The sequence below is a fragment of the Pseudoalteromonas sp. NZS100_1 genome, assembly GCF_015864285.1.
GTDB lineage: Bacteria > Pseudomonadota > Gammaproteobacteria > Enterobacterales > Alteromonadaceae > Pseudoalteromonas > Pseudoalteromonas arctica.
On record NZ_JADYXN010000018.1, the window covers coordinates 1 to 57,671 of the forward strand.

Below are 57,671 nucleotides of genomic sequence, written 5' to 3' on the forward strand. Positions count from 1 at the left end.
TCCGATTTACCGAATTGTTGTTTTGCCCAATGAGTATGTTCGTTAATCATAATGTGCCCTCAAACAAGATTTGAAGATCTGATCATGACATTGAGATTTAGTTCAAAAAAATCCCCGCTAATTTCTTAGCAGGGATTTGTGTATAAGAGACAGCTAAGACAGTGGCAATACAAACCCTCATCAATGGGTTATCAAAACGTACTTGTACAGCTCGATTTTGCAATAAACAATGAAGTTGCTAATACCGATTTAATAGAGCGAATTAAAGTATCGCACTAACTTTATTAGATTTTTCAAGACTACAAAGCAAGCGCCCTTTTAGGCTGCTTGCTTTGTGGTTTTACGCCATAAAGTTATAAGCTCACCACAATCATGGATATGGCTGTAACCAAACCAATAAACCACACTAATGAGCGAATTATATCTAGGTTCATATAGTAAAAAACGCAATACAAAATACGCGACACAATATGCGTAACCGCTAGCGTTTCGGTCACTGCACCTACAGAGTTAGTGCCCAGTACAACTGCAATAGCGACAGCAAAAACAGCGAGCGATTCAAAACAGTTTTGATGAGCAGCGAGCGCCCGTGCACCAAAGCCGGTTAATTTTTTTTGTTGCGCTCTTGGATGTTTATTGTCGTATCGACCTAATTTTGCCATTGCTATAGCAACCGGCACTTTTGCAAAGTAAGGCATTAATACCGCAAGTAATGCACATACAACTAATGTTGTCATAATTTATCCTTTTGATGTTTCGGATAATTTAGCATAAGCGCAATAAAAAAGCCGCCAGATACGTTTTATGACAAACGCTGGCGGCTAACAATAACATCAGGCTTACTATAGCTAAATATATCCTCAAACCCATGCGACATAATGTCGCAGATGATGAATATTCAACATCATAGTTAATGCATCGCTTTACTTCACAAAGCTTGTTAACTTTACTGCCTTACATTTTAACGATGACGACCATGACCTGGATATTTTTCACTTTTTTAGCCGCCTTCATGCAAGCATGGCGTAATGCCCTGCAAAGTAAATTAAGTAGTAATGTCAGTGTTGCTGGCGTAACCCTCTCCCGCTTTATTATTGCGGGGCCTATTGCGGCGGTGTATTTATATGGTTTGTATCAATATCAAGATACCGCCATGCCTACGTTTAATAATGCCTTTTGGGGATTTATTATTGGCGCAAGCGTTATGCAAATACTCGCCACTGGTTTAATGGTTAAGTTATTTAAAATGAATAACTACGCTGTAGGGGCTGGTCTTGCTAAAAGCGAGGCGTTAGTGGCTGCCATTTTAGGTGTATTATTTTTTGGCTCAGCACTTTCTTTACTTGGTTGGCTTGGTGTATTTTTTGGCGCTATTGCCGTATTGCTACTTAGTGGCATAACCAGTGTAAAAACCTTTAATGCTAAAACGGCTTTGTTGGGGCTTGCATGTGGTACTTGCTTTGCGCTTACATCACTGTGGGTACGTGAAGCGAGTTTAAATTCGGGGTTACTATTTCCACACTCTGCCGCTTGGGTTTTACTGTTTGTAATTAGTCTACAAACGCTAATATTACTTGGCTATTTATTATTAAAAGAGCCGCAAACACTCAGTAAACTGTGGCAATACAAAAGCACTACAGCCGCAATTAGTGTTTTTAGTTGTGTCGGTTCTATTGGCTGGTTTAGTGCAATGAGCTTACAGCACGTTGCTTACGTTAAAACACTTGGACAGGTTGAAGTGTTTTTTACCATGCTAATTGCCGTACTTTGGTTAAAACAGCCACTTAAAAAACAAGATACTGCAGGCTTAATACTCATCGCCATCGCCGCTGTTTTGGTCATGTTGCCAAGTTAAGAGCATAAAAAAGCGCAGGCTTTTATACCTGCGCTATTCATAATTAAGCGTTTATTTGAATTATTAATTAAGAGCTTATTTTTAGCGTTATCACACCACTAATAATCATCAGTACACCCGCAATACGACCAAATGTAGCGGCATCGTTATAAAACAATATACCCACTACAAACGTACCTGCAGCGCCAATACCGGTCCACACTGCGTATGACGTACCCATCGATATTTGCTTTTGGGCAAGCCACAACATAAAGCCACTAGCGACTAAAAAAGCCACCGCTATTGCAATACCCTGCCAGCGAATATCTGAGTTTTGCGATATTTTTAAACCTATCGGCCAGCCAATTTCAAGTAAACCGGCAATAACCAAATAAATCCACGCCATTAAACATCTCTCTTTTTCAAAATGACTTCGTATAAATCTTCGCGGCGATCTTTTAAGTTACGCACTGTACCTTCGCTATGAAGAATTTTTAGTTTATCCATATCAAGGTCGCTAAATAACAGCATTTCTGTATTTGGCGTGGCTTCGTTAAGTGTTGCATCGTGCGGGAACGAAAAGTCCGATGGCGTTAACACTGCCGATTGTGAGTACTGCACATCAAGGCTTTCTACTTGTGGTAAATTACCTACCGAGCCTGCAATAACTACATAACATTCGTTCTCTATTGCGCGTGCTTGTGCACAGTGGCGTACACGTAAATAACTATTTTTAGTATCTGTCCAAAATGGTACAAACAAAATATCGAGCCCTTGCTTAGCTAATATGCGTGAAAGCTCAGGAAACTCTACGTCGTAACAAATTTGAATACCTACACGCCCGGCATCGGTTTCAAATACAGCAATTTTGTCGCCGCCTTGAATAACCCAATCGTTTTGCTCATGCGGGGTAATGTGTATTTTACGCTGCTCATCTATTTTACCGCTGCGGTGACATAAATAACTCACGTTATAAATTTTATCATCTTCGGCAAGCGGCATAGAGCCGGTAATAATATTGGCGTTGTATTCTATTGCCATACGCGACATCGCGTTTTTAAACGTTTCGGTATATTCGGCTAAATAACGAATCGCTTCCGTTTGGTTGCTTTGATTTCCTAAACCCATTAATGGCGCGTTAAAAAACTCAGGGAATAGTATAAAGTCACTTTTGTAGTCAGATACGGTATCTACAAAGTATTCAACCTGCTTTAGCATTTCTTCAACCGATTCAACACAACGCATTTGCCATTGCACAGCACCTACGCGCACAATTGATTTAGTTGACTCGAGTACCGTGTCGGTTGGTTCATACATAATGTTATTCCACTCAAGCAAAGTGGCGTAACCAACTGACTCTTGATCCTCCGGTAGGTACTTTTTAAGTAAACGCTTTACCTGAAAATCGTTAGATAACTGAAAGCTTAAAATAGGATCGTATAGCTCTCTCTGATCTACTTTTGCAATGTATTCCATTGGCGTCATTTCACTACTGTGATTGTAATAACGCGGAATACGACCACCCGCTAAAATAGCGCGTAGGTTATATTGGCGGCACAGTTCTTTACGGGCATCATAAAGGCGACGACCTAAGCGCATGCCTCTGTGAGTTTCGCTTATTGCTACATCTAAGCCGTATAGCGCATCGCCGTCGGTATCGCTAAATACACGGTCATGACCATCTGCAATGTCTTCGTAGGTATGCGGGTTTGAAAAACGTGTGTAATCAACTTGTACGCTCAGCGCTAAGCCCACCAGCACGCCGTCATCTACAATACCGATTTGCCCTTCAGGAAATTGGTCTATTAATCTAAAAATGGTATGACTTGGCCACGCACCACCTAAGTCGGGATACGCTTGATCCATCAAGGTTTTAATTTGCGGATATTGCTCTCTGGTTAAGTTACAAATTTCAAGATGGGTTTTTTCTGCCGACATACACAACTCCTTTAGGCATAAGAAAATAAAAGCCGAATGTACGCTCGATTAAATCAAGAATACACTCAGCTTTGTATCATGTTTTTTACTTTAGATGTACTACTTTAAACTGCGATAAAAGAGTGTGGTTACTTTCTCTTTTGGTAACCAGCCTGCGTATTCAAGACCAAGTCCTGCCAATGGATCGGCTTTAAGTACTTGCTCTAAGCTTGCATTATTTTGCATTGCTTTTAGCATTACGTCTTTCGCGTTTTGAACTAGCTTACCATACGCTATCAGTCCTGAACGGTCACTTACCTTACCGTGTCCTGGTATTACTTTAGTGTTGTCGTCAATTTGTTTAACTACATCGTCTACTGCCGCTAAAATACCATCAACGCTGCCGCCGCTATCTACATCAACAAACGGTAAGCTGCCAAAATTAAAGTAAATATCGCCCATGTGCACTATGTTGTCGTTACTAAAAAAAACAACCGAGTCACCATCGGTATGTGCATGTTCGTAATGCACTACATGGGCGTGTTCATTATTAAAATGCAGTTTTAAATCGTGACCAAAACTAATGCGCGGTAAAAAGTCTGACCCTTCTCCATGCTGCTCTTCTAAACGTTTGTGTACATTGTCGTGTGCTATAACGTGCGCACCCGCTTTAGCAAAGTTCTCGTTGCCACCGGTATGATCGCCATGATGATGCGTATTAATAACAAACTCTGCACTGCCTGGTTTTAGATCGCTAATCGTTTTTTTAATATCGTCTGAGAGTTTGGCAAACTGATCATCAATAATATAAATGCCATCATCGCCTACACTTGCTGCAATATTACCGCCTTGCCCAAATAGTACGTATATATGCTCACTTAGCTTTTGTGCTGTTATTGGACCTTCATCTGCTTGCGCTGCTGTACTTAGTAATAAACCTGTTATTAATGCGGGTAGTATTTTTTTCATTTTAGTTCTCTGTTGTATGAAGTAATTAATATAGAACGTTTTTATCACTATTTAAGCTCACTCACTTATCACTTAAACGTTATTTAATAGGACTTATGACTATTTGATGCATAAGTGTTTGCGGCAATAAAGGTGTATGTTTACCCTCTACGTAATCACTAAACCCCGCTCTATAAAATTCAGAAAGAGGATGCCCCGATTGCCCACCGGGAATAGCTAAAATTGCATGTTCTAAATGCCCAGGTTGAGCAATAAAGCGCTGCGATGCGCCAAAACTACGCCCTTGTACGGCGGGCATGTAGCTACCACCAAAACCCGCTGCTGTGGGCATATTTAATAACTTAGCAAGTAACGGCATTTGCTTTGCAAACGGATGCTCTATCACTAACTCATTGACCTTGCCCCACTGCCAGCTTTGTACATTATTACCAAATTGCTCATTAAGCTTAGTGATAGTTTGGTTAAATGCACCGTGTAATTGTGCATCCCAGCTTTTAAATTGCGGGTTTATCCACGTATCGGGTTTGTTATTAATAAGCTGCCAAACTGCGGGCTCTAAATCTCGTTTTACGTATTTAAGTGTGCCTTGCTGTTTATTTAATTCGTCTTCAATACTACTAAATAGAATATTAATCACTTCATCGCGGTAGCGCTTAACTAAGGTATACCCTATGGAGGTTGAACACGCACATTGCTGCCAATTTTCGAGCGCTGTTATATATTGCTGATTTTTGGTTTGATCTGTTTTTAATTGCTTTAATAGCAAAGCATGCCAAGGCATTAAAAAGCGAGCTTGGTTATCGAGCTGTAGTGCGTAAAAGTCGCTCTCTGCAAATGTTTGTTTTTCAAATAATCTATCGCGGATTTGGCTCGAACGTGCACCGAGTGCATAGCCACCATTGCCAAAGCGGGCGTTATCTTCAGCCGATACCACGCGAGAATTACCAGTCCATAATCGACCGTTTTGTGGGTTTTTAATAAAGGGGCGTTCTAATTCGGTTTGCTGCCAAAGCGCTGAGTAGTCACCGGCATTTACACCGAGCTCACTTGGCGTTTTACGAGCCGGTATACCGCCCATATTTTTCCACGCTGCGTTACCTTGGCTATCTACCACCATTAGGTTTTGCACAGGTATTCCTACATCGCTTGCGACAGCAAGTGCATCATCTACTGTTTTGGCTTGTTCTAACTTTAATAGTTGCATATTAACGGCGTAAGGCTGATGTGCAGCCCAGCTCAATGCATAAGGTTTTTCGTTAATATATTTTACAGGGCCATATTCGCTAAGTATTAATGAATAGTTTTCAACCTCCCCATCGGGTAATACAATAGGTTCATCTACTTGCCATGTTTTACTATCATCGTTTAATGCAATCCAATCGGCTGTATCTAAATAACCATTAGTAAATCCCCATGCAACATTGTTGTTAGTGCCAACAACAATTGCCGGCGCTCCGGGCAGCGATACACCGGTTACCTGAGCGGGTTTTCCATTTTGTATATAATTTAGCTGAGCCCTGTACCAAATTACAGGCACTGCCATCGATAAATGCATATCATCAGACACCATTCCAGCGCCTGTTTTAGTCAACGTTCCTGTAACTGCCCAGTTATTACTGCCGCGCTCTTGGTTGGCTTCAATACTTTTAACTGTATGCTCTGTTTGAGTGGGAAAAGTAGGTATGCCGCCGCTATAAGGCGCTAATTTGCTGCCATCAAGCGCGGCTTGGTACTTACTTGGTTGCGTTAAAAAATCAACCATTTGCTTTGTGTACGCTTGCTCAATTTGAATGAGTGCTTGGTCACGTTCAAATGTCGCGCTTTGTAAATCAAGGTACATGCTAAATATCACAAGTAAGCTGTCTTCACTTTGCCATGGCTTTTGTGCTGCGCCTGTTAGTAAGTATTCAAAGCTTGAATACCCTACTTGCGCTAAACCTTCATTTACACCTTGAGCGTAACTTTTAAGTAATTGCTTATCGGTCTCAGGCAGCGTTTGTAAAATAATTTGGCTGCGTTTGCGCAATTGATGAAAACGCATCTTTTTATCGAGCCCCAACGCGGCTTCGCCAAATAACTCACTTAGCTCGCCTGCGGCATTACGTCTTAGTAAATCCATTTGAAAAAATCGGTCTTGCCCATGCGCATAACCTAAACCATAGGCAACGTCGTTTCGGCTATTTGCATTTATCACTGCTTGCCCTAGTGCATCGCGCGAAATTTTTACGGGCTCTACTACCGCGTTACTACGTCCGTTTCCATCAAGGGCAGGTAAACTTAAACTAAGTACACCATAAACAACGGCGGTACTTGCCAGCCCTAAAATCACAATTAATAATAACAAGCGTTTGATTACTTTAAACATCAACCTTTCCTTTGCACGTTTTGACCAAGCGTTAAGGACATATAATAACCACAGTTTTATTAAATAATAATGTTCTTGCTCGCAAAGGGTGAAATAAACATCAAAATCCACGATAATGTCAGCTCCACACATCGTGCAGAACTAGTTGAGATCAATATGACTGAAAAAACATTTATCAAAGGTAAAGACCGCGACCTAGAATCGTCAATCTCTACCATGCAAAACAAGCTTGAAGCCCTACACATTAATGTTGAAGAAGCGCTTTGGCTTAACCCTGTAGCTAACTGTTATTCGGTTCATATAAAAGACAGTGACTGCGGTGTTATGTTTACCAATGGTAAAGGCGCAACCGACAAAGCATCTATTGCCTCAGCACTCGGTGAATACTTTGAGCGTTTAAGCTGTAACTACTTTTTTGCAGACTTTTATCTAGGTGAAGAATTTGCCAATGGCGAGTTTACTCATTACCCAACCGAAAAATGGTTTAAAGTTGAAGGCGACGAAGTACCACAAGGTATTATGGATGAAAGCTTATGGGATTACTTTGACCCAGAGCGCGAACTTAACGCATCACATCTCTTTGATTTTAACTCAGGCAATATTGATCGTGGCATTTGTACCCTGCCCTACACTCGCCAACGCGATAACCAAGACGTATACATTCCGGTAAACGTTATCGGTAATATTTTTGTATCTAACGGTATGAGCGCAGGTAACACGAAGTTTGAAGCGCGCGTACAAGGTTTATCAGAAGTATTTGAGCGCGCGATTAAAAACCGCATCATCGCCGAAGGCATTTGTTTACCAATCGTGCCTGAAGACGTTGTTAAGCAATATCCTAAAATTCACGAAGCGTGTGAAGAGCTTCGCAGCCATGGCTTTCATTTACGCATTGCCGATGCATCACTTGGGGGAATTTACCCAGTAATGAGCGTAACGCTTATTAACCCAACTGATGGCTCTGTATTTGCTTCTTTTGGTGCTCACCCATCATTTGAAGTTGCACTTGAGCGTACAGTTACAGAGTTACTACAAGGTCGTCGTTTAGATCAACTAGATGTATTCCAACCTGCAACATTTGATAACGATGAAGTAGCAACACCAGAGAACATTGAACTGCACTTTATTGATTCAAGCGGTTTGATTTCGCATGATTTCTTCCGTGCAAAACCTGACTTTGAATTTGTACACTGGGACTTTAGCGGCACAACAGAGCAAGAATATAACTTCTGTACTGACCTGATTCACAGCATGGATCACGATATATACATCATGGATTATACGCACCTAAACGTATACGCATGTCGTATTTTAGTACCGGGCATGTCAGATATTTATCCAGTTGATGAGCTTATTTGGCGCAACAACAACGAAGGCGCAAAATTTCGCGAAGCATTCCTATCGCTTGATCAGTACGATGCAGAGCAATGGATGGAAATTTACGACAGCCTAGAAGAAGCAGGTCATAGCGATATTATCCGCGCCGCAGAATTTATTGGTTTAGCAACCGATGCCGACACACCATGGCACACACTGCGTATAGGTGAACTTAAAGCGCACCTATGTTTAGCCGCAGGCAGCGAAGAAGCCATTGATTGGGTTGACTGGATACTTCATACAGGCCAAGTAAACGAAGATGCAATGCGCCACTTCCGCTGTTTAAAAGCGATTCTTGAAATTAAATACGATGACGAGCGCGAATACGCTGATTACCAAGATGCATTAGGCTTAATGTTTGGTGCTAATAATGTAGCGCTGGCTATTGAAATTGCCGAAGGTAAAAAGCAGTTTAACGGTTTAACTTTTCCAGGTTTATCGCTTGAAGGCTTTAAAAAGCATGCAGCATTACTTGATGGTTACCGCAAGCTACACGTAGCAAAGCAAAATCATTGGGCACGTGAAGTTAGCGATTCGTAACTCGCTAAACTACTAATTATAAAAAATAAACGGCGCATTTGTTAATGCGCCGTTTTCATTTATGTCATAAATTAGCTATAGTTAATTTGCCTAAATTAACGCCACGATGTAGCTAATGCCACCGTCTAGTAATAACAAAAAAACGAATGTTCATAACTTTAAGCTGACCTTTTGGTTATCGCTTACGCTAACTGTACTAGTTGGTGTTGTTCTTGATCGTATTAACTATAATCGTGTAAAAGATGCTCACCGCCTACAAATTCTTTCAGAAGTAAGTACTTATAGAGCTCAACTCGAATCAACCTTAGTTTCTAATATTCAACTAGTACGGGGTTTAGGTGTTGCCGTTGCCGCAGAACCGGGTTTAGAACAAGAACGCTTTGAACAAATCGCAGCCCCTCTTTTTGATACATCAAATGAACTTCGTAATATTGGTGGCGCTCCCAATATGGTCATTCAAATGACCTATCCTTTAAAAGGGAACGAAAAAGCAATTGGCCTTAATTTTTTAGATAATAAAAATCAGCGTACTGATGCACTTAGAGCCCGCGATACCAACACAATTATTATGGCAGGACCGCTAACATTAGTTCAGGGGGGGGAAGCATTAATCGCCAGGGTTCCGGTGTATACCCCTCCTAATAATGAGTTTTGGGGGTTGTTGTCGGTTGTACTCGATATTGACAAAGTTTATATCAATTCTGGCGTTTATGAATTAGAAAAACAGTACAACGTTGCCATTCAAGGGCGTAATGGCTTAGGTAAAAAAGGCGAGTTTTTTTTCGGCAATCAAAATATTATTCAGCAAGATCCTCTTGAGTTCACTCTAAATTTTCAAGGCGGCAGCTGGCAGTTATATGTAGCGCCAAAAATCGGTTGGAGCCCTCCTATTTCATCAATATGGCCACTTCGGTTATCGATTATTATTATTTGCGGATTATTAATTTGGGCCTTTTTATTCTTTTTGAAAATGCTTAATCGTCAGCAACAAAACGAAAAAATGCTTGAAGCAATGAGTGATCTAGCTCAAATAGGCGCATGGTCATTTAACTTAGAAACTAAACAAGTGTATTGGTCTGACATGACCAAAAAACTATTTAAATACCCATTAAATAACCAACCAGAATGGCCTAAAGATTTAAACTACTTTAAAAAAGGCACTAGCCGAGAAACAATTAAACCTTTAATTGAACGAGCCATAAAATATGGTGAAAGCTACGAAGTTGAATTAGAAGTAATGGATGCAGAAGGTGAATCTGTTTGGGTACTCGTACATGGTGAAGCAGAACGAAAGAATGGACGATGCACACGCATTTTTGGCTCACTACAGAATATTGATACCCGTAAAAAAATTGAATTAGAAAGCAATAAAGTTGCACTGCACAATGAAATACTCGCATCGCTAACCGTTAATAAACTCATATTAAACGGACAACTAAGCCAATCTAAAGACGTAATCACACAATCGATTTGCCAAGCATTTGACGTTAAACGTGCCAGCATTTGGTTTTTTAATGAAGATAAGAGTCAACTAAATCCGTTTGCAGTTCACAGCAATCAATTATCAAGCGACACCGTAGACCCTATTTGGCTAAGAAGAAATGCTAAAGACTTTTTTAATACCATTGATCATCAAGCTGTATTTAATGCTCCAGATGCACTAAATCACCCGGTTTTAACGCCTCTAAAAGCACACTATTTAAACCCTTTAGAAATTCAAGCCATGTTATGCGTGGTTATCCCAGCCGGTAGTGGAGCTTTGGGTGTTGTATGCGCAGAGCAATGTCAGTCACCTAGAAATTGGTCTCGTAACGAAGAGAGCTTTTTAATTGCCGTCGCAGCACTTATTGGCAGTTTGTACTCAAGCCAAAAACGTATTGAAACTGAACAAAAGCTGGTTGCTGCCAAAGAAACAGCAGAACAAGCTGTTGAAGCTAAAAGTGAATTTTTAGCAAGTATGAGCCACGAAATTCGCACCCCAATGAATGGTGTTTTAGGCATGCTTAATATAATTAAGCAAACGCAACTAGACCTGCAGCAAAAGCATCATATCGAACTTGCTCAGTCATCAGCTCAATCTTTACTTAATATAATTAACGACATATTAGACTTTTCTAAAATTGAAGCCGGTAAGCTCGATATTGAAAACGTGCAATTTAACCTACCTCGGTTATTAGGAGAAGTGGTTGAGTCGTTTGCTTTAAAAGTAGAGCAAAACAATACAAAACTTATTTTAGATGCCACTCAAATTACAGTTAGCGAAATAATTAGTGATCCGAACCGCTTACGCCAAATTTTGAATAACTTAATTGGCAACGCCGTTAAATTTACTATTGATGGCGAAGTAGTTATTACCGCCAAAGTGGATGAAACAACGGATGGCTCGTTCCTACAATGTTCGATTATTGATACTGGCATTGGTATTGACCCTAAAAAACAAGCGTCGTTATTTGATTCGTTTACACAAGCAGATACCTCAACTACACGCCAGTTTGGGGGCACAGGGCTTGGCCTTGCCATAGTAAAACAACTGTGTGAGCTGATGAACGGTGAAGTAAGTGTAAACAGCATGCAAGGTGAAGGAAGTACATTTTCTTTCACAATACAAATACAGCCTCGCTTAAGTAAAGAACAAGATTTACCGAGTCATTTAATTAAAAACAAACATATTTTAATTATTGATGAGTGCTCGTTAAATGCAAATACAGCCAGCAAACAACTCACGGTATGGAGTGCAAAGGTTAATTGCATACATGACTATCTTGAGGTTGATGATTATTTAAATAATGTAACCACCCACCCTGAAGCTATTTTAGTTGATTACTACTTTTTTGAAAAAGCGCCGCAAACGCATATAACTGCGCTTAAAAACTTTATAAATATGCATAGTTGCAAGTTAGTTCTTATGGCGCCAATGAGTTATTCACCTGAGGAGTCTAAAGTAGGTATGGAAGTCGACTGTATGATTTTCAAACCACTCACACCTTCTGATTTGTTTGACTCACTCACTAACGATAAATACATTGAACAACAGCAGCAACAAGCACAACTACAAAATAAACTAACTAAAGCACCAGTACTCGATTCATCAGAGCCACAACTACTGCTCGTTGAAGACAATAAAATAAACCAAGTAGTTGCCTCGGCGCTATTAAAGCAAGCAGGTGTGACTTTTGATATTGCTGAAAATGGGCTTGAGGCAATTGTAAAACTCAATGCAAAACAAGGTAAGCCATATAAGCTAGTTTTAATGGATTGCCAAATGCCTGAAATGGATGGCTACCAAGCCACTAAAGCCATTAGAGAAGGCGATGCAGGTAAGGGTAATGAAAATATTACTATTATTGCACTTACAGCCAATGCCATGCAGGGCGATAAAGAAAAATGCCTAGCAGCAGGCATGAACGACTATTTAAGTAAGCCGCTCGATTTAGCCGCCCTAAAACCTAAACTCCAGCAATGGCTTGGTATCCAATAAAGGTGTAAGCTAATAAAATACGCTTACTAATTTGAGATTATTTATGCAGTTATCAGCAAATCAACAACGTATTCTTGGTTGCTTACTAGAAAAACAAAGCACAACGCCAGAACATTATCCGCTATCGTTAAACGCTCTAGTGAACGCATGTAATCAAAAGTCTAATCGCGATCCTGTGTTAAATCTTACAGATAGTGACGTGCAAAACGCACTTGATGAACTAATAGACATGCGCTTGGTAACTATAGATGAAGGGCTTTCTGGTCGCGTAAATAAATACGACCACCGCTTTTGCAACACTGAGTTTAGTAATCTGCAATTTTCTGCTCAGCAACGTGCCATTGTTTGTTTATTACTTTTACGTGGTGCCCAAACCCCAGGTGAATTAAGAACTCGCAGTGCTAGGCTTGCTGATTTTAATAACGTAAATGAAGTAGAAACAGCGCTCAATAAACTGATTGAAAGCGATTACGCCCGTAAATTAGAACGAGAAGCAGGTAAACGCGACAGCCGATACATTCATTTATTTGGCGAACAACAAAATAATCCCGCCGATGCCTTTGTTGCTCTACCAAGCGAAGTAATTAAAGATAAAGAATTAAGTGATTTACTAGCAGAAGTAGAAGAATTAAAAGTAGAGCTTCGCAAAATAAAAGCTCATTTAAAACTTTAATTAATTAAGACTAAATCACATAATAAGTTTATTGCGTATCACATATTAAATTTTATAAGGAGCTGGCAATGCGCGCCGAAATTATGGCTGAAATGAAGGTTCAGCCAACGATTGATGTAAATGCTGAGATAACTCGCCGGGTTGCTTTTATTAAAGCACGTTTAGTAGCAGCTCACTCACGATCACTAATATTGGGTATTAGTGGTGGTGTTGACTCATCAACTTGCGGCCGCTTATGTCAACTTGCCGTAAACGAGCTAAATAAAGAACACGATACTGACAAATACCAATTTATTGCTGTGCGCTTACCTTATGGCGTACAAGCCGATGAAGACGAAGCGCAAATGGCGGTTGATTTTATCCAGCCAAGTAAACGTATGACCGTAAACGTACAACCTGCGGCTGATGCATTGCATGAGCAAGCGATAGCTGCTGTAGTTGGCTGTGGTGAAGCACTGCCTGAGCAAGCTCAGATAGATTTTGTTAAAGGTAATGTTAAAGCACGCCAACGTATGGTTGCTCAGTACGAAATTGCAGGCTTTTGCCAAGGCTTAGTAGTGGGTACCGACCATAGTGCTGAAAATATTACTGGTTTTTATACTAAATTTGGTGACGGCGCGTGCGATTTAGCTCCGCTATTTGGTTTATCAAAACGCCAAGTGCGTGCACTTGCTACTGCGCTCGGTGCCCCAGCTTTATTAGTAGAAAAAGCACCTACAGCTGATTTAGAAAGCGATCGCCCAGGCTTAACCGATGAAGAAGCACTTGGTTTGAGCTATGAGCAAATTGATGACTTTTTAGAAGGTAAATCTGTTTCTAAAGACGTTGAACAAAAGCTTGTAAGTATTTACATGCGTACACAACATAAGCGCCAACCAATTCCGACAATTTACGATTAATGTTTTAGTAAAATAAAGCAATTAACGCCTTTGAGGATTAATTGCTTTTTTGATCGACAGATTAAGAAACTGCGTATATTTTAGTAAATTAACGCTTTAAATTTTATAAACCAATTGCGTTAAATTAGTGATCTATTATAGCCCTAAGAAAATAGCGATAGATCGATCATGTTTTAACAATATTGGTATAAGTTACCCGCCAAAGAGAACACTGCCTTATATGACATCGCCCATCTTAATTACCGGCGCAGGCCAACGTATTGGTTTAGCGCTCGCTCAGCATTATATAGCCCAAGGGCAGGCTGTTATTATTACGTATCGTACTCGCCACAACGCTGTTGATAAATTAGAGCAACTAGGCGCTGTATGTATTTATGCCGATTTTAGTACCGATGACGGTATAAGTGCATTTATAAATACGCTTAAAGAGCATACAACATCGCTGCGCGCTGTTGTTCACAATGCATCAAGCTGGGACTGCGAAGCTAACAATCCTGACTTTGCAGTACTGTTCGATAATATGATGCGTATACACGCCAAAACACCGTATTTAATTAATTTAATGTGCGCTGAGCTGCTTATAAACTATCAGCAAAGTGAAAAAGTACCTGCTGATATAATTCACCTTACTGATTATGTAGTTGAAACAGGCAGCCCTAAACACTTAGCTTATGCAGCAAGTAAAGCAGCTCTCGATAACTTAACTAAATCGTTTAGCGCTAAATATGCGCCAAACATAAAAGTGAACTCGGTTGCTCCATCACTCATTATTTTTAATGAACATGACGATGAGCAATATCGAGCTAAAACCCTTAAAAAATCATTAATGGGCATTGAACCCGGATGCCAAGAAATTATCAATAGCATTGATTTACTATTACAAAGCCACTACATCACAGGGCGCTCTTTGCCTGTTGATGGCGGCCGTCATTTAAAGTAAATATAAATAAACTGAGATATTTATGCACAATGAATTAAAAGAAAGTTACGAAAAAATCATCACCGCAGTAGGCGAAGATGCTAACCGCGAAGGCTTACTTGATACGCCAAAACGTGCTGCAAAAGCAATGGAATATTTAACGCAAGGGTATCGTCAAACGCTTGATGAAATAACTAATAAAGCGGTATTTACATCTGACGCTGACGACATGGTGTTAGTGCAAGACATAGAGCTTTACTCTATGTGTGAGCATCATTTACTACCTTTTATTGGCCGTTGCCATATTGCTTATATTCCAAACGGTAAAGTATTGGGCTTGTCTAAATTTGCACGTATTGTTGATATGTTTTCACGCCGCTTTCAAATTCAAGAACAGCTAACGCATCAAATCGCTAAAGCAGTTGAGGAAGTTACTGGCGCTAAAGGTGTGGGCGTTATTGTTGAAGCAAAACACATGTGTATGATGATGCGTGGTGTAGAAAAGCAAAATTCAAGCATGCGTACATCAGTAATGTTAGGTAACTTTAGAAGCGACCCTAAAACACGCAACGAATTTTTGCAGCTTATAAAAGGTTAACCCTATGGCTAATGCAATTATTAACGTTACTAATTTGCGCCTGCGTACGTTTATTGGCTTTAACCCCGATGAGCGTGAAAAAAAGCAAGATGTAGTGATCAACCTAGAGATTCACTACCCTGCTGATGACGCGTGTAAAACGGATGAAGTTGACCAAGCACTTAATTATAAAGTGATCACCAAAGAAGTAATTAGCTTAGTAGAGCAAGGCCACTTTTTACTGCTCGAAAAATTAGTGGCTGAAATTCTTGCGGTTTGTCACTCACACCCAAGTGTTCATTACGCTAAAGCACGTGTTGATAAACCGCATGCACTGCGTTTTGCCGACTCGGTGTCGTTAACGCTTGATTGGGCTAAATAAGGCCTTAAAAAATTTATTTAAAAAAGCTTTTCGAATCCTACGGCAAGGGCGATAACCGCTAAATAGCGCGCGCCTTTGCCTAGTGTTACTAGTAATAAAAACATACTAAAGCGTACTTTAAATATCCCCCCAATTACAGTTAGCGGATCGCCTACTACTGGCAGCCAAGCAAACAACAAACTATACACACCGTATTTATTAAATTGCTTTTGTGCGCTATCAAGCCCTTTTTGCGATACAGGAAACCATTTTTTATCTTTAAAACGCAGTACCTGCGTGCCTAACCAGTAATTAACGCAGCTTCCCAATACATTTCCAAGTGTTGCTACGCACCACATAAGCCATAAATTAACTTTACCTTGGGCAATCATCCCCACCATTATCACCTCAGAAGAGCTAGGCAGTAATGTGGCAGATATAAATGCGCTAATAAATAACGTGAGATAAAGCATAATGCCCTTATGGCTAAACGTAAAAACCCAGCCTATAGCTGGGTTTATAATACCAATTTTATTAAAAACATGATCATTCTAGCGTATTAAATAACTCACTAACGACGTTAAAAATTATTTATATAGAACAACTATGTATCATAATTTTAGCCTTGTTATTGAGCTATTTTCTTATCGCTATAATAGATCACTAATTTAATGCAATTGGTATAAAAATAACTGAGGTTTTATTTTATCAAATTTAAACTAAACGGGTAATTAAACTCTTTACCTTCGTTAGCTTTAATACTCGCCATTACAACCATTACAAACCCAAAAATTGCCACTATAGGTAGTAATATTAAGCCTACTGCTACAAACATCAGTAAAAAACAAACTACATATGCAATTGCCATCGTTATTTGAAAGTTAAGCGCCTTTTTACCGTGCTCGTCAACAACTGGCATCTCATCTTTTTTAATTAACCACACAATTAATGGCCCAATTATTGAGCCAAACGGCACAATAAATCCGGCAAGCGCACTCAAATGGCATAACATAGCCCACATACGGTCATCTTTGTTAACTGGTTCAACCTGTTGATTTTCTTCCATAACACTCTCCTTTTTGTTTTATGTATGTTGCCTCTTAACTAAACAAATGTCTACAAATCAACCAACGTATTTGTATTTAAAAATCACAGCGTGAAATCTTGTGATAAAAAAGTGATAAGTTTGTGAGAGTTTCTGGAGACGATTATTCAATACTTAACTCGAATCATCACTTACAGGAATAATAATGAAAACTTCTACATTAACAATTGCAATTCTTTTAGCGGCAGCTAGCCAATCGACTATGGCCGCAGAATTAGACCTAAAAGTTACTAACCTAACCAAGGGTATTCACTTCACTCCACTGTTAATTACAGCACACAACAGCGAAGACACACTATTTGAAGTAGCAACAGAGGCATCTACAGCATTACAAACAATGGCTGAAGGCGGCAATATTGCAGAGCTAGTTGCACAAGCAACTGCAGCGGGCAGTGATATGGCTGCAAATCCAGCTGAAGGTTTACTTGCACCAGCCGCATCTACAACGGCAACACTAACAACTACTGACGGTAACGAGTACCTATCTTTAACTGCAATGATGCTACCAACTAATGATGGCTTTGTAGGCTTAAACAGCTGGAAAATCCCAACAGAAGCGGGTACTTACACAATTAATTTAAATGCTTACGATGCAGGCACAGAACAAAACAATGAGCTTGTAGTTGAAGGCTCTGGCGCTCCAGGTACTCCGGGGATTCCTGCGGCTCCAGGTGGCGACGCTGGCACTGGCGGTACAGGTATATTAAGTGGTGATACAAATACAAGCATCCATATTCACCCAGGTAGCTTAGGCGATGACGATTTAGAAGCGGGTAATAGCGATTTAAGTAATACAGTACACAGATGGTTAAACCCAGTAGCGCAATTAACCGTTACAGTTAAGTAGGAGCATGATTATGTCATCTGCTAACAACCTTAAAAAAAGTCTACTAGTGCTTGCACTTGCAACCACACTTGCAGCGTGTAGCGATAATGATAACGACCCAGTTGTTGAAGAGCCGGTCGTTGTTGAGCCAATTGTTGTAGAACCTGTGATCAGTGAGTTTACTATTACTTTTAGTAACTTAACTGCAGGACAGCCTTTGTCACCACTCTCTGTCATTGCTTTTGAAGATGAAGCACCTTGGACATTCGGTACAACAGCTTCTGTTGGTTTAGAAATGCTTGCAGAAAGCGGTGCAAATGAAGAATACCTCAGCTACGAAAGTGCACTTGCTGCAGTTTCAGCTGAAGGCGCTATTGGCCCTGGTGAAACCACCACAGTAATCATTACTGTTGAAGAGCAAGAAACGCTTAATTTGTCATTTGCTGCCATGCTTGGGAATACAAATGATGCTTTTACCGGTCTTAGTTCTTTAGATGTATCAACATTAGAAGTTGGCGGCTCGTTATCACGCACTACGACAGCTTATGATGCGGGTACGGAAGCAAATACAGAAACAGCTGAAACTGTGCCAGGTCCTGCCGCTAGCGGTGAAGGGTTTAACGAAATACGTGACGATACAGCCGATATAATAACGATGCATCCAGGCATTGTTTCAAATCAAGATGGATTATCTACATCAGCACTTGGTGTTGAACATAAGTTTGATAACCCAGTATCGAAAATAGTAATTACGCGCACGCAGTAACGTTCCAGCTTGTAATGGGGAAGTAAGGGAGCACGGATGCCCCCCTTTTTACGAGGTAATACATGCGTCACGAAAAAATATTAGTAGTAGAAGATGACAGAGAAATAGGTAAGTTAATTACCACGCAGCTAACGTCGCTTAACTTACATGTTGATCATGTTGTGAGCGCAGAACTTGCCTTAAAAAAAATAGCTAAGCATCCCTACGGACTTATTTTACTCGATATAAACTTACCCCAAATGGATGGTTTAAGCTTATGCCGAAAAATAAAAGAGCATTACCCAACTACCTCCGTAATTTTACTCACCGCGCTTAGTAGCGATATGGACAGAGTTATTGGCCTTGAAATGGGCGCCGATGATTATATTTGTAAACCCTTTTTTGCACGCGAATTACAAGCCAGAGTAAAAACCCAATTACGCCACAGAGCACAACTACTCGCTAGCCAAAATAACGACAACTCCCCCGTTGATAGCGAACAAACACTAAATGTAGGCTCACTCAATATAGAATTTAGTTCGCACCAAGTGTATTTAGGCAAGCAAGCCCTTAACCTTACCGCCACCGAATTTGATTTACTCGTTTACTTTGCACGCCATCCTAATCATGTTTTTAGCCGCCAGCAGTTACTCGATAAAGTATGGGGTTACCAACACAGTGGTTACGAGCACACGGTTAATTCACATATAAACCGCTTACGTGCCAAGCTAGAAGAACACCAACAAGCGCCTATCATCGAAACAGTTTGGGGTGTTGGTTACAAACTAAACCCTAGCCAACTCAATTAAGACACCTATTATGAAATTATCTTTGTATCAAAAATTAGCTATATCGCTAGTCGTGATTTTTTGTTTTATTTGCGCCCTAGTTTACGGCTGGAGCAAGCAATTAGAACTGACTTCAAAACACCACGCCGAACAAAATCTGCACTTAGCGTTAGCGGAACATTTAGTACAAGATAACCCATTAATAAAAGAAGGTGTTTACGACTATAAAGCGCTTGAAAACCTCTTCCATACCTTAATGTTATTAGGTCCTGCGTTTGAATTTTATTTTGTAGACGAAACCGGAAAAATTCTTACTTACTCAGCAAAGCCGGGTAAAGTTAAACGCACGCATATTAGTTTAACGCCTTTAAAAAGGCTGATTAACGACCCAAGCGCTGCTCCTATTTATGGTGACAATCCTCGTAATAAAGAGCAACAAAAAATATTTTCAGCCGCGCCAGTATTTAATCAAGATAAGCTACAAGGCTATTTATATGTAATTATTGGTGGTGAGGCTTACGATACCTCCCTAAGCACTGTAAAAAATAATGATAAGTTATGGCTAGCTGCTTTATGGCTTGGCTCTGCACTAGCATTTTTATTTATTGCGATGCTAATTTTGCTACGTTTTTTTACCAACCCAATTCAGCGCTTAGCACGCGATGTTAGTAATATTGAAGCCGCTAACTACAGCCTTACCGACACCAAGCTAAGTAACTATTCAACGCAAAAAAGTAACGAAGTGCATAGTTTAGGTCGAAGTATTCAAGCCATGTTAACGCGTATTAATGAGCAGTTTAAAGCGCTTGAACAAGGCGATAAACAACGCAAAGAGTTACTAACTCACTTATCGCACGACCTACGTACACCACTTGCTTCACTGCAGGGGTTTTTAGAAGTATTAAATCAGTCAGGCGAGCAGCTAAGTAAAAAAGAGCAGCAAGAATACTTGCAGGTATCGCTTAATAATTGCGGGCAATTAAAGCTACTCATAGAGCAAATATTTGAGCTTGCTCACTTAGAAAATGGCGAAATAAGTATAAATAAAGAAACCTTTAATTTAGGTGAGCTCATTTACGATTGCATGGCAAAATTTAGTTTAGCCGTTGATAAAAAAGGCATTAGCTTGTCGGTAGAACCTGCAATTTGTGATTTCCCGGTGGTTGCCGATATAGCTAAATTAGAGCGCGTGTTAAGTAACTTAATTGATAATGCAATTAGGCATACCCCTCGCGGCGGCAGCATTGCAGTGCATGTAAAACGCAGTGACGATAATCAACTCTTTGTGCATGTATCAGACACGGGCGTAGGCATAAAAGAAGATGAGCTGAATGCTATTTTTGATCCACATTATCAGGCAAGTAACTCCAATAAAGAAGGTCGTCAGCAAGGTGGGTTAGGACTGGCTATTTGTAAGGGATTATTAAAACTGATGGATAGTGAAATTTACGTACAAAGTGAAATTGGTAAAGGCACGATGTTTAGCTTTAATTTGCCACAAAAAAAGGTGCTTTCTTAAAAAGCACCTTACATTTTTTATTTATTTTAAATATATAAATTAATTACTTTTTAATACCCGCTAAATCAAGCATAAATGCATAGTTTAGCGCGGTATCTTCTAAGCGTTTAAAGCGACCCGATGCGCCGCCGTGCCCTGCTTCCATATCTATTTTAAACAGTAACTTATTGTCATCTGTTTTGTAGTCACGCAACTTAGCAACCCATTTTGCAGGCTCAAAGTATTGAACTTGTGAGTCGTGCAAACCAGTCGTTACCAGCATATTAGGGTACGCTTGCTTAGATACTTGGTCGTATGGCGAGTAAGACAGCATGTAATCGTAATACGCTTTTTCGTTAGGGTTACCCCATTCGCCATATTCATTTGTTGTAAGCGGAATACTCGCATCAAGCATGGTTGTGACTACATCCACAAACGGTACCGCAGCAACCATACCTTTATAAAGCTCAGGCGCTTGGTTTGCTACTGCGCCCATTAATAAGCCACCAGCACTGCCACCTAACGCAAATATTTCATCTTTTGCGCCATACTTTTGAGAAACCAATGCTTTGGTTACGTCAACAAAGTCATTAAACGTATTCTTTTTAGTGAGTAACTTGCCGTCTTCGTACCAAGGACGACCTAGCATTTGCGAGCCACGTACATGGGCAATTGCAAATACAAAGCCACGGTCTAACAAGCTCAAACGTGAGCTTGAGAACGTTGGATCCATTGTCGCGCCATAAGAGCCATAACCATATTGCAGTAGCGGGTTAGTGCCATCTTTTTTAAACGCATCTTTTCGATAAACTAAGCTTACCGGTACTTTTATGCCATCGCGTGCGGTTACAAAAATACGCTCTGAGGCGTAATTATCAGCATCAAAATCACCTAATACAACCTGTTGCTTAAGAAGCGTTTTATCGCCAGTCGCTAAATCTACATCGTACGACGAGCTTGGAGTGGTCATGCTTGTGTAGTAAACACGTAACGTGCTGCTATTTATATCGTTATTGCCATAAGTACCAATTGTATAAGCGCTATCGTTAAAGCTCAGTGGTAACTCTTTACCCGTTTTTAAATCACGCGCAATCAACTTTGATTGGCCCATTTCACGTTCTTGGTAAACTAAGTAGTCATTAAATAAATCAATGCCTTCGAGTTTAATGTCGTCGCGCGCTGGGATCACACTTTGCCAATTAGCTTTGTCGCCTGCTTTATCAATATCAACTTTCATCAGCTGAAAATTTACAGCATCTAAGTTAGTTACAATATAATAAATATTCCCTAGTTTAGAGATTTCATATTCAAGCCCTGCTTCGCGCTCAATTAAACGCTTAGGCATTGCCTTAGCATCATCAGCACTTAATACCGATACGCCTGATGCCGCTGTGCTGCTGTGCCAAATATAAATCTCTGACTCATCTTTACTCTTACTCATACCCATGTAATAGCTGGTATCAGTTTCTTCGTAAATTAGCTCGTCATCAGCTTGTGGTGTACCTAATGTATGACGATACACTTGATAGCCTAACAAGGTTTGTAAATCTTTTTTAATGTAGTAAACCGTTTTATTATCGTTCGCCCACACAATGCCACCGTTAGTGCCTTCAAGTGTGTCTTCGAGTAATTTACCGGTAGTTAAATCTTTTATTTTTACGCTATAAATACGACGGCTAACAGTATCTTCGCCATAAGCCATTAAATTGCCATTCGGGCTTACATCTAAACCACTTACTGCATAATAATCGTGATCTTTAGCAAGCTCATTTACATCTAAAATAACTTGCTGATCGGTACCTGCAAAATCGCTGCTGCGTAAGTAAGTAATGTACTCGTTATCGCCACGTGTTTGTGTTGAGTAAAAATAATCACCGTTTTTAACTGGGACTGAATCGTCGTCTTTTTGAATACGCCCTTTTAGCTCTTCAAACAACTCACTTTGCAGCGCTTTAGTATGTGCAAGCATGGCATCAGTGTATGTATTTTCAGCTTCTAAATAGTTAATTACCTCTGGCGCTTTTCGTTCGTCATCACGTAGCCAGTAGTAGTCATCTATACGTGTATCACCATGAATAGTCATTTCGTGCGGCACTTTTTTAGCAACCGGCGCAATAGCTTGTGCAACTTGAGTTGTTTTAACTTGCGTATTATTTTTTTGAGTGTCTTCAGGGGCTTGATTACAGCCACTTAAAATAGCGAGCGATAGTGCAGCAAGTGCAAATGGGGTACGTTTCATCAGTCAAAGTCCTTGTTGTATTTTTATTTTTTATTAAGTAGTTAAATATACCTATAAATAGCCTTTATTGTGATTTAGTTTGTGAAGCTATGTAAAAAGGGAGCCGAAGCTCCCTTTATATAACTATTTAGTTATAAAATTACTTTTGTTTACGACGACGTATAAATGCAAACGGCGCTACTAGTAATGTTAACCATGCAAGTGAACCAGATGAGCTCTTTTTCACTTTTTCAGGTGTAACCGTTGCTACTGGTGGTACAACTTTAGTAATACTCACAGTAACCATTGCCGGTGCTGATACATTACCGCGTACATCAATTGCAACAACTTGAAGTTCAGCTGATGAATCACCAGTTAACAATTCAGTATTAGTTACAACCACTTGTCCATCCGCATCAATACCAAAACCTTGGTGAGTACTTGATTGCACGTAGTATTCTGACACATCTAAGTCTTGCTCAGACTCAGTGATAGTTAGTGCACCAACAACCGTTCCGTTAGCAGCATCTTCTGAAACACTAAACTCACCACCAACTAGCATTGGAGCGTCGATTGCAGGAAGCTCTAACTCAGTACTACTCATCACTTTAACAATATCCAAACCAGATGTTTGTGATAATGCAAATGGACCGCTTGCTTCAACAATTGCTTTTTCACCCGGTTTAAGTGAAGTAACTGCTTCGCCAGTTTCCATAGAAGTAAGCGTTACGCTTGGAGATGCTCCAAATGTAGTTGAGCCTTCAATACTATCGGTCTGAGTGAACACACCTGTAACATATGAAGGGTAACCTACAGATGCTTTAAAGTTCATATTCTCACCAAGTAATGAACCATCAACGTTTAGTAGCTCACTACAAGTTGAGAAGGTAATAGTATCTTCACCGGCTGAGTGATAAAGCGGAGTAACCCATGCTAACGAATCGTTACCAGCGCCATCAGTTTCACCAATTACTGTGCGGCTACGGCCAGGGAATGCTGTTTCACGACCGCGGTCGTTATAGTTTTGCATAACTTGATCATAAACACCGTCATTATCTGTATCTATTTCAAGTCTATAGCCCGCTTGGAATACATGAGTTAATGGGTCACGTAATTGGATAGACGATGTTACAAATATACCCGAATCACAAGTGTCATCAACAAAAGCAGAGAAAGTAGTCGCTAAAATATTAAACTCTGCTTCTTCTCGTGTTTTTTCTGTACCTGTTGCAACAATGCTTTCTGCGAAAGGAGTAATATCTGTTAGGCCGCTATTTTCAACAATAAGTGCCATTTCGTTATCAATGATTTGAGACGAAACACTTAATTCTGTCGCAGCTTTTGGCATTGCATGGTAAACAACATGCAAATCGTGATCTGTATCTGTGCTTGCATCATTAAATACTAACGCACCATCAAACTCTATTGAAGTAAGTGCAGCGCTTCTTGCAGCAATGTCGTCTGCACTAAATGGGTTTTCTAATTCCCACGCTGGTAGTTTTGTTGGATCAACAGTTAGCGTCACATCAAAGTTAATTGACTGACCTGCAGGGATTGTTACCGACTCAGGGAAATCCCAGCTAATTGCAGCTGTATCGTCATCATTTTGGTAGCGAGCTTCAGTACGCAGCGCATACGTTTTAGCATCTGATGAGAAGTTCTTAACAGTCACTGTTTTAGTTAGAGACTCCGTTCCAGCCATTGACACAAGGCCGAATGAAAGAGCCGCTTGTTTAGTATTAAACTGTGTATTATTAACCCATGCAGCAACTGGTAAGTTGACTGCTTTAGTTACATCAACCAAGCCTGAACCAATCATACTAATTGGAGCCAGTTCTGAGTCAGGACTGCTTGCTAAAGGCTCATTTGTTACATTTAAGTCAGCTGCATTCATTATTGTAGCTTTAATCTCAAATGCATTACGTTCAGGGTGAGCTTCACGAACCATCGCAACAGCACCGGCTGTAATAGGGCCTGAAAAAGATGTTCCAGATACAGGAGCTAGTCCATCTTGCGTGCCTGCTGCTGCAACTAATATACTAGTACCAGGAGCAGTAATTTCTGGTTTTAATAAACCATCCATCGAAGGGCCACGAGAAGAGAACGTAGCTACTGCACCTGCTGTAGTTTTAATTTTTACATCAATATCAAATGTTGCCGTATCGCCTGCAGCTAATTGAGCTTTTAAAGCAGCACCTGCAGCAAAATTAATACCTACACTTTTAATAGTTACATTGTCATCACTGCCACCCATTGGTGCAGGAGTGCCATCATCTGTGTTATTTGCAATCAGTACAAACTCAGCACCTTTCTTCTGTGCACTAAGTACTTTAACTGTAAATGCACATGCACCACGGTCGATTAAAACCGCTTTACCAGTAAAATCAACATCATCAGCAAAATCAACACAACCATCTTGGTTTGTGTCAGGGTACACTAAATCGATATCTGCACCTGTAATTACAAAATCAGTTTGCGGACCAAAGCCTGATGCTTGAATATTACCTTCGATACCAGCAACAGTACCTGTAGCAGTACCAACCTCAGTTGTAGGATGAGTCATTGCGCCTACTGATAACGCATTTGGTGTCGTGCTTGGGCCACCAATACGGAATGGATGATCACCATCATTACCAGCTGAAATAACCATATTCACACCTAAATCAACAGCACGTTGAATTAGGTATTGCGCACCACCACCTGTATATGTATCGCCAAACTCGCCACCTAATGACATGTTCATAACATCTACGCGGTCTGAAATATCACCATCGCCATTTGGATCCATTGCAGCTTCTAGTGCCGCAGCTTGAGCGGCACTTGGACAGCCACCACCACAAACAGAGTAAACATATAACTCAACATCTGGTGCAATACCATTTACTGAATTTGAAGAAGACGTACCATGATTCGTTGCATCACCTGTAGAAGGAGAATTTGCAGCATCATTTTCAATTGGATCAGCATCGTCACGAATAAAATCGTAACCGCCTTGTACAATACCTTGTGGCCAATCAACCGTTGTAGGATCAGCTTGAGCAGCCTCGTATGCTTCTACAGTACCCTCACCACCAAATGCTTTGTGGGTATAGTCAATACCAGTATCTAGTACAGCCACACGCTGACCTTTACCAGTTACAATGCCATCAACAATTAGAGGTTTAGCATTAATATAATCAGATGTTGCAGCTACATGCAGTTCGTAATCAAACATCGGTAGTACTTTAGCTACTCGAGAGTCCTTAGCAATTTTTTCTAAAGCTTCTGGCGTCGCTTGCACAATTAATGTTGGTGCTAATATTTTTGTTTTACCAATTATTTTTGCATCAAAGTCTAAGCTACTAAGCTCAATGGCCATCGTGTTTTGAAGCAGTTCAACGTTAGCAATCATTTCACGACTGCTTGACGCTTCATAAGTGCCAGCAGCCACAGCATCAACAGAAGTTGCAGCGCGTAAAACAATCATATGTGCTGAAGGCTGCTTTTGCTCAGATGCTAATTCTTTCAGCTGCTCTGCAGCTTGAGGTGCAATCGTTGCATTAGGTAAAGTTGCCGCACTAACAAAAGTAGCAAGAAATGCACTTGAGACTGCCGTAGCTATAGCAGTTTTTTTTATTATATTTTTAGCCATGAGTTTCCCTCAGATAGGTTATGTATTATTGTATTTGTAGTAATCAAAATGATTATATTGTACTGGTGAATATAAAACTTTCGGTGCAACCCAAGCAACACTTAGGTTACAAATACATGACATAAAATTGAAAAACAAGAGAACGCCAACTCAGCAAGTTGATTTTAAACAATAAATATAAATAAAACATTTGTGAACTAATGTAAACAACTCTAACTTTTTCTCGAGAATTAAATGAATAGTGAAGTAATTAACATTTTAACTATGGCTAAAGTGATTCAAACGGCCGTTGCTCCCGTATTTTTAATCACAGGTATAGCAGCAACTTTAGGTGTTTTATCTAATCGCTTAGCACGAATTACCGACAGAGCGCGCTTATTGGAGCGAAGATTAAAAGTAAATACAGATGACGATTTTAATAAGTCGCTAGCAACAGAACTCCGCGCTTTATTAAAACGATCTCGATGTATACATATTGCTTTTAGTTTAAGTGTATTAAGTGCCTTACTTGTATGTGCTGTGGTTATGTTTTTATTCTTGTCGCACATTCAATCAATTAACTTAAGCGTGACCATTGCTTGTTGTTTTGTAGCTGCAATGGCACTGCTCATTTGTGCATTTATTTCGTTATTAGGTGAAGTGTTTTTAGCAACCCGCAGCATGCGACGAGGCATGATATTTGCCGATATAGGCATTAATGATTAACTTTTCATTAAATCCATCGTATTCGCTTGAATAAAAATGACGTTACATACAAGATATTAAATTAGGAATAATATTCAACAGGGGCAAACTATGAAATTTAAAAAAATATTAGCAGGTATAGCATTAGCTACATGTGCAATTAGCGTATCGGCAAATTCTGCATTTAAAGAACCAAGTGACGCAATTGAATACCGCCAAGCAGCGTTTTCAATGATCTCAGTGCAAATTAGCGATATGGGCGCAATGTTAAAAGGTAAAGTACCTTTTGACGCAGAACAATTTAAAAAACGCGCTAACAACGCTGCAGCACTTTCAAAAATGCCATGGGAAGCTTTTTACGAAGGTACTGATAAAGGCGATACAGCAGCACTTGCTGCTGTTTGGGCCGAGAATGCAACCTTTGTTGAAAAAGCAAATGCTTTTGCAGCAAATGCAGACAAGCTAGCGTTAGCTGCTCAATCGGGCGATAAAGCCGTAATTGGTAAAGCTTTTGGCGCTTGGGCTAAAGGCTGTAAAGATTGCCATAAGCAATTTAAAGATTAATATTTAGTTGTTTCGACTTAAGTCACAATAACTAGATAATAAAAAAGCACTGAGCGTTAATTACGGTCAGTGCTTTTTTTATGTTTTTTATCTACGAGACTTTCACAGCTCGGCTTTTAAATGGGCGCTTAAACACCGCACCAATATCACCTAAAATAATATATAGGCATGGCACTAATATAAGCGTTATTAACGTTGCAAACATAACAGCAAAGCCAAGTGCTACTGCCATAGGTATTACAAACTTAGCCTGCAAGCTTGTTTCAAACATAATAGGTAGCACACCGGCAAAAGTTGTTATCGACGTTAATAGTATTGCTCTAAAGCGAGCACAACCAGCTTCTATTACTGCATTTTTAACGCTAACACCTTCGCGGCGAACTTGGTTAACGTAATCGGTCATTACAAGTGAGTCATTTATCACAACACCTGCGGCGGCAATTAAGCCAAAGCCCGACATTAAGCTCATATCTAAATCAAACCAGTAATGACCCCAAATAGCCCCGGTTAAACTAAACGGAATAACCGACATTACAATAAGCGGTTGTGAATAGCTTTTAAGCGGCACAGCTAGCAGTATGTATACTAAAATCATTCCGCCAATAAAAAACATTATTTGCTCATTAGCTTGAGCTTGCTGCTCTTCTATTGCGCCACCAAGCTCTGATTTAACACTTGGGAATTCTTCTATTAGCTGTGGCAGTAGATTTTCTTTTACTTGCTTAACCACTTCGCCTGGCTCAATTTGCTCTTCATCAATATTGCCATAAACATACACGGTACGGTAACCACCTTCGCGGCGTATATAGCTAATACCTGGCGTTTCTGTTAGCTCTACTACATCACCAAGAAGTACTTCTCGCCCTTGTGGGGTAGTAACAACGGTGTGTTTAAGCGATGAAAATGCCTCACGAGTCAGCTTAGGGTAACGTACCATTACGCGTACTTCTTCGCCGTTTCGGATTACACGCTGTGCTTCGCCACCATAAAAACTAGCACCCACTTGATTTGCAATACCGGCTAAATCTAAGCCTAAATCGTAAGCAACGGGTTTAAGGCTCATTTGCACTTCTTTGCTCGCAGGATCTATGGTTGAGCTAATATCAAACAACCCTTTTTGCTGTTGAAGTAATTGAATAAAACGACGACCCGCTTGATTTAAAGTATCTATGTCTGAGCCATACAGTAAATAGCCAAACTCGCCGCCGCCATTACCACCGCCGCCACCAACATCGTCTTGAATAGTTAACGACTTAATACCAGCAATAGTCGGCATAGCCTCACGCCAGCGACGCGAAAGTTCAAATGCATTGTATGGACGTGAATCTTCGTCAACTAATGGAGCTAGTAACTGCGACTCGGTTCTGCCTTGATTAAATACCAATACATCACGAATAATCTTTTGGCCAAACTCACGTTCAGTTTCTTCATCGACTCTAAGTACCATAGCTTCTATTTCACGAATAGCAGCAATGGTTTGTAAGTCAGAAACGTTGTCGTTCATTTCTACTTGAATTTGTGGAAAGTCGTGCGGCACTTTAGGAGTTGGAACTGTACGTACTTTATTAGACGTAATAAGTGCAATACTGATTATAAACATTGCAATAAAAGCAAACAAAACAGTCCAGCGCCAATCAACACACTTAGCAATAAAACGTTTGTATGGCCCATTTACGAAACCAAAAAAGCGTGTGTTGAAGCGATCGCGCCAACCACCTTTTTTAATCGGCGAAAAGTGCGTATGAGCAATGTGAGCTGGCAGTATCAGCTTTGATTCAATCAAACTAAATACTAAACACAGCATTACTACAACGGCTATACCATAAAAGAAGGCACTTTCTGGCCCGCTCGACATTGTGAATGGTGCAAATACAGCAATTGTTGTTAACACACCAAAGGTTGCAGGGGTCGCGACTCGGTTAGCGCCACGCACAACATTTTCTACACCACCGCCGCTTTTTTCAACTTCGGTGTAGGCAGCTTCCCCTATCACTATGGCATCATCCACCACTATGCCAAGCACCATTATAAAAGCGAATAACGAAATAATATTAATGCTAATGCCAAATAGTGGCATCATCATCATGGCTCCTAAAAAACAAACAGGTAAGCCAATCATTACCCAAAGCGCTAGTTTAAAACGCAAGAATAACGACAACATAATTGCCACTAAAATAGCACCTTGAAACAGGTTAGCTTTCATCATATCAAGGCGAGCATTTAGGTAGTAGGTCATATCCATTAATGGCTCTAATCGAATACCTGGCGGTAGCTGCTTATTTTTTTGATCAATAAACGCTTTAACCGAATCCGCAACGGGAATCATGTTTTGCTCTTGCGTTGCTTTTACCGATAAATACACCGCGTTTTCGCCATTAAACTTAAAGTAGCGCTCACCTTCGGTAAATTGATCTTTAATAACTGCAATATCTTGCAGTAAAACTTTAGCGCCATACTCGCCAATTTTTACCGGAATTTGCCTAAACTCTTCACCCGAGTAAAACTGATTCTCGACGCGAACAGAAATAACACCTGCGTCTGTTTTTAGCTGCCCCGCCGAAAAGTTAGCTGAGTAACGGCGTACCGCATTCATCACATCACTAAGGGTTAGATTATATTGGCGCAGCGTATCGGGCTCTATTTCAATTGCTATTTCATCAAGAGGAACATCGTTTACCACTAACGACACGTTAGATAACTGTAGTAACTCATCCTCTATTTGGTTTGCTATAGGCTTAAGCTCTGTAAGTGGTAAGTCAGCAACGAGCGTCATACCTATTACGTCTTGCCTAAACTCAACCTGACTTATGGTGACCGGTTCCATACCCGCCGGAAAAGTCGCAATACCATCAACACGCAACTTTACTTTATCAAGCACATCGGTAAGTTTTGCATCGGTGTTTATTTCCAGGCTGGCTGTACCGCCATTTCTAAATGCGCGATACACGCCTTTTTTAATTTCGGTTATATCTTTAAGTGACTCTTCAACTTTTATAAGAATACTTTCTTCTATTTCCTGAGGAGAGGCACCTGGGTAATTAGCCTCAATATTAATGTAGTTAATCTCTACATTAGGAAACATTTGACGCTGAATCGTAAAGTAACTTATAGCCCCCATAATAATGATAAAAAACATCATTAAATTAGCGGCTACTGAATTATTAGCAAAGTAGGCAATTAGCCCTGTTTGTTTTTGTTGTATTGACTCGCTCATAACTATTACACCCTACAGCTGTTGCGTGTTTGAAGTGCTCGTTTCTGAGCTTTCAGGTTTTGCAGCTACACCTGCAATTTTAACCTGCATTCCTTTTTGCGGGTATTCAGGTAAAGTAATAACGAGTTTGTCATCGGCATTTAAACCACTGCTAATATAAAAATACTCACCCTCTTCTCGAATAACCGTTACTTTGCGAGGCTCTAGTTCTTGATTTTCGTTTACTACCCACACAGTTTGATTGTTAACTAAAGCTTGCGGTAAACGGTAAATATTATTAAGCATTGCACCTGCAAAATTCACCTGTACGTAGCTGCCAAACTTAATGGCTGGTTGTATGTTTTTAAGACCGTATGGGTCTTCTATACGCACTACTAGACTACTCATACGCGTAGCGTTATCAACAATCCCTAGGTCGCGGTCAATTACACCTTCACGGGTGAAGCTGTTTAGGCCTTTTTGAATAATCGTTGCGGTAATACCTTTAATACGCTCTGGTAAAAAAACGCTATCGAACCCTGCTATAGGAATAATCACTTCAGCAGTTTCAATATTATTGAGCTCAGCAACTTGCGAACCCATAGTGACAAATTGACCAACACCTACATTTCGGCTAATAACCAATGCATCGTAAGGGGCTGTTACTTCACAATTATCTAAGTCACGTTGTGCACGTTTTAATGCAGCTTGCGCCGACTTTACAGATGCCTGCGCACTTAACACTTGAGGCTTACGTAAAAATAAGTCGGTACGCGCTTTACTTGGAAAACGCTTTGCTTCATCTGCGGCTACTTGAGCTTGGGCCTGCTCTTCAATTAAGCCTGCTTGTGCACGAGCAATTTCTGCCTCTGCAACAAGTACTGCTGCTTCGTAGTTGTCTTTTTCGATAGTAAATAACGTTTCACCGCGAGCAACGATGCCGCCGGCTACAAAATTAGGATGCCAACTTAACACTTCACCCGACACCTGCGCCGAAAGCTGTGTACTTTCAAGAGGCTTTACTTCACCGTAGCTATTAATAATAACTTGATGATCGTTTGCAGCCACTGGCTCAACTTGCACTGTTGGACGAGTATCAATTACTTCTTTTTTTTCTGGCTCTTGTGCAATGGCATTTATTCCCATAAAGCCAACAACACCAACAATTAGCGCTACAAATGGAAAAACCCATCTAAGTGAATTTGTTTGCATATCCTATTATCCCCAAAATTCTATTAACGTCATAATACCAGAGCCATATGAAACATTAAGGTGACATTTGTAAGCAACTGTTGCAAATACATATAAACCACTGCTATTTAGGGCTATAAAAATAACTTTGCATGCAGCTCACCTCATTTGTTATATTTTGTTACAAACTTTTGTTTATTAATATCAGTTAATTAGCGTTGTACACTTAAATTTCGTCGCGAAGATGTGCGAAATTAAATTAATTTACGTACAGTCCAATTAAATTAACAAATATTAAAAGTCTCAAAATGAAATTAACGACCATCACCCTTGCGCTTAGCTTAGCGTTTGGCAGCCATGCATTTGCAGCCGATAAAAAAGACGAAAAAGAGCCAAAAACACTTAGCGAAATGATCAAAGGACAAACCGAATTTGCCGGTATATTTAGCCTTTATCAAGACGAAAAAACCGGTAAGCACCTTATGGTGATTAACGAGTCCCAACTTAATACGCCGTTTGTATATTTTGCGCACACTGTCGATGGCGTTACAGATGCAGGCCATTATCGTGGTTCGTACCGTGAAACTAAGTTAATTGAATTTAGAAAATACTTTGATCGTATCGATATCATTAGCAAAACACCTCACTACAAATTTGACGAAAACAGTGCAATTTCAAAAGCGAGTGATGCCAATATTAGTGAAGCGGTACTTGCGAGCATTAAAATAGAAAAAGAAGAAGACGGTAAAATAGCATTCAACGTAAATAAGTTATTTTTAAGCGAAGCACTTCATAAAGTATCACCTACGCCAAATCCAGCTGATAAAAACGCCAAAAAGCGCTTTAAAGTAGGCAAATTAGACGATAAAAAATCACGCATTATTAAACAGCGCCCATACCCTAATAATCTAGACGTGGTTGTTGATTACGTATTTACTAACCCAAGCCCAACGGTACGTGGCTCAAATGCAGTAAGCGACCCACGTAGCGTATCGGTAAAAGTTCAGCACTCGTTTGTTGCTTTACCTAGCAATAACTACGCACCACGTATGGATGATGCGCGCATTGGTTATTTTACAAATCAATTTGATCAAATGACATCTACCGATTGGGCACCTTATGAAGATGTTATAAAACGTTGGGATCTACAAAAGAAAGACCCTAGTGCAGCACTTTCAGAGCCAGTAAAACCAATTACTTGGTGGATAGAAAACACCACACCTATCCAATGGCGCGATACTATTCGTGACGCTGTTTTAACGTGGAATACTTCTTTTGAAAAAGCCGGTTTTAAAAATGCCTTAGAGGTAAAAGTACAACCAGATGATGCAGACTGGGATGCGGGCGATATTAATTACAACGTACTGCGTTGGACTTCGTCACCTAAGCCTCCATTTGGCGGATACGGACCAGCACTTGCTAACCCATTAACAGGCGAAATACTGGGCTCAGACATTATGCTTGAGTTTGTATTTATGAAAAACCGCTGGATTTATGACACACTTTTCACTCAAGGAACAATGAGCCACGGTGAAACAACAAATACCGGTGAGCTAAATTGCTCACTAGGGCATGAGATTCAACAAAATCTAATGCTTGCCAAAGGTCTTGCTAGCGGCGACAAAATTGAAGATAAAGAAATGCTTCGCCAAGGTCTAACGCAATTGGTACTTCACGAAGTTGGCCATACTTTAGGTCTTAACCACAATATGAAATCATCTATTTTGTGGGATGAAAAAGAAGTACACGACAAAAACAAAACCCAAGGCATAGTAACCGGTTCTGTTATGGATTATGCACCGGCTAACATTGCCCCAATTGGTATGCAGCAAGGTGATATTTTTCAAACAAAACCAGGTCCTTACGATGATTGGGCAATTAACTATGGCTACAGCGTAGCACTTGCAGATGAAGCTGCTGAGCAAGCTAGACTTGAAAAAATACTTGCTCGTTCAAGTGAACATGCCCTTGCCTTTGGTAACGATGCAGACGATATGCGCGCACCAGGTCGCCATATCGATCCACGTGTAATGATTGGTGATTTGTCGTCAAATCCTGCGGCCTATGGCGCAGATCGTATGGCGTTAATTAATAAATTATTTACTGAGCTAAAAGATAAAGCAACAGTTAAAGGTGAGTCTTACCAACAGCTTGTTACCTCTGCTAATAGCTTATTTGGTCAGTACAGAGCTCAAGCGGGTGTTGTTTCTCGCCAAATTGGTGGTGTGTACGTTGAGCGTGCTGTAGTGGGTGATGCAAACGCAGATAAACCATTTACACCGGTATCGCTTGAGCGTCAAACACAAGCGATGGATATACTCGCAAAGTTTGTATTTGCACCAGACGTACTACAAAACATGCAACCTCTATATAGCTACTTGCAACTGCAACGTCGTGGCTTTAATCACTTTGGTAAAAATGAAGACCCTAAAGCACACCAAATGATTTTAGGGATGCAAAAGTCTGTACTTGCACAGCTATTACACCCAGCGGTATTACTGCGTATTTCTGATACTGCTTTGTACGGTAATGAATATAGCCTAACTCAGTTTATGCAAGATTTAACCGCTAATATTTTTGTGAAAAGCAAAGACGCAAACTCTATTAGTCACAACTTACAAATTGAGTATGTTAACCAGCTAATCGCAATTGCAGGTCTTGGCAAAGCAAGTAAGTACGATAACTTAGCTAAAACAGCTGCGTTATATCAGCTAACTCAAATAGCCGATACCAGTATTGCTTGGGGTGCAGATACAGCAACTAAAGCGCATAAAAAATATATTGATCGCTTAATTGCAAAGGCACTAGAAGCGTAAAATATCTCTACTAATTGAGTAAACCAAGGCCACGTTTAACGTGGCCTTTTTTATCACTTAATTCACAGATCAAATATAAATAGTGCCTTTTAAATACCTTACAGCATGCCCCGTTAAGGTGACGGTTGTATCACCCACTTCACATAGTAAATACCCGCCTCTGCTTGAAGCCTGATAAGCGCTTAACGTAGTTTTACCCAATTGCTGCGCCCAGTAAGGTGCCAAGCCAGTATGAATAGAGCCTGTTACATAATCTTCGTCACCACCGCTTGCAGGCCAAAAATAACGAGATATAAAATCATATTCAGCACTTGCAGCAGTGGCCACTACATCAAGTGGATAAAGCGTTTTTAAAAGCTCTGAGCTAGTTTTTAATTCAAGTATTTGATCGGCGTTTTCATAAATAACAAAGTAGGCTTGGCGATTTTTAAGCACTTTACTCGGTTGTATAGACAGGCCGTCAAGCAGTTGCTGAGGCACATTTTGCACTTCAACCGGTGCTTGTTTTGGAAAGGTCATTGCAAAGCTACCATCAGCGTTTTTATTAACGATTAGCTCGCCCACCGCATCAGCAATAAAGCGAATTTGCGATATGTTATGCTCTTCACATAAAACATAGGCAGCCGCAAGTGTGGCGTGACCACAAAAATCGATTTCCATTAACGGCGAAAACCAACGAATAACAAAACTGCCATCGTCTTGCAGGTAGGTAAAAGCAGTTTCAGATACGTTATTCTCAGCGCCAATCTTTAGCATTAAATCGTCACTTAACCACGATTTTAGTGGGATCACTGCCGCATAGTTACCTTTGAATAACTCATTCGTAAACGCATCAATTTGATGAATAGCTAATTGCATTGTTTAAACTTTGTAATGATTAATAGCTTAAAACTGCCATACCTAAACTAAATTAGCACTTTTATTTTGGCTTTAAGCCATTACAGGCCGCATTCTATAATATTGCATACAACCAAATTGCACAGCATTGGTAAGCAACAGCATAATAAACATAAGTAAGTGCGCCGTGCTTGGAGCCGCTGTTGTAAGCTCAACAACTAAGCCGCAAATACCAGCAATAAACTGCAAGCTAAAGTAGCGCGCGCTTAAATTACTTACATTACCCGTACGCAATGTTTTATAAGTTTGCGGCATAACACGTACCGAACTCATCACAAGGCCAACATACGTTAAAGCGCTTAATACCGTTGCAGTATCAAGGCTTGAATTCAAAAGTAGTGAAAAAGGCAGTAACGAAAAACCTAGCATAGTAAACAACTGTACCCGTTCTCGTTTAGCTGCGTTATAACGTGCAAAAAAATACAAAATAAGTCCGCTTAACGCACCGGTTACAATAAATGGTAACGCAATATAAAAACGCTCAAAATAAATATTGTAGGTTATAAAATAAAGGCTTTGTGCTAACCCAAACGTCATCATCAATAGTGATAAACCTGAGACACTACGATTTTTTCGAATTTTGTTTAGTAATGGTAAAAAACTAAAAACCAAAATAAATGAAGACAATATAGGCAAATAATGCGCCAAAGCAACCTCGCTCGTTACATAAATGTTAATTAAAAGCAGAAATAAAAACATTTAATAAACATTTGTTTTAAAAGGCTTTTACTATGAGCGCGGCATTGTAGAGCCGCGTAAATTTAACTCAACTAAATAAGAAATTCTTGTTTTAGGTACTGGCAAGCTAGGTATACAAAAACCGTAGAATTAAGTTCACGGTTTACCGGTTTAATAGAAAGCCTCACCGCCAAACTATTAAATAAAAATGATAGTTGTTATCATGCGCAAGTCATTAACTGCTGTATATAAAACTACCTATGAGAAAAACTCTTTTTAAAATTCACAGTTGGATCGCTCTAATAGCTATCATTCCATTGATTGTTATTAGTATTACAGGGAGCGTATTAGTTTTTAAAAGTGAAATAGATGGCTTACTTATGCCAAGCAGCCACTTTGTTGTAAATGCACTGCCAGAGCGCATGCCAATCGACACGTTAATTGCCAAAACAGAGCATGCTTACCCTGAATATGTAGTAGGTAGTTGGGAAATATTTAACGATGATACAGCTGATCGGGTTTACTTAGTCAAACGCGGCACAGAGCAATGGTATAAGTTTCATTTAAACCAGTATACGGGTGACATTTTGTCTGAACCTGTTGGTACCAGCCATTATTTTACCGATTGGTTTTTAGAACTACATTACACTTTTTTACTGAACGACTTTAAAAACCTGCCAGGGCAAACAGGCACTGTACTAGGCTTCTTTTTTGCTCTGTTTTTATTGGTATTAGGTATTACTGGGCTTATTATTTATCGTAAATTTTGGCAGCGTCTATTTAGTGTGCGCTGGCGTGCAACACTGCAAATTGTACTTAGCGACATTCATAAAATGACGGGGGTTATAGGATCTCCCATCATTATTATTTTAGCTATCACAGGTGGCTACTTTAACTGGGCGGTGTGGTATCACGAAGTTATTGAACACGCAGATGAAGAGCACTTTGTACTAACCAAAAACCTACACAGTAGCGATATTTCGTTTCAACGCATACTTGATGACAGTAAAAAGCAAATACCCACTTTTAACGGCACGTTTTTAGTTATGCCACTCGAACCTGACGAAAATATTACTTTATTCGGCGAAGTCGATACCGCCAACCCACTTGCTAGTGAGTATGCCAATACGGTTAGCTATAACAAGCTAACAGGCGAGCACATAGCTAACTGGGATATTCGCGAAGTAGGCGTTGGCTGGCAGGTAATTGATAGCTTTAGAAAGCTTCATTTTGGCTACTTTGCAGGGCTAATAAGTAAAATACTGTGGTGCGTAATTGGTTTAAGCCCAGTGTGGCTAGCAGGTACTGGTTTTTACTTATGGTTTACTCGCCGAAAACGTAAAAAACAATCACAAAAAAACCGTTTAAATAAACGCCAAGTCACTAGGGCGTGTTGATCTTTGGTGGGTGAATTTGCAGCAGTATGTTTGGTTTTTAGGCAAGGCGGAGCCTATGTAGTGTGGTTATTCCCCATGAATAGGCGATAACGCAGCATAAATACCAAACATGCGCTGCCCTTTGGGTTCTTTCTAGGGACGATTGACTCTTTGTTGCTCGGTTTTTACTTAGCCCACTAGGTTACAAACCTCGCGCCGCGATTTAATCGCCCCTAGATTGAACAAATTTCAATCCACAAAGTTCAACATGCCCTAGCGTTTAAAAATAATAGCTTATGATTCATTTAATAATAAGCTATTTATAAATTATAAAAACAGCACTCTACATATTATTTATAGAAGAGAGTGCGCAATAATACTTAGTCATTTTGAGGGAGTAAACCTAACGCTAGTTGCATTAAAAACGTCTCATTTAGAACAACTAAATAACGAAATTTTTGCCTTACTATCGACAAGATTTTTCTGCCTAAAAAGAATTATTAATTAATCTTCGCACATCCAAAAAAATGTTATCGCCAGCCTTTTAGTATTTAAATCATCTCCAAAATACTCAGATGCACTGTGAACAATACTACCTTTAAATATAATTAAACGATTAAAGCGATTCTCAATATCTATGTCTTTATACCATGCGCTATATGGAAGGCTACTTACATTAAGTGCATCAACAAGGTTAGCATAAGGAGGATCGACAATATTTCCTCCTGCCGCTTCATTTGCATACTTTAAACGATAAAAAGAGGTACCGGCAGAGGTAATTGGATCAGGATTTAAATACAAAACAGCAGCGTATCTACATAAATAACGATTATCTACATGAGGCCTAGAAGCCCCTTCTTCAGCCCCCACTAAAATTGCAGTATTGGTATCAACTACAACCTTATTGGAATCAGCAACCCATAATTTATTTTTTTTGATAACTGACTTAACATATTTTTCTATTTTTTTAAGCTGTTTACTATTTAGAGCATTAGGAGTGCGCATTCCAGGCCAAAGTTCTTTGGTATACGGCTTACCGTACTTCCAAACCTCTTTTTTTAAACATGAAGAACGAATAGCCATTGCTTCTTCATGTTTAAAAAACTCATCAACAACCCAATAGTTACTACCTAGTTCTGGCTTTTCATACCTTAAACCAGGTGCGTCGGAGGGGACGCTTGGAAGTACAACGCTCTTGGGAACTTTCTGATGCTTAAATGACATTGTCAAAATACTTATTTTATTAAAACAGCTCAGAATATAACATTTACTTAACAGTCATTTAAAGTGAATAATAAAACTCTACTTAGCGCATACCCAAAGCTACTACCGTTATTTTGCCTACAGCTCTGTATTAGGGCTGAGGGCATAGTTTATTAGTGTTTCATTATAAAACTATGGTCACATTAGTATTTAAGCCAAAATTTTATACATCGTAAATTTAGCATTAGTCCATTTATAAAATTTTTAGAAAAAAAATCTATAACATTGATTAAAAACCCACCACATTGTAATGTAAAAATTAACAAAGGAGTGGGTTATGATATTTATCAAAATAGTTATTAGTATTACCTTTTTATTTTTAGTTGGATGTAACACAACCAAGGTTCTGCAAGTAGAACAACAAGTAGGGCTTGAACAACTATTAAACCATTCTTTGTTTAATAAACTCGACACACCTTCCGAGCACAGTATTTTTGAGTTACCGGATGCTGAAAAAGAAATGTTTTTAGCTTACGCCGAAAACCAAAAGCTATCCCAAATCCGTGATGACCGCATAATTTACAACTACCTCGAAAGCCAGATAGCTAACTTTAAATACCATGGCGATACACTTACTTCAGCTCAAACCCTAAAGCGTTCGCAAGGTAATTGCATTAGTTTAGCCATTTTAACGCAAAGCTACGCACAAGCTCTTGGGTTAGAAACAAGCTTTCAAGAAGTTACAAGTAAGCCCATATACGCAAAAGAAAATAATGTTGTTTATGTCGCTAATCACTTTAGAACAAAAGTATATGCTCCAAAAGTAGAGAAAAAAGATGATAATATAATTGAGTTTTTCAGAGCGGGCACCTTAATTGATTACTTCCCTACTCGTCGCAGTTTTTATTCAAGCAGCGCAGACTATAACGATTTAGTTTCTAAGTTTTACAGTAATTTAGCTGCAACAGCGCTAGCAGACAAACAGCTGGATATTGCTTACTCACTTATTCTACAAGCAAACAAATACACTCCCAATGATCCTGAATTATTTAATATAGCGGGCATTTTGCATCGTCGGGCTGGTGATTTACAAAGCGCTAAAAACATCTATCAAACAGCACTTAGTAATAATGAAATAAGCATTAATTTAATCAGCAACTATCAGCTTTTAGCTAAAAAATTAGGCGACAAAGAGCTTGTTAAGGAGCTCACCTCACAATTAGTTAATAAAGAAAAAGACCCATATGAATTACTAGTAATCGCTAAAAACGACTTACAAGCTGGCCACGCTCATCAGGCTAAAGCACACCTTGAGCAAGCTATTACTAAAGCGCCTTACATTGCTGAGTTATACTTGGAACTCGCAAAAGTTCGCTATCAACAAGGTAATATTAAACAAACACAAACCTTACTTGAGAAAGCAATTGAACTAGAACGTGATAATCAAAAACTCGATGTATATCAAGCTAAGTTACTGTCGTTACAAATGGACAAATAACTTAGCCAAACCGTGGTTAACTTTAAACGCTAAAGTGAATAATAAAAGCTCAGCCAAGCACGCATTTCATCTTCAAAACTGTCGCCTTCTACTCGCGACAGTCCCATATTAAACGTTAAATCGTTTACACCTGCTGGCCCCATTCCAAAACTAAAGTCACCTTGGTACTTTAAGCCGTAACTTTGTGCATATACGGTGTCGTCGAGTTGATGTTGCTTATAATAAAGCCACGGCATGCCTTCTTTAAAGCTAAAGCCGCCACCGTAGCCTTGATAGCGCTTTGCAGTTGCACTGTAAAAAGGCAGCTCAGATGAAAGTACATATTCACTATTTTGCTGCTGATTAATAAGATTTGAGCTAAAGCCACCTAATGCAAGGCTGCTGTCGTCGCGTTGCTTTTGATCAAAGTTTGCATAAAGAGGAATACCAAACGCTTTACCAAAAATTTTGGCGGCTAAATCATAACCTTGCCAATTATTACTTTTGCTACTGCCATCGTACCAACTCGCATAAATACTTTGGCCTATAGCAAAGTCTTGACGATCATATTGCCAATTTTGAGCAATACCTAAACGCGTCCAACTTTTATGGCTTTGCTTATAATCAGTGTAATTGTAGGCAAACTCTGGCATTAAACTTAACTGCCCAAATTTAACGGGGTAACTTATTGCGGCAAAACCACCACGGGCATCCATGTCTGCACTTAGACTTTGCTGAGACTGGCGCGATGTATCTAAATTGTAGTCAAACAGTGCAAGTTTCAGTTTTACATCAAGCGCATTATATTTTGCCTGCACATAACCACCGTGCAATGCCCCATCGTGTAAATCAGTGCTATAACCCGCTTGTAAGTCGAGCTGCTTTAATAAGTCGCTACTTTTAATGCTTAAATCTAACAAACTGGTAGAAGCCGAATAATATTGAGAGCCAATCGCGAAAGTAGCGTGCTGGTCGAGCACGTTGTAATTTGTTTGCTCTGTAGTTTCGTGCGTATATATTTTAGCTTTTGGAAGTGTATGTTCGTTTACTATTAGCAGCGGTGCTTTTTTGTTAGCTGCAAACTCAGTAACTACAGTGCTTTTTATAGCTTTTGGCAGTGTTTTTACATTTGGCCCATCTGCAGTTATCGAAAAATAGAGTAACGAGCCATCAGCCATTTCAATTGGGTGGGCAACGGCCTCTTGCCCTTGGGTTAACTTGGTGAGTGCTTTACTCTCTATGTTGTAGTTATAAATATCGGTAGCGCTATTTAAACCTGCAACAAAATAAAGTGACTCGCCATTATGGCTAAAGCTTGGCTGACTTAAATATTGATACCCGTTTGGCATAGGTACTGACAGCTGTTGTTCGCCGTTTATACCTTGTATATACAATTGCCAATTTTCATTTAATGACGTTGATAAATAAGCTAATTTAGTTTCATCAGGACTGAGTATTGGGTAATCGTAAGTTGTCTCAAGGCTTTTTGTAAATAATGGTGTGATGGTTTGCGTATTGAGATCAACCTTTACTAATTCAGAGTAGCCATCTCTTATTTGCTCGCCATACAAGGTTTCGCCGTTACTGGTTACGCTAAATCGTCGTATACCAGCAAGTTCGGTAAGTTGTGTAATATTTCCAGTGTCAGTGTTATAGCTAAATATGTCAGACACTTTGTTATAAATATCCGACTCTTCATTGCTGTACGCATTGAAATATAAAGTTGTGCTATTTACCCATTGAGGATTTGCAATACCGGCTCGGTTTATTTGATTAAGCACTTGCTTTTGTTCGCGCTTAAACACACTGGGCGCTGTATCGGGAATATCTTGTGCATCGTTTTCGAGTAGCTCTTTTTGCGCTTTAGTAAACTCTTCTTGCGCTTTAATGTTGTCATCCGTGCTATAAATTATAAGCTTGGTATTACTCTCTTTATCTCGCTCAACAATCGCAATTTTACTACCATCTTTTGAAAGTACTGGGTTACTTGCATATAAGTTAAGCTCAAGCCAAAGTTCACTATTAAGTAACGACTCCCCTTGCTCTATTTGCATTGCTTTATAGGTATATTCAGCTATAAATCGGCGATATAGCTTGGCTGCACTTTGCCCAAACACACCGCTAAATGCCTCATCAAAATCACGCGTTTTTACGCCTTGCATTCGCGTCCAAACACTATCGAGTGTTTGTTCTGAATAGTTTTTCTCTAACCAATTTAAAAAGCGACTACCCATTAAGTAAGCCATAGAGCCCGCCATAAAGTTGCCCTCCATTGCACTTAACTGGCTATAACTTGGTAAAGCACCTTGCTGAGCAAATTCAATCAACATCGACTCAGAATAGTTATCAAATAACCGCCCTCGCCCTGTCATTTTTGATTCAATCAATGTGGCATAACCTTCGGCTACCCAGCGTGGTGTATTGCTATAGGTTAAATCGTACAAGTCCCATATACCACGCATTTTTTGCTGCCAATCGTTACGTGTAGGCTGTGCTAAATGCACTAAGTGAATATATTCATGCAACACAAGCAACTGCTGCCAGCCAGAACTGTTTGATATAACTGTGTCGGATTGTGGTGGGGTTGTAAAAAGTGCCATTACAGGGTTACTTGAGGTAGGTAGCGCAAAGCCGTTTGCTGCATTTAGGGGATCAAACACCACTACATCAACTGTTTTATCAAGTGCTCGGTTTTGCTGCTCAAGCACTTTGGTGCGTACTATTTCAAGCTCTGTTGCAGTTGATTTAGCAAAATCAGCATGCTCAACACTGTAGTGAATATTAAAATGTTCGGTATGAATAGTTTGCCAATCGGCTGCAAAGCTTGGTGCTGCTAGTAATAAAGCCGATGCGATAAGTGTTTTTTTCATGAGTGTCCCTAAAAGAATTCCTTAATACCATCTAGGGTATTATTAAATGTCTTTCAGGGGCAGTAAGAAAGTGTAATAAAGCATGTGCAAATGTGTATTTACACATGCCTTATTTTTTTAATGAAGAGGTATTACATCCAGCTGCGAGTATCTGACTCAATCTGCTTAATTGTAAAATCGATAATAAAGTCAGCGTCTTGCTGCTTTATGTAGGGCATAAATGCAAAGCCTGAAGCAAGTTGTATGTATAAGCTTTTTAAGCCTGATTTGCGCATTAAGTACGTACTTATACTGCGTGCACTTTGCGCTTTATAAAGCTCAAAAACACGGTAATGAACGCCAATCAACCCTTTGCGTACAACCATGTAAAATCGACCATTATCCTCATGCATGTAATAACCATAACGCTGATACGATAAGGTTACCAAGCCAGAAAACACCACCAAAACACCAAGGCTAATCAAAGTGTTAATATCGGCAATAAAACAAAAGCCAAACACTAGCGCACTGGGTAACAATGAATAAAAGCCTAAATTTTTATACAAAAGCGCTCGCTCTGCGCGCTTAAAAGCGAGTTTTTTACTGTTAAACCACGGGTAAATCCATTGGCATACGCTATCAACTTGTTCGCTATTTAATACAGGTAACACTAAGGTTTGTTTATTTTGTTTAGCCGCAACACCTGCAACTAAACCACCGCTACTTGCTTGCAAACACTCCACAGTAAATCGCTTTAGTAATCGGCCCATTAAGTTTTGCTTTATAACAATAGATTGCACTTTATCCATGCTCATCGAAAGCTGATGGCGCTCTAACAAGCCTGCAATACGTTTAAATTTTTGACCTTTAAAGTAAAGCTCAAAATTATAAAAACGAATAAGCGACATAGTCACCGATAGCATCACCGCTACCAAAACTAGCAAAACAATTAAGGTGATCATCGCAAAGGTAGCAGCACTTGCCAGCATGCCAAGCTCTTGCTGATAAAAGCCTTCTACTTTAGCAATAATTTGCTTCTCTAAAAAATCAACAATCAGGTTTATAAAAGGGGCAAAAGCAGCGATTGCTAAAATAGCCATATTCGACATTAAACCAAATTTGGCTATTTCTTTATTGCTAATGCTTAGGCTATTTTCAATAGTATCTACTTCGCTTTGCTCAGTGCTTTGTATTTCTTCTTGTTGCTGCGCTTTAAAAGCAAATATTTGTTTACGCATTTGCTGTGCGTAGTCTTTAGTGACGCCGGGTAAAACAACTTCTTGCGACACACTGCCTGCAGCATCAAAAATACAATTAACTAAGTTTACGGGGGTAAAATAAAATGGCTCGGCAATATTAACATTTTGTACGCGGCCAAATTTAAGCGTAAGTCGCTCTTTTTTAAATACGCCTTTGTTAAGCAATATTTCGTTATCGCTACTAATACAAAACTTAAAATTTAAATAATATAAAAATGAGTAAACAAGCAACGAAATCAGCGCAATACCACCTGCAACTTGCGCCCAAAATAATTTATTTTCTACTTGAGTAACAAACACGACAAGCATAGGCAGTAAGTTTAAAAGGCCATCTTTTACAAAGCGCACACTAAAATGCACAACAAAATATAAAAGCGCCCAAGACGATACTTTTTGCCAATCACTTGAGCTAGTTTGCTCTTCAATAATACTATTACTCATCAACTAAAACCGCCTGAGGAGCCGTATCGTCTTGACGGTAGTTCTGTACAAATTGGCGCATATTTTTACAATCATCATGGGTTAACCCACTAATTTGTAAATCGGCACTTACGCCGCCTGCGCTAAATAATTTGATGCTCGCAAGGCTAAGCTTTCGCTCTATTGGCCCCTGATGTATTTCCATATGTTGTACTCGCGCTAAAGGCAATACCGTTACTTGTTGCCAAATAACGCCTTTTTTAAAAGCAATATCGTGGTTTCGTACCGCAAAACCTTGCAGCCTTATGCTAACCATGTTGTACAACATGGATACAGCTACTAAAACGGGCATACCAATTAGCAAGTAAGTTTGCGCTCTCTCTGCAAAAGCTTCGTTAAAATAACAAACCGCAATAAGTACCCCAATTAACGGAATATAAAATGTAAGCCAGTTAAGCTGAGTATGTAATAAGGCCTTGTCAGCTAAAGGCTTAAAGCTAATGGCGGTGTGCGCTGGTAAATCCATTATTTGTTGATTGTTAAACACAATTGCATCCTATCGGGATTATTAATTAACCCAGCTAATGGTGGTTACTAATGTATGACTTTGCTTTGGCTCAAGCGTTACTTTATCTGTCAGTACATTAGCAGCCTCTAGGCAGAGCATTGTTTTATACTCATCATCAGCAAAGTTAGATAAGCGTTTGGATTTTTCTATCCATGGATTCCACAGTACACATGAGTTTGAATTTTCACGGATCACATTAATAACACCTTCTGGCGTATTAATAGTTTGTACTGCACTTGCTTGTGTATAAATCATGTCGGTTTCGCGCTCAAAACTTACAACGTCATTTTGCACAAATGGCCCTTCACTAAACTCAATATATTGCGCGCCTTGCAAACCATCAACATGGGTATTTGTAATGTCTGATGTAGGAAAATAGGTATGCAGCGCTTGAGTAAAGCTAAATGGCGTATTTCCTAAGTTAGTCGTAGTTAAGCGAACCTGTAACTTATCACTTAATATAAACTCCACTTTTAATGCTGACTGATGCGGCCAATACGTTGTATTAACTAGCTTCATAGGTAACTTTAAACTAACCGTAATTTGCTCATCAGATTCGTGTACTTCATCGGCTTGCCACACGCTTGTGCGCGCAAAACCATGAGCAGGCCAGCCATCATTAGCGTGTGTACCAAACCACGGCCAACAAACAGGAATACCACCTCGAATACTTGCCCCTTCTTGATAGGTTTCTTCTTGCGATACCCAAATAAGCGGCTCATTATTTTTAGGGGTAAATTGGGTAATTTGCCCACCTTGCAAGAATATTTTTGCATCGCACTTTGCACTAGCTACTTTAATAAACTCAAGACCGGTTTCGCTTTGCTCAATGCTAACTGATGGCGATAATTTCATACCTTCCCCTATAATACTGATACTAAAGATTTTTAATATTTGTGCAGAAACAATAATGCATGCTTAAAGTATACGCTATTGATATTAAATATTGATTGCTGAATTTGTTCATTGCCGATTAATACATATACAGTAAACTCACAAACAATTACTTTGTACTAACAGCTGTAAATGAATAATACTAAAGTCTATACAATAAGACTTGCCAATTATTCACAACATACGTACTGTGCGCAACTTAATGCACACAAGATGCTAAGAAAATTTACTATAATTTAAACAATATAATTTTACATTAGTTACTGCTCTAACTATTAAAAACCAACAAAAGCGGCCTAATGTGCAATATATTGTTTGAATTCAATTTATTTGATGTGTAACATTTCGCGATTACGGCAAACTACCGCCCCATCGATGAGATAAGCAAATGCAAAAATATGACGAGTTATTGGTTTCTTTACGTAAAGTGATCCGCGCGATTGACTTACATTCTAAGCAGCTAAATAAAACTTCGGGTTTAACTGGCCCACAATTGCTTATAATGCAAGAAGTTAAAAAAACCGATGGGATAACGGCGAGCCGTATTGCTCAAAACGTAAATTTAAGCCCAGCAACGGTCACCAATATTCTCGACAGAATAGAAAGCAGAAACTTAGTAACACGCGTACGCAGTCAAATGGATAAACGCAGAGTGAGCTTATACCTCACCGAGAAAGGAAAAGAGTTACTTGATAAAGCACCTCAGCCATTGCAAGAACACTTTATTGAAAAGTTTTCTGCGCTTGCTGAGTGGGAACAGAGCCTTTTACTCTCATCAATGCAGCGTGTAGCCGCGATGATGGATGCAGATAAATTAGATGCATCGCCCCTTCTAGAAGTTGGTGCACTTACTCAAGCTCCTAAAGAATAAACAATAAAAAAAATACATAGTTTTGTACTTACTCTAAACGTAAGGCGTTTTTTGACGTCTTGAATTTTTTATTTTTTAATCACAAGCAGAGCGGCTATTATGACTAAACTCTCAAAATTAACACTAGCACTAGTCCTAGGTGGTGTTACAAGCACTTCTTATGCGTCTGATGATCTAGACACACTACAAAGCCAACTTAAACAGCTAAAGCAACAAATGCAATTGCTTGAAAATAAGTTAGCTGATGAAAAAACAAAACAACAGCAAATTAATAAGCAGCATGAACAACAAGTTGCAAACATCAGTAAAAAATCTGATCAAAAAGTAGTTGAAGTTGCCGCAGCTGAACCTGAGAAAAAAGATGAAGGCATTAAAGTTGGTGGAGCAATACGCTTTAATTACAGCACCAACACATACGATGAAGATACCCAAGATCGCGGTGGCGATTTTGATTTTGATATTTTCCGTATAAATGTATCTGGTGAGATTAACGATATTTCACTTAACGGCGAAATACGTTTTTACGATTACATGACCGTTGTTAAGTATGCTTACTTAGGTTACGAGTTTGCAGATGGCTGGGAAGGACAAGCAGGTATTGCACCCGTGCCTTTTGGTAATGGCCCATACAACTCACACAGCTACTTTTTCAGTACTAATTATTACGTAGGTCTAGAAGACGATTTTGATTTAGGTGTAGTAGTAAAACGTAAACTTAAAGATAACTGGAAACTAGACCTAGGCTTTTTCAAAAATGATGAGCTAGGTGGTATAGACGGTGGCTCTTCAGATATTAACCATCGTTACTCTTACGACATTATTGGTAGTCGCTCAGCAGAGGAAGGTACATACGATGCACCAGGCTCTCGCATAGGCGAATACAATACGTTTGCCGGGCGTGCAACATACCAAATTGAGCACAGCAAAAATATAACTACCGATGTGGGTGTATCATTATTAAGTGGTGGTTTACATGACGGTAACGATCGTGCAGGTAACTACGGTGCATGGGCATTTCATGTTGATAGCACAATTAACAACTGGAATATCCAATTTCAACACGGTGAATACGACTACGATCTAGACGACAGCAGCGACCGCTTTGTTGTTGGTGCGTATGCGTATTATGACACTGTATCTAGCGAAGCAACTATGACTAACTTTAACGTTGCTTATAATTACTCGCTTGATTGGGGCCCAGTTACCGACATTCAATTTTACAACGATTACGGCATTATTTATGACAAGTCTGACGATAGCGCAGATACATGGATGAACGTAACGGGTATGAGTGTTGCTGCAGGTGGTTTCTTTAGTTACTTCGACTTTATTCAAGCACGTAACCAGCCATTTATTGGCGGAACAATTATTGGTGATGGCGATACAGAACGTCGCTTCAACATAAATATTGGTTACTACTTCTAAACTGTTAACCGCATTTATTTTTAAAAGGGCAAACTTAGTTTGCCCTTTTTTATTGATTTTAAGCTTCGAATTAATAGCTATTTAGCCTACAATTAGAGATACCATAACACGCCTAAAAAGAGCCTAAGTGAATATAAAAGCAGTGTTTATTTGTTATAAAAACTTATGGTTTAAAGCGCTTGGCTTAATACTTGTAGCCTTGGGCATTATTGGCATTGTGTTACCGGTCATGCCTACCACTATATTTTTTATTTTAGCGCTCACCTGCTTTACTCGCTCATCACCCGCGCTTGAACAATGGCTGTTAAACCACCCTCGTTACGGTGTAACTCTGCAGCAATGGCAAGCCCATAAAGTAGTGCCTGTTAAAGCCAAATGCTACGCCGCCATTGGCATGTTAATTGGATTTATATTTTTACTGTATTCAGCCGCCCCTATTTGGGTTATTTATCTCGTTGCAGTAATAGAAGTATCGGTAATGATTTACCTTATTTTAAGACCCTCCAGCCCCCCTAAGCATTAAATATTCATTTTTTACCTGCATACCACCTTTGTTTTAAAGTTTTTATGTAAAGATAAGTAAGTAGATTTGTAATAGCTAATGCAAATCATTATCATGTTGTAAATTTAATTTATTTACTGTTTTTATGTCGTTTATTAATAAGCGGGCTTTGTATAGTACAAGCCGAGCTCTACATATTTATATTTCTACAGCTTTGTTTTTTTTGCTTATTTTATTTTGTGTTAGCGGCATTGTGCTCAACCATATTGATTGGCTTAAAAACGACAAAAATAACGGCCAAGTAACGGCGGTAATTCCAGCTGAGCTAGTTACCAAAGCAAATGAGCAGCTAAATACCTTGCCAACGCTTTACCCAGAAATAGAAGCTTACTTAGCCGAGCAATATGCACTTACAAAAGTAAAAAGCATTGAGTGGGAAAAAGAAGACGCGCTTGTCATGCTCGACTACCCACTGCCTGCAGGGTTTGCCTACGCAGAGCTTGATTTTACAACTGGCGAGTTAAACCTTGATTACCAAACAGGTGGCTTTTTAAGCCTCATTGGCGACTTACATAAAGGCCGCCACAGCGGTGAAGTATGGAGTTGGGTAATTGATATATCTGCCGTACTAATGATTTTATTTGCCATCACCGGCATGATTATTTTGTTTCAAAATAGAAAAAAACGCTTAGCAGGAATATGGATAACCTTACTAGGAGTCGCAACTCCACTGGTTATTTATTTATGTTGGGTTCCACAAATAAAAGGAGTGTCTTAATGGTTAAATTTAAATTATTTATAAGCGCCGCATTACTGCTTGTAGCTGCGTTTTTTCAAACAACGGCGCATGCGCAAACACCACAGCTAGAGGTTGAATTAACGCTTCCCGACTTAGAAGTACAACCGTATCACCGTCCATACGTTGCAGTTTGGCTTGAAACACCAGAGCGCAAACACGTTACAACGCTTGCACTTTGGGTACAAAAAGCAGAATGGTTTAAAGACTTACGCCAATGGTGGCGTAAAGCCGGTAAAAGCGATGCCAACTTTGATGGCATTAGCGGCGCAACCAAGCGCGCGGGTACTTACACCATAAACTGGCAAGGTAATGATTTAGACGGTAACCCAGTAAAACCAGGTAAATACTTACTAAATATTGAAGTTGTACGCGAAGAAGGCGGCAGAGACTACACCCGTGTTGAGCTTGATTTAACTAAATCAGGCAAGCTGACAATTGATGGTAAAAACGAGTTTTCTAAAAGCTTCGTCACTGTAAGCACTAAGTAGCTGCTACTTAATCATTTAAATTTAAGGAAATACAATGAAAATTAATTTATTAAAAACGGCATTAATCGGCGCATTGAGCTTATCTGCTTTAGTGTCAACTTCGGCAAGTGCACACGGACGTTGGTTACTACCTTCGCACACATCTTTATCAGGCGATAAAGCGCATTACGTAATGATTGACGCAAGTATTTCAAACGAAATTTTTGCACCAGACAAAGCCTTTAAACCTAAAGAAAAAGGCGCCGAGTACGACGACACATTATTAATGGCACTTGCGCCTAATGGTGAGCCAGTATCTGAAACCATCCGTGCTTATTACTTAAAACGTAAAAGCTCAGCTGCGGTAAGCTTAACAGAGCAAGGCACTTATCACATTGCAATGACCCAAAAGCCAATGTACATGACCTTCTATAAAAACGAAGAAGGTAAGCGCAAGCGTGTATTTGGTAAGAAAACAGACGCCGAGTTACCTAGCAATGCAAAAGATGTAACTACAACGAAGGTTGTTTCAACAGTAGATACATTTGTAAGCCGAAATGGCACCTCAAAGCCTGCCCTATTAGGTTTAGGCTTAGAGCTTAGCGGTCCAACGCATCCAAACGATTTATTTGTAGGTGAACAAGCACGTTTTCAGTTACTACAAGATGGTAAATCTGCTGGTGAAGGCGTTGAAGTAAGTATTTTAAAAGGCGACACACGCTACCGTAACGACCGTGGCGAAGTAAAAGTAACGACCGATAAAGAAGGTATGTTTACAATTACGTGGAAAGAACCAGGCCTATACCTAATCGAAACTTCTAACAAGGTTACCGTAAATGAAGAAGGCGTAGATGCAGGACGTTATGCATTATTTACAACGCTTGAAGTTGCCCCTGAATAATTTAAATCACTAAATTTAAAAAATTGAAAGGCCAAGCATTTGCTTGGCCTTTTTACGTCTTACTAACTTTTATCTAAAATTCCCTTGAATTCGCAACCATTCGACACAAGATTGCAACTACAACGATCCAAACGCCTATATCGCGCGTAAACAGTGATCTTATGTGTTAACAACTTAGAATATCTTAGATAGTTTTTATCTTTGCACTAGGGTAGTCGCTTCTATATGATGCGCTCCTTTTCGACTAGCAGCTCTTGGGGAACAATTAATGACTTTTAAGCGTTTATCTGCAAATAAACTCGCACTTAGCTTGGCCGTTACCACTGCACTTAGCACACCTTACTCTATGGCCGTTGCCGCAGAGCAAGATAATCAAGCAGAAAAGAATATCGAAGTAATTTCGGTTACCGGTACTCGCAGAAGCCTACGCAGTATTGCCGAAAGTACGGTACCCGTAGACATTATTACCAGCGGTGATATGCAAAGTACCGGTCAGCTAGAAATAAGCCAAATACTAGCAAACCAAGTACCTAGCTTTAACTACCCAAGTGCCACTATGGGTGATGGTACTGACCATGCAAAACCTGCTGTTTTACGTGGTTTAGCACCCGATCACACATTAGTGCTTATTAATGGTAAGCGCCGCCACGCTGGTGCGCTATTAAACTTAGCGGGTGTTGTTGGCCGAGGCTCTACAGCTGTTGATTTAAACATGATTCCAACTTCAGCCATTAAACGTGTTGAAGTACTACGCGATGGTGCGGCCGCACAGTACGGTTCTGATGCAATTGCTGGGGTAATTAACATTGTACTTAAAGATGCCTCAGAAGGCGGTAGCGTAAGCGTAACGTACGGTAAATACGATACACAAATGGCTGGCGTATCTCAGCTAGAAAGCACCTACGCAGATGCAAACGGTAACCTTGCATTTAATACCGGCGGCGATAGAGAAGTAAACGACGGCGCAACACGCACTGTTAGTGCAAACTCTGGCTTTTCGTTATCTGATAACGGCTTTGTAAACGTATCCATTGAGTACCGCGATAACGACTCAACTCAACGCTCAGGCTTTGACCCACGCGAACAATACAGTCGCCTTGATGATGGCAGCCTAGACCCACGCGAATTTACTATCGATCGTTACAACCACCGCTTTGGTAAAGCAGACCTTGAAGATTACGCGTTGTTTTACAACATGGGTTACGATTTAGATAACGGCTTAAACCTTTATTCATTTGGTAGCTACTCAAAGCGTGAAGGTAATTCAGGTGGTTTTTACCGCCGAGCAAAAGACAGCCGTAACGTTTTAGAAGTGTACCCAGATGGCTTTTTACCGCAAATTGAAACAGACGTACAAGACTACTCATTTGCATTGGGCTTACAAGGCGAAACTAACGACTGGACATGGGATGTAAGTACCAACTACGGCCGCAACGACTTTGGTTTCGGTGTTGTAAATAGTATTAATACATCACTAGGTGCCGACAGCCCAACCGAATTTGACAACGGTGCATTGGTTTACGATCAGTTTTTAGTAAACGCAACGGCCAATACCACTCTCGATTTAGGCTTACCTGATGACGTATTTTTTACCGTAGGTACTGAATACCGCCACGAAAGCTACAAAATAGAACAAGGCGAAGAAGCCTCTTATATTACTGCGCTAGATAGCGACGGCAACCCAATTGCTGCCGGCGGCGCACAAGTACTATCTGGTTTTGGTCCTGAGAGCGTAACTGACGAAAGCCGCCATAACGTTGCCCTCTTTGTTGAATTTGACACCTACTTAACAGAAAAATGGAATGTTGTTTTAGCGAGTCGTTACGAAGATTACAGCGACTTTGGCGATACGTTCACGTCAAAACTAGCAACACGTTACAGCCTAACCGATAATCTATCGTTACGTGGTGCGCTAAGTACAGGCTTTCGCGCGCCGTCTTTAGCACAAAGCTCATATCGTCAAATTTCAACTGTGCTTGAAAACAATCAACCATTTGAAGTTGGCTTGTTTCCAAGTGACGCGCCAGCAGCACAAGCATTGGGCGCAAAAGAGCTAGATGCAGAAGATTCTGTAAACTTAACAGCAGGCTTTGTATACACTCAAGGTAACTTTAGCCTTACGGTTGATGCATACCGTATTGATATTGATGATCGTGTTGTTTTATCTGAAAATTTATCGGGTGAAGCTGTACAACAAATTTTAGCCGATGCGGGTGAGTTAAATACCGAAAGCGTACGCTACTTTACCAACGCGATTGACTCACGTACACAGGGTATAGATATAGTTGCAACGTACACGCTTGAATTAGATAACCTAGGCGATTTACGTTTAAATGCAGCCGCTAACTTTAACGACACCGAAGTTACTCATGTTGACGACAACCCAGAGCAGCTTAACTCTTTAGGTGATGACTACGTAGTGTTTGCTCGTCGCGAAGTGGGTCGTTTTGAAGAAGGTACACCTGATAGCAAGTGGAACTTATCTGCTGTTTGGAACTTTAACGAATGGCAAACAACACTGCGCGCAACACGTTACGGTGAAGTTGCAGATATTTCTACAACAAGTGATCGCGATGAATACCTAGATGCAAAATGGATAACCGATCTAGAAGTTGCTTATCGTCCTAATGATGAATGGAAATTTGCATTAGGCGCTAATAACTTATTCGATCAGTACCCGCAAGCTACAGTAAATAACATTGGTTACTCTGATTTCGGTCAGATTTTCCCGTATACGCCGTATGCACCATACGGTTTAGATGGTCGATTTTTATATGGCAACATCACCTACAGTTTTTAATTTATACTTAAATTAAATGAGTTAAATAAAGATCCGATATGGCATGCCCTATCGGATTTTTTATATTTAAAAAACAGCAATAAATATAACCACCCTAGCTATAATCAAACAAACTACAAAAAACACTTTCGTCACAAACTATTAATTTTTTATTATCATTTAATGTATTGTTTGTTTTATATGATAAATTGATTATCAGGCAAAGTTCGTTACTAGCGAGTCATCAAATAAAACAACTTAAAATGCCTATAATTAAACTTAGCACGCATAAATACCGTCTTTCTCTGGAGTGAAGTATGAGCTATAAAAACTGGTCAATATCAAAACAAATTGGTGCGCTTGCATTCACTTTAACGCTATGTGTATTTAGTTTAGTTGGGCTATCTACCTATTTAATTTCGGCTAATACACTTTCTGAAAAAAGTGAAACAGCAATAAAATCTGAAATAACGGCTATTTCAGATCTTTTAGAACTTCAATACGACAGCCTGCTGGCAATAGCAAAGCGTAATGCCACTGTATTTAAAGGTATGTACCCTGGTGAATTTAAAAAAAGCGATCAAAAGGTATTGGTCGTAGATACTATGGTGCCCGTTCTTTTACATGATAACGAACAAGTTAATAACAATATCGATATTGTTGAAAATTACGCTAAATTAACCGGAGGTAACGCCACGGTATTTATGCGAGATGGGGATGATTTTTTTCGTATTACTACCTCTTTAAAAAAGAGTGATGGACAACGCGCTATTGGTACTTACCTAGGAAAAAACCACCCAGGCTATCAACCTCTTATGAACGGTCAAAGCTATGAAGGCTATGCTAAATTATTCGGTAACGAATACATGACTGTTTACCAACCAATTAAAAATAAACAAAACCAAGTAATTGGTATTTTATACATAGGTTTTAATATAAACGACGCACTGGCATCTCTTAGAGGGTCTGTTAATAAAATAGTAATTGAAGAAAGCGGTAACTTATTTGTTTTCAGAAATACAAATGATGTAGTTATAGCAGGGAAAGAAGCCGCAGTTGACTCAAAAGTGAACTCCAAAGCGCTTGATGGACTTAATCTAGAGGCAATTAAAAAAGGTCAGTCATTAAAATATAATAGTGAAAATAACACCCCTATGTTTGCTTACAGCAAAACAGTACCTGGGTGGGATTGGACCTTACTTGGTCGTGTAAAAGAAAGCGAACTCACTGAAGAGAGCATAAAGCTAATGGTAGTTAACAGCATAACGTCTGTTGGGGGTATTCTTGCTATCTCAATTTTACTATTTTGGGTGCTAGTAAAAACACTTAACCCATTAAGACAATTAACACGTAGCGTTGATGCATTAGGTAAAGGTGATTTGTCACAACATTTTGTAAATACCAATACAAATAGTGAAAATGAAATAGACCTAATTACCGCGAGTGTAAGTAGCATGTCGGTTGAGCTAAAAAAACTAATACTCGCTTTACAAGATTCAGTAATTGAACTGGAAAACCAAGCAGGCACTTCTAAAGAGCACGCCCTCACTAATGGTAAAGAAGCGCATGCAATGATGGGGCAAACAGACCAAATAGCCACCGCCATCGAAGAAATGTCAGTATCAATTAAAGATGTAGCCAATAACGCAAATGAAGGCGCTCAACGAACCCAACAAGTAGATGCAGAAGCTCAATTAGGTCGTACACAATTAACCCAAGTTGTTAATGACTTAATGCAGCTAAGCCAGCAGCTAAATGATAGCCATAACTCTGTTGAAAAAGTAAACACAGCAAGTAACGAAATAAGTAAAGTAACTGAAGTCATTAATGGTATTGCTGAGCAAACTAACTTACTAGCACTTAATGCCGCTATAGAAGCAGCAAGAGCAGGCGAACAAGGTAGAGGTTTTGCAGTTGTTGCCGATGAAGTGAGAACCTTAGCGCAGCGTACACAAAAATCAATTTTAGAAATTAGCCAAACAATTGAGCAACTACAAATACAAGTTACCGCCGCAACTAAACAAATGGAACAAAGCCGCCAGTTGGGTATTAAATCAGCTGAAGAAGGTGAAAAAACCGGAGAGCAACTTAACTTTATCACTCAAAGTATTGGCGATCTAACGCGCTCATCAAACAATATAGCTGAGGCAACAGATCAACAAAGCACCGTTGCTGCAGAAATCACTCAAAATTTACATTCTATAAGCCAGCTCGCTAAAGAAGGTGAGTCTCGCACGCAAAGCACTGTAAATTCGGCAAGTGAATTAATGACATTGGCTGAAAAAATCAAACAGCAAATAAGCTACTTTAGAGCACATTAATACAATGGTTAAAGCCACTTAATAAAAAAGGATGCACTTCGCATCCTTTTTTATTATTTATCAAAATTTGGTTTTTTTAACTACTTTTTGATTATTTTTATTTTCATAAAAAATAAAACCCAATATAAAACAAAGGATTAACTTTTTGTCTCCTTTTTGCTCTATTGTACTCATACTAAATTCAAACAATAAAGATCAAAGGATTAAATATGAGTTCATCAACAGTCTCTCGCATTACAAAACCACTTTCGCTAATTAGCGGTATTTTATTATTAAGTGGTTGTGTGTTTCACATATCGCCAAGCGTGGCGTCTGTAAAACAAACACAACAGCTCACATTGCCTAGCAACAATCTTGAGTATTTAAATGTTTTAAGTGGCGCAGGCAACCTTGAAATAAAAGGCTCACAAACAGCCACCAGCATTCGTGTTGATGCCACTATTTACACAGCCGATATTGAAGATGAGTACGAGCTAACACTAGAGCAAGACGGTAAACAGGCAAAGCTTGTTGCTCAAAATAAAAGTCGTAATGGTATTAGCTTTTACAGTGGTCAATCACCACATATTGATTTAGTTGTTACCGTACCAAGTAATCTTAATTTAGATATTGATGATGGCTCTGGCGACATTGTTATAAGTGCAATGCAAAGCAATATGAATGTAAAAGACGGCTCGGGGGACTTAACTATAAGCGGTGCTAAAAACCTAACTATTGACGATGGATCTGGTGAAGTAAACCTTGAAAACATCGCAGGTAATGTAGAACTAACCGACGGCTCTGGCAGCATTCATATAAATAATGTAAGCGGCAATGC

44 protein-coding genes and 1 pseudogene (1 of these 45 running past the window's edge) are annotated in these 57,671 nt (G+C 39.6%); 27 read left to right on the forward strand and 18 right to left on the reverse strand.

What is annotated here, in order from left to right; genetic code table 11:
• Nucleotides 1–153: 153 nt before the first annotated feature.
• A pseudogene (locus I6F66_RS12785) lies at nt 154–279 on the forward strand (energy transducer TonB); the annotation flags it as partial.
• A 74-nt stretch (nt 280–353) separates the two neighbouring features.
• On the opposite strand, the gene I6F66_RS12790 reads toward I6F66_RS12785, so the two are convergent.
• Nucleotides 354–737 carry an MAPEG family protein gene (locus tag I6F66_RS12790; RefSeq protein ID WP_197209335.1) on the reverse strand — a complete coding sequence of 128 codons (384 nt, stop codon included), beginning with the start codon at nt 735–737 and terminating at the stop codon, nt 354–356.
• Nucleotides 738–967: 230 nt separating this feature from the next.
• On the opposite strand from I6F66_RS12790, the gene I6F66_RS12795 reads away from it, so the two are divergent.
• The gene (locus I6F66_RS12795) at nt 968–1,855 is read left to right on the forward strand and encodes a DMT family transporter (RefSeq protein ID WP_197119572.1); all 888 of its coding nucleotides are present in this window, start codon (nt 968–970) and stop codon (nt 1,853–1,855) included.
• A gap of 67 nt (nt 1,856–1,922) precedes the next feature.
• Here the strand turns inward: I6F66_RS12795 and I6F66_RS12800 are convergent, their stop codons facing one another.
• The 4 genes from I6F66_RS12800 to I6F66_RS12815 form a co-directional block, all read right to left on the reverse strand.
• Nucleotides 1,923–2,240, reverse strand: coding sequence for a multidrug efflux SMR transporter (locus I6F66_RS12800; RefSeq protein WP_197209336.1), 318 nt, complete (start codon nt 2,238–2,240; stop codon nt 1,923–1,925).
• Nucleotides 2,240–3,772 (reverse strand): bifunctional GNAT family N-acetyltransferase/carbon-nitrogen hydrolase family protein, encoded by a 1,533-nt coding sequence (locus I6F66_RS12805; protein WP_010554553.1) that lies wholly within the window; start codon nt 3,770–3,772, stop codon nt 2,240–2,242. Before I6F66_RS12805 ends, I6F66_RS12800 begins: the two co-directional genes overlap by 1 nt.
• 99 nt (nt 3,773–3,871) lie before the next feature.
• Nucleotides 3,872–4,720, reverse strand: coding sequence for an MBL fold metallo-hydrolase (locus I6F66_RS12810; protein WP_197209337.1), 849 nt, complete (start codon nt 4,718–4,720; stop codon nt 3,872–3,874).
• Nucleotides 4,721–4,799: 79 nt separating this feature from the next.
• On the reverse strand, nt 4,800–7,085 hold the full coding sequence (locus tag I6F66_RS12815; protein WP_197119561.1) for a penicillin acylase family protein: 2,286 nt from the start codon (nt 7,083–7,085) through the stop codon (nt 4,800–4,802).
• Between the two features lie 156 nt (nt 7,086–7,241).
• Between I6F66_RS12815 and ycaO the strand changes: the two genes are divergently transcribed.
• The 7 genes from ycaO (at nt 7,242) to folX (ending at nt 15,930) form a co-directional block, all read left to right on the forward strand.
• Nucleotides 7,242–9,002: a 30S ribosomal protein S12 methylthiotransferase accessory factor YcaO gene (gene ycaO, locus I6F66_RS12820; protein ID WP_024589636.1), complete on the forward strand. Its 1,761-nt coding sequence runs from the start codon at nt 7,242–7,244 to the stop codon at nt 9,000–9,002.
• A 115-nt stretch (nt 9,003–9,117) separates the two neighbouring features.
• Entirely contained in the window at nt 9,118–12,480 is a 3,363-nt protein-coding gene (locus tag I6F66_RS12825; RefSeq protein WP_197209338.1) for an ATP-binding protein, read from the forward strand.
• A 43-nt stretch (nt 12,481–12,523) separates the two neighbouring features.
• The gene (locus I6F66_RS12830) at nt 12,524–13,153 is read left to right on the forward strand and encodes a YceH family protein (RefSeq protein ID WP_007580511.1); all 630 of its coding nucleotides are present in this window, start codon (nt 12,524–12,526) and stop codon (nt 13,151–13,153) included.
• A 68-nt stretch (nt 13,154–13,221) separates the two neighbouring features.
• Entirely contained in the window at nt 13,222–14,052 is an 831-nt protein-coding gene (gene nadE, locus I6F66_RS12835) for an ammonia-dependent NAD(+) synthetase (protein WP_197209339.1), read from the forward strand.
• 220 nt (nt 14,053–14,272) lie between these two features.
• Nucleotides 14,273–14,992, forward strand: a complete 720-nt coding sequence (gene folM, locus I6F66_RS12840) for a dihydromonapterin reductase (RefSeq protein ID WP_010554547.1) — start codon at nt 14,273–14,275, stop codon at nt 14,990–14,992.
• Between the two features lie 22 nt (nt 14,993–15,014).
• Nucleotides 15,015–15,569, forward strand: a complete 555-nt coding sequence (gene folE / locus I6F66_RS12845; protein ID WP_002962341.1) for a GTP cyclohydrolase I FolE — start codon at nt 15,015–15,017, stop codon at nt 15,567–15,569.
• Between the two features lie 4 nt (nt 15,570–15,573).
• Nucleotides 15,574–15,930, forward strand: a complete 357-nt coding sequence (gene folX / locus I6F66_RS12850) for a dihydroneopterin triphosphate 2'-epimerase (RefSeq protein ID WP_007377309.1) — start codon at nt 15,574–15,576, stop codon at nt 15,928–15,930.
• A 17-nt stretch (nt 15,931–15,947) separates the two neighbouring features.
• Here folX and I6F66_RS12855 read toward each other — a convergent pair whose 3' ends face one another.
• Nucleotides 15,948–16,382 carry a YqaA family protein gene (locus I6F66_RS12855; protein WP_010554546.1) on the reverse strand — a complete coding sequence of 145 codons (435 nt, stop codon included), beginning with the start codon at nt 16,380–16,382 and terminating at the stop codon, nt 15,948–15,950.
• Nucleotides 16,383–16,609: 227 nt separating this feature from the next.
• Nucleotides 16,610–16,975: a DUF4870 domain-containing protein gene (locus tag I6F66_RS12860; protein WP_165740922.1), complete on the reverse strand. Its 366-nt coding sequence runs from the start codon at nt 16,973–16,975 to the stop codon at nt 16,610–16,612.
• A gap of 184 nt (nt 16,976–17,159) precedes the next feature.
• Here I6F66_RS12860 and I6F66_RS12865 point away from each other — a divergent pair, with 184 nt between their 5' ends.
• From I6F66_RS12865 to I6F66_RS12880, 4 genes are all read left to right on the forward strand, one after another.
• Nucleotides 17,160–17,861 (forward strand): spondin domain-containing protein, encoded by a 702-nt coding sequence (locus I6F66_RS12865; RefSeq protein WP_165729342.1) that lies wholly within the window; start codon nt 17,160–17,162, stop codon nt 17,859–17,861.
• A gap of 10 nt (nt 17,862–17,871) precedes the next feature.
• The gene (locus tag I6F66_RS12870; RefSeq protein ID WP_024607274.1) at nt 17,872–18,606 is read left to right on the forward strand and encodes a spondin domain-containing protein; all 735 of its coding nucleotides are present in this window, start codon (nt 17,872–17,874) and stop codon (nt 18,604–18,606) included.
• Between the two features lie 62 nt (nt 18,607–18,668).
• Nucleotides 18,669–19,394 (forward strand): response regulator transcription factor, encoded by a 726-nt coding sequence (locus tag I6F66_RS12875; RefSeq protein WP_007580488.1) that lies wholly within the window; start codon nt 18,669–18,671, stop codon nt 19,392–19,394.
• 10 nt (nt 19,395–19,404) lie between these two features.
• On the forward strand, nt 19,405–20,892 hold the full coding sequence (locus I6F66_RS12880; protein WP_197209340.1) for a cell wall metabolism sensor histidine kinase WalK: 1,488 nt from the start codon (nt 19,405–19,407) through the stop codon (nt 20,890–20,892).
• A 43-nt stretch (nt 20,893–20,935) separates the two neighbouring features.
• On the opposite strand, the gene I6F66_RS12885 is transcribed toward I6F66_RS12880, so the two are convergent.
• Together I6F66_RS12885 and I6F66_RS12890 are read right to left on the reverse strand one after the other, a co-directional pair.
• Nucleotides 20,936–23,110: a S9 family peptidase gene (locus tag I6F66_RS12885; protein ID WP_197176467.1), complete on the reverse strand. Its 2,175-nt coding sequence runs from the start codon at nt 23,108–23,110 to the stop codon at nt 20,936–20,938.
• A gap of 139 nt (nt 23,111–23,249) precedes the next feature.
• Nucleotides 23,250–26,720, reverse strand: coding sequence for a S8 family serine peptidase (locus I6F66_RS12890; protein ID WP_197176466.1), 3,471 nt, complete (start codon nt 26,718–26,720; stop codon nt 23,250–23,252).
• Between the two features lie 234 nt (nt 26,721–26,954).
• Here I6F66_RS12890 and I6F66_RS12895 point away from each other — a divergent pair, with 234 nt between their 5' ends.
• A complete protein-coding gene (locus I6F66_RS12895; protein ID WP_121953461.1) occupies nt 26,955–27,425 on the forward strand; it encodes a DUF2721 domain-containing protein in 471 nt (156 codons plus the stop codon).
• 90 nt (nt 27,426–27,515) lie between these two features.
• Complete coding sequence (locus I6F66_RS12900; protein ID WP_197176464.1) at nt 27,516–27,968, forward strand: cytochrome c; 453 nt, start codon at nt 27,516–27,518, stop codon at nt 27,966–27,968.
• Nucleotides 27,969–28,059: 91 nt separating this feature from the next.
• On the opposite strand, the gene I6F66_RS12905 is transcribed toward I6F66_RS12900, so the two are convergent.
• A complete protein-coding gene (locus I6F66_RS12905; RefSeq protein ID WP_010554540.1) occupies nt 28,060–31,182 on the reverse strand; it encodes an efflux RND transporter permease subunit in 3,123 nt (1,040 codons plus the stop codon).
• 12 nt (nt 31,183–31,194) lie between these two features.
• On the reverse strand, nt 31,195–32,373 hold the full coding sequence (locus I6F66_RS12910) for an efflux RND transporter periplasmic adaptor subunit (protein WP_007580481.1): 1,179 nt from the start codon (nt 32,371–32,373) through the stop codon (nt 31,195–31,197).
• A gap of 287 nt (nt 32,374–32,660) precedes the next feature.
• Between I6F66_RS12910 and I6F66_RS12915 the strand changes: the two genes are divergently transcribed.
• Complete coding sequence (locus tag I6F66_RS12915; protein ID WP_197209341.1) at nt 32,661–35,168, forward strand: zinc-dependent metalloprotease; 2,508 nt, start codon at nt 32,661–32,663, stop codon at nt 35,166–35,168.
• Between the two features lie 69 nt (nt 35,169–35,237).
• Here I6F66_RS12915 and I6F66_RS12920 read toward each other — a convergent pair whose 3' ends face one another.
• Nucleotides 35,238–36,026, reverse strand: coding sequence for a PhzF family phenazine biosynthesis protein (locus I6F66_RS12920; protein ID WP_197209342.1), 789 nt, complete (start codon nt 36,024–36,026; stop codon nt 35,238–35,240).
• Nucleotides 36,027–36,098: 72 nt separating this feature from the next.
• Nucleotides 36,099–36,713, reverse strand: coding sequence for a PQ-loop repeat-containing protein (locus tag I6F66_RS12925; RefSeq protein WP_033012533.1), 615 nt, complete (start codon nt 36,711–36,713; stop codon nt 36,099–36,101).
• A 290-nt stretch (nt 36,714–37,003) separates the two neighbouring features.
• On the opposite strand from I6F66_RS12925, the gene I6F66_RS12930 reads away from it, so the two are divergent.
• Nucleotides 37,004–38,140 carry a PepSY domain-containing protein gene (locus I6F66_RS12930; protein ID WP_197161092.1) on the forward strand — a complete coding sequence of 379 codons (1,137 nt, stop codon included), beginning with the start codon at nt 37,004–37,006 and terminating at the stop codon, nt 38,138–38,140.
• A 483-nt stretch (nt 38,141–38,623) separates the two neighbouring features.
• Here the strand turns inward: I6F66_RS12930 and I6F66_RS12935 are convergent, their stop codons facing one another.
• Complete coding sequence (locus I6F66_RS12935; RefSeq protein WP_007580474.1) at nt 38,624–39,343, reverse strand: DUF6445 family protein; 720 nt, start codon at nt 39,341–39,343, stop codon at nt 38,624–38,626.
• A 316-nt stretch (nt 39,344–39,659) separates the two neighbouring features.
• Here I6F66_RS12935 and I6F66_RS12940 point away from each other — a divergent pair, with 316 nt between their 5' ends.
• On the forward strand, nt 39,660–40,820 hold the full coding sequence (locus tag I6F66_RS12940) for a lipopolysaccharide assembly protein LapB (RefSeq protein WP_197209343.1): 1,161 nt from the start codon (nt 39,660–39,662) through the stop codon (nt 40,818–40,820).
• Between the two features lie 29 nt (nt 40,821–40,849).
• On the opposite strand, the gene I6F66_RS12945 is transcribed toward I6F66_RS12940, so the two are convergent.
• The 4 genes from I6F66_RS12945 to I6F66_RS12960 all read right to left on the reverse strand — a co-directional run bounded on the left by I6F66_RS12945 (nt 40,850) and on the right by I6F66_RS12960 (nt 46,750).
• Nucleotides 40,850–43,669 (reverse strand): PD40 domain-containing protein, encoded by a 2,820-nt coding sequence (locus tag I6F66_RS12945; protein WP_197209344.1) that lies wholly within the window; start codon nt 43,667–43,669, stop codon nt 40,850–40,852.
• A 131-nt stretch (nt 43,670–43,800) separates the two neighbouring features.
• Nucleotides 43,801–45,348, reverse strand: a complete 1,548-nt coding sequence (locus I6F66_RS12950; protein ID WP_197209345.1) for a PH domain-containing protein — start codon at nt 45,346–45,348, stop codon at nt 43,801–43,803.
• On the reverse strand, nt 45,341–45,874 hold the full coding sequence (locus tag I6F66_RS12955; RefSeq protein WP_165740438.1) for a PH domain-containing protein: 534 nt from the start codon (nt 45,872–45,874) through the stop codon (nt 45,341–45,343). The genes I6F66_RS12950 and I6F66_RS12955 overlap by 8 nt, the downstream gene beginning before the upstream one ends.
• A gap of 21 nt (nt 45,875–45,895) precedes the next feature.
• Nucleotides 45,896–46,750: a D-hexose-6-phosphate mutarotase gene (locus I6F66_RS12960; protein ID WP_165740441.1), complete on the reverse strand. Its 855-nt coding sequence runs from the start codon at nt 46,748–46,750 to the stop codon at nt 45,896–45,898.
• Nucleotides 46,751–47,177: 427 nt separating this feature from the next.
• On the opposite strand from I6F66_RS12960, the gene I6F66_RS12965 reads away from it, so the two are divergent.
• The 9 genes from I6F66_RS12965 to I6F66_RS13005 form a co-directional block, all read left to right on the forward strand.
• Nucleotides 47,178–47,660: a MarR family winged helix-turn-helix transcriptional regulator gene (locus I6F66_RS12965; protein WP_010554531.1), complete on the forward strand. Its 483-nt coding sequence runs from the start codon at nt 47,178–47,180 to the stop codon at nt 47,658–47,660.
• Between the two features lie 99 nt (nt 47,661–47,759).
• Entirely contained in the window at nt 47,760–49,085 is a 1,326-nt protein-coding gene (locus I6F66_RS12970; RefSeq protein ID WP_007580455.1) for a hypothetical protein, read from the forward strand.
• Between the two features lie 127 nt (nt 49,086–49,212).
• Nucleotides 49,213–49,608 (forward strand): YbaN family protein, encoded by a 396-nt coding sequence (locus I6F66_RS12975; RefSeq protein WP_007580453.1) that lies wholly within the window; start codon nt 49,213–49,215, stop codon nt 49,606–49,608.
• Nucleotides 49,609–49,732: 124 nt separating this feature from the next.
• On the forward strand, nt 49,733–50,365 hold the full coding sequence (locus I6F66_RS12980) for a PepSY-associated TM helix domain-containing protein (RefSeq protein ID WP_007580451.1): 633 nt from the start codon (nt 49,733–49,735) through the stop codon (nt 50,363–50,365).
• Nucleotides 50,365–50,874: a DUF2271 domain-containing protein gene (locus I6F66_RS12985; RefSeq protein WP_024589611.1), complete on the forward strand. Its 510-nt coding sequence runs from the start codon at nt 50,365–50,367 to the stop codon at nt 50,872–50,874. Before I6F66_RS12980 ends, I6F66_RS12985 begins: the two co-directional genes overlap by 1 nt.
• Nucleotides 50,875–50,908: 34 nt before the next feature.
• Nucleotides 50,909–51,754 carry a DUF4198 domain-containing protein gene (locus I6F66_RS12990; protein WP_165729368.1) on the forward strand — a complete coding sequence of 282 codons (846 nt, stop codon included), beginning with the start codon at nt 50,909–50,911 and terminating at the stop codon, nt 51,752–51,754.
• Nucleotides 51,755–52,022: 268 nt separating this feature from the next.
• Nucleotides 52,023–54,554: a TonB-dependent siderophore receptor gene (locus I6F66_RS12995; protein ID WP_165740443.1), complete on the forward strand. Its 2,532-nt coding sequence runs from the start codon at nt 52,023–52,025 to the stop codon at nt 54,552–54,554.
• Between the two features lie 296 nt (nt 54,555–54,850).
• On the forward strand, nt 54,851–56,854 hold the full coding sequence (locus I6F66_RS13000; protein ID WP_197161082.1) for a methyl-accepting chemotaxis protein: 2,004 nt from the start codon (nt 54,851–54,853) through the stop codon (nt 56,852–56,854).
• Between the two features lie 209 nt (nt 56,855–57,063).
• Nucleotides 57,064–57,671, forward strand: partial view of a hypothetical protein gene (locus tag I6F66_RS13005; protein ID WP_197209346.1) — the 5' portion only. 286 nt of this gene lie beyond the right edge of the window; only the first 608 of its 894 coding nucleotides appear in the window; the start codon lies at nt 57,064–57,066; the stop codon falls past the right edge of the window.

Coding starts and splice junctions, on each gene's coding strand:
- I6F66_RS12790 (WP_197209335.1), bottom strand. CDS start 737: ATGACAACATTAGTTGTATGTGCATTACTTGCGGTATTAATGCCTTAC.
- I6F66_RS12910 (WP_007580481.1), bottom strand. CDS start 32,373: ATGCAAACAAATTCACTTAGATGGGTTTTTCCATTTGTAGCGCTAATT.
- I6F66_RS12855 (WP_010554546.1), bottom strand. CDS start 16,382: ATGCTTTATCTCACGTTATTTATTAGCGCATTTATATCTGCCACATTA.
- I6F66_RS12930 (WP_197161092.1), top strand. CDS start 37,004: ATGAGAAAAACTCTTTTTAAAATTCACAGTTGGATCGCTCTAATAGCT.
- I6F66_RS12795 (WP_197119572.1), top strand. CDS start 968: ATGACGACCATGACCTGGATATTTTTCACTTTTTTAGCCGCCTTCATG.
- I6F66_RS12950 (WP_197209345.1), bottom strand. CDS start 45,348: ATGAGTAATAGTATTATTGAAGAGCAAACTAGCTCAAGTGATTGGCAA.
- I6F66_RS12830 (WP_007580511.1), top strand. CDS start 12,524: ATGCAGTTATCAGCAAATCAACAACGTATTCTTGGTTGCTTACTAGAA.
- I6F66_RS12960 (WP_165740441.1), bottom strand. CDS start 46,750: ATGAAATTATCGCCATCAGTTAGCATTGAGCAAAGCGAAACCGGTCTT.
- I6F66_RS12805 (WP_010554553.1), bottom strand. CDS start 3,772: ATGTCGGCAGAAAAAACCCATCTTGAAATTTGTAACTTAACCAGAGAG.
- I6F66_RS12815 (WP_197119561.1), bottom strand. CDS start 7,085: ATGTTTAAAGTAATCAAACGCTTGTTATTATTAATTGTGATTTTAGGG.
- nadE (WP_197209339.1), top strand. CDS start 13,222: ATGCGCGCCGAAATTATGGCTGAAATGAAGGTTCAGCCAACGATTGAT.
- I6F66_RS12945 (WP_197209344.1), bottom strand. CDS start 43,669: ATGAAAAAAACACTTATCGCATCGGCTTTATTACTAGCAGCACCAAGC.
- I6F66_RS12825 (WP_197209338.1), top strand. CDS start 9,118: ATGCCACCGTCTAGTAATAACAAAAAAACGAATGTTCATAACTTTAAG.
- I6F66_RS12915 (WP_197209341.1), top strand. CDS start 32,661: ATGAAATTAACGACCATCACCCTTGCGCTTAGCTTAGCGTTTGGCAGC.
- I6F66_RS12800 (WP_197209336.1), bottom strand. CDS start 2,240: ATGGCGTGGATTTATTTGGTTATTGCCGGTTTACTTGAAATTGGCTGG.
- folE (WP_002962341.1), top strand. CDS start 15,015: ATGCACAATGAATTAAAAGAAAGTTACGAAAAAATCATCACCGCAGTA.
- I6F66_RS12935 (WP_007580474.1), bottom strand. CDS start 39,343: ATGTCATTTAAGCATCAGAAAGTTCCCAAGAGCGTTGTACTTCCAAGC.
- I6F66_RS12810 (WP_197209337.1), bottom strand. CDS start 4,720: ATGAAAAAAATACTACCCGCATTAATAACAGGTTTATTACTAAGTACA.
- folX (WP_007377309.1), top strand. CDS start 15,574: ATGGCTAATGCAATTATTAACGTTACTAATTTGCGCCTGCGTACGTTT.
- I6F66_RS12990 (WP_165729368.1), top strand. CDS start 50,909: ATGAAAATTAATTTATTAAAAACGGCATTAATCGGCGCATTGAGCTTA.
- I6F66_RS12995 (WP_165740443.1), top strand. CDS start 52,023: ATGACTTTTAAGCGTTTATCTGCAAATAAACTCGCACTTAGCTTGGCC.
- I6F66_RS12880 (WP_197209340.1), top strand. CDS start 19,405: ATGAAATTATCTTTGTATCAAAAATTAGCTATATCGCTAGTCGTGATT.
- I6F66_RS12885 (WP_197176467.1), bottom strand. CDS start 23,110: ATGAAACGTACCCCATTTGCACTTGCTGCACTATCGCTCGCTATTTTA.
- folM (WP_010554547.1), top strand. CDS start 14,273: ATGACATCGCCCATCTTAATTACCGGCGCAGGCCAACGTATTGGTTTA.
- I6F66_RS12905 (WP_010554540.1), bottom strand. CDS start 31,182: ATGAGCGAGTCAATACAACAAAAACAAACAGGGCTAATTGCCTACTTT.
- I6F66_RS12980 (WP_007580451.1), top strand. CDS start 49,733: ATGTCGTTTATTAATAAGCGGGCTTTGTATAGTACAAGCCGAGCTCTA.
- I6F66_RS12865 (WP_165729342.1), top strand. CDS start 17,160: ATGAAAACTTCTACATTAACAATTGCAATTCTTTTAGCGGCAGCTAGC.
- I6F66_RS12890 (WP_197176466.1), bottom strand. CDS start 26,720: ATGGCTAAAAATATAATAAAAAAAACTGCTATAGCTACGGCAGTCTCA.
- I6F66_RS12895 (WP_121953461.1), top strand. CDS start 26,955: ATGAATAGTGAAGTAATTAACATTTTAACTATGGCTAAAGTGATTCAA.
- I6F66_RS12875 (WP_007580488.1), top strand. CDS start 18,669: ATGCGTCACGAAAAAATATTAGTAGTAGAAGATGACAGAGAAATAGGT.
- I6F66_RS12870 (WP_024607274.1), top strand. CDS start 17,872: ATGTCATCTGCTAACAACCTTAAAAAAAGTCTACTAGTGCTTGCACTT.
- I6F66_RS12985 (WP_024589611.1), top strand. CDS start 50,365: ATGGTTAAATTTAAATTATTTATAAGCGCCGCATTACTGCTTGTAGCT.
- I6F66_RS12860 (WP_165740922.1), bottom strand. CDS start 16,975: ATGGAAGAAAATCAACAGGTTGAACCAGTTAACAAAGATGACCGTATG.
- I6F66_RS12900 (WP_197176464.1), top strand. CDS start 27,516: ATGAAATTTAAAAAAATATTAGCAGGTATAGCATTAGCTACATGTGCA.
- I6F66_RS12965 (WP_010554531.1), top strand. CDS start 47,178: ATGCAAAAATATGACGAGTTATTGGTTTCTTTACGTAAAGTGATCCGC.
- I6F66_RS12940 (WP_197209343.1), top strand. CDS start 39,660: ATGATATTTATCAAAATAGTTATTAGTATTACCTTTTTATTTTTAGTT.
- ycaO (WP_024589636.1), top strand. CDS start 7,242: ATGACTGAAAAAACATTTATCAAAGGTAAAGACCGCGACCTAGAATCG.
- I6F66_RS12970 (WP_007580455.1), top strand. CDS start 47,760: ATGACTAAACTCTCAAAATTAACACTAGCACTAGTCCTAGGTGGTGTT.
- I6F66_RS13000 (WP_197161082.1), top strand. CDS start 54,851: ATGAGCTATAAAAACTGGTCAATATCAAAACAAATTGGTGCGCTTGCA.
- I6F66_RS12920 (WP_197209342.1), bottom strand. CDS start 36,026: ATGCAATTAGCTATTCATCAAATTGATGCGTTTACGAATGAGTTATTC.